Genomic DNA, 57,671 nt, shown 5'->3' with positions numbered 1-57,671 from the left:
TTTTCTTTAACGTTGGAGATTGTGTACCACTCGTTACTTCCCCGATTTTTTCTTCTCCAATAAATACAGGGTAATGCGTACGAGGAATTCCACGTTCGATTACTTCGATGCCGACTAACTTACGAGGCGCACCGTTTTCTTTTTGCTCTTTTAAAGTCGCTTTCCCAAAGAAGTCTGCTTCTTTATTTGGTTTTACCGCAAAGCCAATTCCAGCTTCAACCGGTGTAATATCTTTTGATAATTCTTGACCGTAAAGTGGTAATGTTGCTTCGAAACGAAGTGTATCACGAGCACCTAAACCACATGGTTTTAAGCCCTCTTCTGCTCCAACTTCAAGAAGTTTCTCCCAAAGTTTTGCAGCATCTTCACTCTTACAGTAAATTTCAAATCCATCTTCACCTGTATAACCTGTACGAGATACAAGTGCTGGAATTCCATCTACAAGAATATCGTTTTTAAATTTAAAGAACTTAATTTCTTTCAAATCTTCTGACACAACTTTTTGTAAAATGCCTTCTGCTTTTGGTCCTTGAATTGCAAGCTGTGCAACTTCACTAGAAACATTGACTACTGTCGCATCGCCAATTACATGGCTAGCTAACCATTCGTAATCTTTCTCGATATTTGATGCGTTGATAACTAATAAATAGTCTTCTTCACCACGTTTGTAGATTAATAAATCATCTACTGTACCACCATTTTCGTAGCACATAGCTGTATATTGTGCGCCCCCTACCTTTAAGGTAGATACGTCATTTGTAACAACACGTTGTAAAAATGCTAAACTATCTACACCTTTTACCTCAACTTCTCCCATATGAGACACATCGAACAAACCTGCCGCTGTACGTACAGCTTCATGTTCTTCTTTAATGCTTGAAAATTGAACTGGTAACTCCCAACCACCGAAGTCGATTGTTTTCCCACCATACTTCGCGTATACATCAAATAACGGTGTACGTTGTAATGTAATCATGCTCTCTCCCCCTTATGCTCTGACAAATCAATAAAAGTTGTTTCCCTTATCTAAACATTTTCACTCTGAAAAGATAGGATATACGGAATCTCATTATATTTTTTTATGAAAGCGTAAATAAAAAATCACTTTCTTGGATAAAATACGAAAGATTCCACACATTTCACACCATTATCCTAACATTATTCGCTATATTTCATCAATATTCTAGCATAAAAAATAATTTAGAATTTTTTACGCTTAATCTTATTACATACAGTTTTTAAGATTTAGTCCTTTATCTTTACTTATTATTTACCTTTCAGTAAGTGTAATAGCGCCTTATTACAAGGCTTATATATTAAAGATTTTTTCATAATTACTTTAGTTTATAAAAGGTGGGAGAGTCGTAATGAATGTCGATATTTCCATAGATCGAACGTGGCAAAACAATTTTTTAAATAGAATTGATGAAGATGGTCCTTGGACAAACTGGGATTTATATCATTTAGCTTATGAAACAGAAAAATCATTACTTGTTCCTACTTTTGATGGATTACAAGCACCGAAACATTTATCCCATTTCACACCACTTCCTCATCAATTAGAAGTCGCTCAAAATGTTATTGAACAAATGAATGGTAAAGCGATTCTAGCAGATGAAGTAGGACTTGGAAAAACGATTGAAGCTGGACTTATTTTAAAAGAATATATGGTCCGCGGCCTTGTGAAAAAAGTACTTATACTCGTTCCAGCCTCTCTCGTATCACAATGGGCATACGAATTAAATACAAAGTTTTTCATTCCAGCTGTAGCTCAAAAGAAAAGCTACTCGTGGGAACAAGCCGATGTGATTGTATCATCAATTGATACTGCAAAACGTTCACCACATCGTGATATCGTTTTGAACTTAGAATATGACCTTATTATTATCGATGAAGCACATAAACTTAAAAATAATAAAACAAAAAACTATGAATTTGCACAGCGATTAAAAAAGAAATTTTGTTTATTATTAACCGCTACTCCTGTCCAAAATAAGATTGATGAAATTTTCAACCTCGTTTCTTTATTAAAACCAGGACACTTAGGCAATCAATCCAATTTTGAAGAATATTATGCTTCAAAAAATCGTTCAGCCGAATCTGATGAAGATTTAAAAGCTCTTATTAACAAAGTAATGGTCCGAAATCGGCGTCATAATACCGGGATTGATTGGCCAAAGAGACATGTACGTACAATCTTTGTTGAGTTTAATGAAGAAGAGCAAGCTCTATATAATGATATCGAAAATTGGCGAGGACAAGACGCCTTCACATCTGCTTTCTCATCATTAACTTTAAAACGGGAAGCGTGTAGTAGTCGCGAGGCCGTTTACTATTCATTAAAAAAACATGTAGAAAAACGACAGAAGGAAAATGAGAATTACGTAAAAGATCCGCATATTGATGTGCTAATGGACAAAATTAACCGTATTCCTTTTAACTCAAAAGCAAATAAAGCGCTAGAGCTTATAAAAGAAATTGACGATAAAGTCGTCATTTTCACAGAATACCGAGCGTCACAAATGTACTTACAATGGTTTTTACAACAGCACGGTATTTCTTCTGTCCCATTCCGCGGCGGATTTAAACGGGGAAAGAAAGATTGGATGAAGGAACTTTTCCAAAATCATGCGCAAGTGCTAATCGCAACGGAAGCTGGTGGTGAAGGAATTAACTTACAATTTTGTAGCCATATGATCAATTACGATTTACCATGGAACCCAATGCGCCTTGAACAAAGAATCGGACGTATTCACCGCCTTGGTCAAAAGAATGATGTTCATATTTATAACTTAGCTACAAAACACACTGTGGAAGAACATATTTTGAAACTGTTATATGAAAAAATTAATTTATTTGAGCGTGTGATCGGTGAACTTGATGAAATTTTAACGAGAATTAATATGAAAAACATCGACGCACACATTCAAGAAATATTTGCGCAATCAAAAAGCGAAGGAGAAATCCGAATTAAGATGGAAAACTTAACATCTATTATCGACTTTGCGAAGCGAAATGAAGCTGAGGTGCAAGGCTATGCAGCAACATGAAATTCATAATTACTTATACAATTTCTTTGAGGCAAATAACTGTGAAATTTTAGAACGTTCTCCTCATTTATTAGATGTGCAGTTAACAATTGAAATGGATAAATTATTAATGAATCGCCCTTTTTATTGGCACTATCTTGAAAAAACAGGAGGCGTACCGAATCCGATGCGCCTTACTCTTATTACAAATCCAGAAAATGAAGAAAACGATGGTGAGCTTATCCACTACGGTTCCCCACGCCTTCATCAAATTTTTCAAACGACAAAAGAATTAGGTTCTTACATACGTTTATATGAAGAAATACGGCATAGCGGAGCAACGCATACACCGCTCCATCCGTGGCTCGGTGTAAATATAAAAGTTTCCTATCAATGTGATCGAAAAAAAGATATTCTTCATTCGATTGGCATTCATCTTATTTCTGGCACAATGATTGCAAACTTTCATGAAACATTAACTAAAATTAAACTTACACCGAAAATACCTGACTTTTGTTTTACGCTCTCGCCTATTATTAAACCGCAAAGTGGTTTACAACGCATAGAGGATGCTTTAAAAAATATTATTGCAGAAGATGACCATACGTGGGCGAAAGAAGCAAGAGTGCGCTGGAATCACGATTTGGACCTTTTAAATCGTTTTTATGAAGAAAGTGATGAACTTCCTGAAAGCTATGAAATTGAAAAACAAGCACTGCAAGAACAATATGAACCCCGCATTACAGTACAAATTATTAACGGTGGACTCTTTTATGTTACGGCGAATCATTTTCTAACTTAAAAAGCTCCTTCATTTTTGAAGGAGCTTTTTTGAATTATCCTCTATCACCATTACGCTCTTGTTGTTTTTGCTTTGCCATGCGTTTTTGATACGCACGATCCTTTGCACTCACATGATTTGCATCAGTTGGAAGATTTTCTTTTGAACGGCCAATTCCGTTGCTCATCTGTTTCACTCCTTTTATATCTTTCAAAATACACCCTTATTTTCAGCTAGAGACACCATCCTTATACAAAAAAATAAGAGTAGCCAATGGCTACTCTTACTCACTCACATATTTTTGAAACATATCATGGATGCCTTTATTTACTAGGTTCGAGATCTGCTCGTCAGATTTATTCGGATAACGATCACGCAATCTGATAGATGCCTTCACCATTAAATTTTCTAATACAGAACGGCCGCCTTCTCCATAAATAATTTCAGCATATTCAACAAGCCTTCCATCCTCTACTGTTGCTGGATTATGATTGAAGAAAAATTTACTCATTGCCTCCACCTCTCTCTTTTGATAACGTTTACATTTATATAAATTATTTATGTTATTTATTTCACAATATTGTATGCATGTATATTTAATTAGTTTCATTATAAAGCAACATATCGATAGTAAATATGTGATTTTCCGTCCATTTTGTGAACAAACCAAAAATGAAAGCGTTTCCTTTATTATATACTAAAAAAACTTACTACGCTAGGGGTATTTTTTTCAATCTACTAACCCCTCAAAAATTGATATATTTTTTCTTTTCCCATTAAACCTTATACAATTTTCAGAAATTATATTTTGAACTACCCCCACTTAACACTCTAACGAGTTGTTTGAAGTGGGGGATTCCTACGAACACTAAGGTATTCCTCAGTTTTATGAGTAGGCAATCCCCGTAATCCCTACGGTTAGGAGCCTTATGGCCTCTTTTCTCAGATTTTCCGCTGCATTCACATCTCTATCATGATACATACCACAAGAAGGACACTTCCATTCACGCAGGTTCAGGCTTTTCACATCTTTATTTTTGTAGTCGCAATGCGAACAGGTTTGGGAACTAGCGAATGTTTTTGACACCACAATCACTTTTTTCCATACCAGCGTGCCTTATACAACAACATCGCTTTGAATTGTGCCTATGATACTTCTTGAATCGCTTTCGCTAGTTTGTGATTCTGTAACATATTCGATACTTGCAAATCTTCTATCCCAATCACATCGTGGTTTTTGATGATTCTTGTAGAGAGTTTTTGCAAGTAATCCGTTCTTGCATTTTTGATTCGTTCATGAATACGAGCGACTTTCATTCGCTGTTTATTCCAATTCGCTCCGCCTTTTGTACGTCTAGATAGAATACGCTGGGCATGAGCGAGTTTCTTTTCTAATACCCGAGACCATTTTGGATTACCGAATACCTCACCCGTTGAAAGAATAGCAAAGTTTTTCACACCAACATCTATACCAACAGTGGAATCGGTCTTCGGCAATTCTTGTACTTCTGCTTCAGCAAGAATCGAGACAAAATATTTTCCACTTGGATTCCTTCTGACAGTAGCACTCAAAATTCGTCCTTCTATCTCACGACTTTTGACAAATTTGACAAGACCAAGTTTCGGTAACTTCAATTTATTATCTATAATCGCAATGTTTCCATTTGTATGTTTCGTTGTATAGGATTGGACTTTATTATTTTTCGATTTAAACCGAGGTGCTTTGTTTTGTTTTTTGAAGAATCTTGCATACGAGTCAGCTAGGTTGTGAAGAGAAGATTGAAGAGCGATACTGTCCACTTCTTTTAGCCATACAAATTCTTTTTTGAGAGTAGGTAATTGCGAAGAACAAGTACCATAGGATAACCCTTTTCCTGTTTCTTTATATCTATCATTCCACTTTTCCAAAAAGTAGTTAAATACAAATCGTGAGCAACCAATTGTTTTTGTAATAGCTATTTTTTGTTCTAAACTAGGATAGATCCGAAACTGATACGCTTTATGGATAAGCACCGCTTTTCACCTCACTTCCTTTTTTTATTTGTTTACAATCTTTTTCATGATATGCATAAGAACGATATCATGATGTAGCAAAAAAATACTAATTACGTATTCATTTCTTCTTTTTTGTCGAAATTCCTCTGTCCCTTTCAAAAAAAATACAAATGAAAGAGCCTTTACAATGAAACCATTTCGTAGATGTAAAAATGCCTCGGAGCTATAACATTTTCTTCCTATAGGAACGAACTGATTAGAATACCGATATCTCATACTAATTCTTCACCAAAAGAACCTTTAGGCTTTTTCCTAACCGGCATTCAGCTCCCACCTACTCATTGGACCATGTCCTACCCATTCCTTGAGGTGGAAATTTTCTGTCGGGAAATGATAAAATATATGTATGACTTAAGGAGGATTTGTATGAATCAAAATAAAAAAGCTATATTAGATCTTGTCTTTTATCTCGTAATCCCATTCCTCATTTGGAAATTTGCAAAACCTTATATCGATCCTTATTACGCGATGTTACTTTCCTCTGTTCCAGGGATTATTTATACACTGTATACCTTTAAAAAAGAAAAACAGTTTAACGTAACAGGGTTCTTTATTTTAATTACACTCATTTCTAATACAACGGTAGATCTATTATCTGGATCAGCTGAACGAATGTTGTGGAACGATGCGTATTATCACATCGTACTCGGTATTATCGTTATATGTACAATTTTTATAAAAAAACCACTTATGTTATATTTCGCAGCAGATATTGCTGCACTGCAAGGCCATGACCGTGATAAAAGTCGTGAACTGTATCGTGATAGTCGTATCTATCCAGCATTGCAATATTTAACGCTCTTTTTCGGTCTACAATTCATATTAAAAAGCTTCTTAAAAATTTATTTCATCTCTGTTTTCGGTGTAGATGGCTACGGTGAAATGAGAGCAATTATGACCGCTGTTGGATGGGGCATTTCCATTTGTATCGGAATTGGATTTGTCTGGGTGAACAATAAAATACATGCCGTTACAGAAGAAAAAGAGTCTATGCAGTAAATGAAAATCCCCTAGTAGTATGATGCTACTAGGGGATTTTCATTTTGCTACACATATTACGAAATCTTTAACTTGATTTTTTTCTTTTATTTTTTACGTTTTGATAAAACAAAGCAGCACTTAGCGGCATAACACCAAACCACTTATTCATAAATGGCTCTTTTTCAGCACGGCGTTGTTCTTTCTTTTGTTTACGATCTTCTTTTGGAGCATCCATATACGACACAAACTGCTGTGTCACAAAGCGAACATAATCATTAGTAGACATATTATCATCACCTCTACTTGATTAGTATGTCCACTTTTTTATTCATTAATCTTTTCTTTTAATTCATCCATAATTTGCTTTACAGACTTATTCGTCGTATCAATATGGATATGGGCCTCTTCATAATAAGCTCGGCGCAATTCGAATTTCATTACAAATGCATCTATATCTTTCTTCTGAAATAGTGGCCGTGTCGTATCTTCACGAAGCCTTTCTGCAATTACATGTGGATCACAATATAAATACACGACAGTTCCATTTTCCTTCATCCACTTTCGGTTTTCCTCTCGCTCAATGATTCCGCCGCCAGTTGTAATGATTACATTTTCAACAGGTAGTGAACGTAACATCTCACTTTCATATTCCCGAAAAGCCATTTCACCTTCTTCGGCAAAAATATCACGAATCTCCTTCTCTTGCTTCTCTTCAATTTTTTGATCTGTATCTATAACATCCATATGAAGTTCTTTACTTAATGCTTTTCCAATTGTTGTTTTCCCAGCTCCCATATAGCCGGTTATGTATATAGATTTCATTTTCGTTCCTCTCAATCGTCATGTATTACTTGTTATTATAACGAAAGATGCTACTTTATTTAATAAAAAAACGTTTTGTTCTTCTTATACACTGAAGAACAAAACGTAACATACTCGCTTTATCTATAAGTACCTCTTCTCATCCACTGCGTTGCAATCCATTTCTCACCTTTCGTTACAGGTGCCCCTCCGTGTAACGTAAGCTCATTTAGTGATTGATCTTGATAGAAATACTCAAAATATACTGCCATTCCCTTTCTAGGGTGCACAGAAAGATTTAATTTCGGAAAGAAAGTTTCTCCGCCTTCTTCTACATCATTTAAGTACATGACAAGCGTACTAATACGATTATTAGCAGCTGATCTACTATGTTCCGCAAAATAATCATAGTGTGCTTTATATTGTTGATCCACTTCATAATTTAAAATGTGCAATCCTTCTCCATGCGAAACAGGAACATTCATGATAGATGAAATTCGTTTTTCAATCTTCGCAGTAAGTTCATTATCATCTAAAAATGCACCACTACTCGTTCGAATATCATTTACATCACGTGATGAACCAACTTTAGAACGTGCCAATTTATTTTTAGACAATTCAATTAATTTATCGCATTCTTCATCACTTAATACATTTCCTAACACGACAATAAGAGGTTCTTCGAATTTTGAAATAATTTGTATTTCCCTATCTTCTGTCATAATTGCATTTCCTTTATGATCAAAAATAGTTTGTTCCTTATTTTCACCTATTTGATTGTTGTTTGTCATTTCCCTATTCTCCCTAAAAATAATGATTGGATAGCATGAATATATCATATTCTTTCTACCTTTCTCTTTTTTGAGAAAATTTAAACTTTTAATTGTTTTATTTATCCATTTCCTTTTAAAAAACAGCCTATTTTCAAATGATAAATCATGGTTTTTTATCCATATATTTCACATACTATCCTTCTATCCAATCGAATATTTTCTCATCTTTTTTTCTATACCGAAAGCTTACTTTATAGAAAACTTCCTGTTTTATTTTGCACTGCAATGAAACGAGAATAACGTCGTTTTCAAATACGTAATTTCCACTCGCTTCGCCCTTTTCATATGAAAAGAAAAAAGTATCTTCCTTTTCTTTTTGCCGTAAGTCTTTTTTTATATTTGTAATAGATTGATTTAGTATTTCCTCCAATACAAACTTTTGCTCTATTTCAATATAAAAATTTTTATCTATAAGCAACATATTCGTTTCGTATATAAAGAACGAAGTTAATAATATAAGAAAAATGATTGTTCCTGGCATCGTAAATCCATCTTGTTTTATCATACATGTATTCCCATTTCGCTATACCTTATAGCTACACCTTCATATATTTTCCCACTCCTATCTTTCACATTGATAAAGAGCAAATGAGGTGTTACTTCATACGAAACCATTTCAACATTTTGTAATATAACTTCTCTTCCGCGCATGTTCACTTTTCTTATAAGGTGATTATTCAATTTTTCATACGTCACTTCATCTCCAGTGCGAAGACGGAAGCGCAACATACTCTCTCTATTTTCAGGAACTATTTTTTCCACAAATGATACTTCACGAAACTCTAACTGTACTTGTCCTACAAACACATCCCATTCCCAATTATTTAACCCTTTTGATTGCTTGTTTTCTATTCCAATAAAGTTTAAACGTGGTAAGAGTAAAAAGAACAGTGATAACAGAAAAAAACATACGATCATTTCTATTAATGTAAATCCAACTTCTAATTCATTTTTTCTCCCGCATAAAAGCATTGTTCCATCATTTTTCCTTTCACATCTTTCCACATCGCACAAACTTCATTTCCTCCCCAATATGTGTAATATACATTTCCATTTATGACTTTTTCTTTCTGTTGTTTTGCCTCATTCTGATACATATATAAAGCTGCTTCTTTTTTTAATAATACAAATGCCTTATAACGAATTTGTATGTTTTTTCGTTCTTGCATAATCAATACTGTTTGCGGAAGTAGTAAAGATACCATCATCATTACTATACTTAATGCTACAAGCATTTCAGCCATCACTGACCCTTTTTGACATTTCACGATACGTAAATCTCCCTCTTCCAAGCTGGAATACAATCTCATATTTATAACTTCGATACGAAAGTAAAATCGTGCCACCTCTATTAATATTTCCACTCGGATTATATGTCATCGGATTTGGAAAAGTATTCAAATCCAATTGTATATCGCTATCATATTCTCTTTTAATGATAGAATGATCCGTACTCGATTCCCCTATATAATACATATGTCTATCTTTATGCCATCGTAATGTATAGTGTTTTTGACGATTTATGGCTAATTGTTGCATATACAAAATATCATTTGAAAACTGTCTTAAAAATTGTTCAATTTTTTGTTTTTCATATAATGAATGTACATGAAAATACGTGACCATACTTAGTACAGAAATTGCAAATAAAACGAGTAGCATTTCTAAAAGTGTAAAACCTTTTTGCTTCACAGTTTCCCACTTGTTACCGTGCCATCATTGGAAATATGAATAGCTTCACCATTCGGACACTCATCCTTTGTAATATATTTCCCATCAATTAGCTCTTTTAGCGAGGGAATTTTATTATGTTGTAGTTGATATACTTGTATTTGCGCTTCTATAGATTTCACATAGGCTTTACATCCTTTTCCTTCGACGGATGAGCGCTGCGTAACTACATTCGGAATAATTAATAGTAATAATACAGTGATGACGACCATAACTAATAACATTTCTAAAAGGGTAAACCCTTCCTCATTTTGCATGTAAATGCCTCCTATATAGAATTCATCATTTGAAACATTGGCATAATCATCGCTAAATACATAAGAACAACTATTGCTCCAATACACGTAAATAAAATCGGTTGAATAATCACTAACATACGTTTAATTTTTTGCTCCATCTTTTCCATAATCAGATCACTATAATCACCTAATTCAATCGCCAAATTACCGTTTGCTTGTCCATGTGTAATAATATAAGAAAGTTCTTCCTCATAATATCCGCTTTTAGCAATAATAGATTGCAACGGTTCTCCCGCAATTAATTGGTGTTTAACTCGGCCCGCTTCATACTGAAAGAACGGCTGATACTTTTGCTCCATCATTATTGTTAGAGCCTCAAGTACTGATAGCCCACCGTGTAATAAACCGCTCAATTGAGTGGCGAAATAATGCGAATGCTTTAAAATAAGAAATGTTTTTAAGAGGGGGATACGAAGTATAATTTTTACTCGCTTCATATGCGGGAGTTTCTGAAAGTACAATATATATACACTACAGCCAATCATAACGATAAAAATTGTGCTAAAAATAAGATAGGGTAGTAGCTTAATTGTACTTAATATTTGTTCTGTGAATAACGGTGCTGTAGAACCAAATGAACTATATACCATGTCAACTTGTGGTAATAAAATGCGGTTAAAAATCAAAATCATGATTATTAAAAAGAACGCCAAAAACATAGGATACTGCATTATTTTCATCATATCTTTCCTATACTTATCCTTTTTATAAAGAAGTACACTCCCTTGTTGCAACGCAAAAGAAATATCACCATGTTGCTCGGCATAAAATAAATAGCTTAACATCTCCTGATGAAACTTTAATTGATGAAAAGAATCGTGTAGACTTTTTCCATTTTTTAATCCATCAATCATGTGCTGCAATTGTACTTTCTTTTCTAAAGGTAATTGAAACCGTAAAAATTCTAATGCCTGCAAAAGAGAGTATCCTTTTTCTAATAGTTCTCCTAATCGTTTCAGTAATATTACTTGATCACTTAAACTCCATATTTTCTTAAACATAAACATCCTCTTCTAAAAATCCTAAAGCGTATCCTTTTCGCAGCGAAGACTCTAATGTCTCATGCTTGTACGTGACACATTCCCCGTTTGCTTCTTTAATCGCTTGTTTTAACTCATATCCATATAACAACTCATAAATACTCGCTTGCCTTACTTGCCTCATTGATTTACATACAGTTGAGCACTTTCTTTTGCAAAACGGACACTTCAATTCAACAAGTCGCTGTGCAGCTATAGCCAATAAAGATTGTTCAATCTCTTGCCTCGTTATACCAAAATCCATGAACCGAAGTATTGCTCCTTTCGCATCATTCGTATGCAGTGTCGTCATTACTAAATGGCCAGTCAAACTTGCTCTTATAGCGATTTTTGCTGTTTCTTCATCACGAATTTCACCCACTAAAATAACATCTGGATCATGACGCAAAATAGCCTTTAGTCCAGCCTCATATGTGATACCTGCTTTTTCATTTATTTGAATTTGTAATACATCGTCATTTCTTTTTTCAACTGGATCTTCCAGCGTAACGATGCGACGTGTTTTCTTTTTTCTAATCACCTCTAATAATGCATACATTGTTGTTGTCTTTCCTGAACCAGTCGGTCCCGTAAAGACGAGTAATCCATGGGAATAATGTAAAAAAGAAAGTAGTTTCTTCGCTGTACTTGGAAATAACGAAAGATGAGATAACGGCTGAATAGACGCTTGTAAATGAAGGCGAATAACGAGACTTTCTTGATATACGGTTGGAAGCGTGGAAAGGCGTAAATACACTTCTTGTCCATCTATTTGTATATATAGTGAACCGTTTTGTGGTTTCCGCCTCTCTCCTATATCCATGGAGGCTAAAAATTTAAAGTGTGAAACAATTTTTTCTCCAAATTCCTTTTCAATGTATTGTTTCGTCATTAAATCTTTTCCTATGCGCAGTTGAACCACTACATCCTTCTGCCGGGGCACAATATGTAAGTCCGACGCTTGTACCCTGCACGCTTCTTTTAAAATCATATTCGCAAAGCTTTCAATTCCATTCATTATTTTTCCCTCCCCACTATGTATATAGCATGAAGAAATCCATCTGAAAAATCGGTATTTTTGCATTTTCACTAAACGAAAAAGGAAAAATATGTTTGTGAAATTATGAACAATTTCCGAATTATTGTCTAAAATTACCTATACCCATGTTTATCTGTATTATAATGTTATTATCTTGGATAAAGTGATAAAGGTGGAGATCCTCATGGAACAAGCTTTAAAAATTACAGGTGTTTTAGCTGACCCAACTCGTTATTACATTTATAAATATATTTCTCAAAAACATAGTTACGTAACTGTACAAGAAATTGCAGATGAGTTTGACATTCATCCAAACGTAGCGCGTTTACATTTATCTAAATTAGAAGATGTTCATATGCTGAAATCTGAAACGAAGAAAACTGGAAAAGGCGGACGACCAAGCAGATTATATGTATTATCTGAAGATGTTATCCAATTACAATTCCCATTCCGTGACTATCAATTGTTAGCAAGAATCGCGTTTAATTCTTTACTTAGCCTTGGTGCTGCTGGTGAAAAAGCGCTCTACGAAACAGGGAAACAATTCGGGGCCGAATTAATGCAACAACATATGCAGCGTTTAAATGTGAGTGAAGATGCCTTAACAGTTGAACAAAAAATTCAAATTGCAAAAGAAGCCTTTTCGACAGCTGGCTTATCACCTGCATTTGAATTAAGTACAGATGGAACGAAAATTTTCTATGATGTACACAATTGTCCATTTAAAGAAGTTGCTGCCCATCACCCAACTGAAATTTGTAATATGCACGGAGATATGATGAAAGGGATTTTTGAAATCCTATTCCCTAACACGGAATTAACACGAAACGATAGTTTACTAGATGGATGTAAATCTTGTAATTATAAACTAACAATTTAATCTCTCATATAAAAAGAAGCCGATGATAATTGGCTTCTTTTTATATGAACGAATATTTACAATAGTAAGAAAAATAAACTATAATGAAGTGAGGTTTACTTTTTTTAGAAAAGGAGGGAGATGGCATGGAGCGCATGTTTCGCGTTCTCGGCTTTTGGACTGGAATTTTCTCGGTTATGTTTTACGTAGGAGATATGCATTCGACTGCACTACTATTTTTAGGACAAACAGGCTTCTTCGTACTTTTAAGCTATTTAAAATTAACAGAGCGTATGTATATATACGTATTCGGGGCATATTTAACTGTTTTCTTCATAGGATTTACATACTACACGACGTTTTTACTTGTGCCTGGCGCTGGACATTAAAAGATGGCATTTTGCCATCTTTTTTTTAATTCCGGAATTCCCTAGTTGACTTATGGGTTTTATTGACTTATATTCTATATAACAGATTGGAATTAGGGGGAATCAACATGAATACACTGCTTGTCGGAATTAACGTTGCAGTCATGCTCATTTTAGTTGGCGTATTATATTATATGCAACGTAAGCATGTATCTTTTAATAAACGCGTATTTACCGCTTTAGGAGTCGGAATTATCTTCGGTCTTATATTACAATTTATTTATGAGCCAACTTCTAAAGTAATTATTGAATCAAATACTTGGTTTGGCTTAATCGGTAACGGTTATGTGAAGTTACTTCAAATGATCGTTATGCCACTTATTTTAGTATCTATTATTTCAGCATTTACAAAATTACAGTTAACGAAAAATCTTGGTAAAATTAGTGGTCTTATTATCGGAATTTTAATTCTTACTACAGGAATTGCTGCAGCTGTCGGTATCGCTGCAAGTGCAGGATTTGATGTATCTGCAACTGGTCTGCAACAAGGTGATGCAGAATCTGCTCGTCTGAAGCTAGTTGAAGAAAGATTTACTTCTATTGAAAAAACAACAATTCCAGATAAATTATTAGAACTATTGCCTACAAATCCATTTCTTGATTTAACAGGCGCTCGTCCAACATCAACAATTTCTGTTGTAATATTTGCAGCCTTTATCGGCATCGCCTTTATAGGTGTAAAACGAAAATATCCAGAACAAGCAGAGCTATTTAAGAAAATGCTTGATGCTGTATATGCAATTGTAATGCGTATGGTAACATTAATTTTACGTCTTACTCCATACGGCGTATTAGCTCTTATGGCAAAAACAGTTGCTGGTAGCGACATAAATGCTATTTTAAAACTTGGTAACTTCGTGTTAGCGTCTTACGTAGCACTTATCGTAATGTTCGTTATCCACTTATTATTAATTGCTCTATCTGGTTTAAATCCAATTCAATATTTGAAAAAGGTGTTCCCTGTATTAACATTTGCATTCACATCTCGCTCTAGTGCTGGCGCAATGCCATTAAATATTGAAGCGCAAAAAGAAAAACTTGGTATTTCTGAAGGAATCGCTAACTTCGCAGCATCATTCGGAGTATCTATCGGACAAAACGGTTGCGCAGGTATTTATCCAGCGATGCTTGCAATGATGGTCGCTCCAACTGTAGGAATCGATCCATTACAACCGCAATTTATTTTAACTTTAATCGCTGTCGTTGCGATTAGCTCATTCGGTGTTGCCGGTGTCGGTGGCGGTGCAACATTCGCAGCATTAATCGTACTATCTACAATGAACTTACCAATCGGTATTGTCGCTCTTGTTATCTCGGTTGAGCCATTAATCGATATGGGTCGTACAGCTCTTAACGTAAGTGGTTCTATGACAGCAGGTCTTATTTCTAGTAAATGGCTTGGTGAATTAGATCAAGATACGTACAACCAAGATGATACAAAAACTGGTGAAATTGCTTCATAATAAAAGAAAGACGCTAACAATTGTATGTTAGCGTCTTTTTTATTCCGTTCCCTCTTTATAGATCTTATCTTGAGAATTATCAATTCAAGTATTCTTCTAGTTGCTCTTTTAACTCTTCCTCAATCTCATAACAAGATTCATCAACAAGTTCCCCTACTTTCTTACTCCCAAAAATATTGGATTGAATTGGCATTCCTAAAAAGAGTCTTTCGCATTTCCAAATTGAAATATTGTGAAATTCAATCCTCTCTTTTTCTTCATCTAATATAGCTATCGCAACTGATGAATAATAACCCACCTCAAAAGGATTCTCTTTTTCTCTTGCAAATCCCATATCTAATTCCATGTTTTTTTCTATGTATAAATTCGAATATTCTTTAGAGAGTTTACGTGATATGATCTCTATTTCTTTTTCCATACATTGAATTTTCTCCTTTAGCTCCAATGTAAAATCTCGTTCTTTATACTTCATTTCCGTCTCCTTACACATAGAAAAAGAGAATACAATAATATATTCTCTTTCCTCAAATATATTTCATTATCTCACAGCCCGTCCTTTTCACAAATAACCATTTTGTTCGCACCATTTATGAAATTGTCCTACGTCTACTCCAACTAACACGATATCCTTTAGCTCTACATCAATGATTTGTTCTCCAATTACAATAGCAAACTGCGATTCTAATTTTGTCTCGTTTTTCTTTACAATTCCAATTCGGTTCCGATGCGGTCCATCTTTTATATATGCTTTTTGTCCTACAATATCAAAGTTCAAGATCTTCACCTCTTTTACTGCGCTCAAATTGGAAATACGATCTCCACCTCGGAAAATTTCCTTTCATTGCACTATTTCTCTATATATATGACGAAACAATAAAAGAGTCCTTCCTTCTTTACAATTATTTTTTCTTTGTTTCATTTTTGTGATTGAAACGTAAAGTTTATAATAAAATACACTTGGAAGCGCTTTCTATGTAATTTTTTATGTTATAATGTATAAGTAGAACTTCGTAAAGAGGGTTAAAAAAATGAATACAAAAATGATAAAAAAAGTAATTGAAGCATTAAAAGTATATGGCTTTCAGAATGTATCATTCTGTGACAAAACGAAGCAATTTTTATTTCATAACGAAACAGATATTATGAGCGGCTATGCAGAAATAACATATAGTAGTCAATTTGAAAAATTCAACGTACAAATTCATCCTATTGAAACGCATCACCAAGCAGAGTTACAAGAGGTTGAAAGACATATACAAGCCTGTATAAGAAAAGTGGAATATTTAAACGCACTTCTTAGCGGACAAACGAAACTAGATGATAAAATTATTATAATGTAAAAAAAGAACGTGATAGTCTCACGTTCTTTTTTTACATTATACATTCATCTTTTCTTTCAGTTGTAATCCTGTAATAGACTCTAATACATCCATTGCTTCTCCAAATGTCATATCAAAAATTGTCTTGTCCTCTATGTATGGAAATTGTCTAAAACGCTTTTCTAACGTTTTCACGGCGTCTGACGTAAAGTTTGCACTATCAATGCTAAATTCTGTTTCAAGAAGAACAATCCAATCTAACACATGAAAACCTAATCCATTTACGAATGAAATAAGTTTTTCTTCTGGCTGTGAAGATAAGAATACGTGTCGTTCCATCTCACTAAAAAGTTCTTCTCCTAAAATATGAGCTAATTCATCATCATGTTCGCGGTCAATGATTTCTTCATAACCATAATCATCTACAAGCTCTTCTACTTCTTCACTATCTGCAAAAAGTAATTGGCTAAGAAGTGCCTCTTTCTTAAATTCACTATTTTGTACGACTTCTAAAAAGCTCGTTTCCCATCCATTTTCTAATTTCATATTATGTACTCCTTTATATATGTTTCTTATCATCACTGTACCCAAAAGATCACTTTTATAACCTTTTAGATCGTTACTATTATTTCACATGATTCATAACATAAGATGCAAATTCTGCTGCATCTCCTTCAAAAATATTTATTTCTGGCAAATGATAGAACGTTGTTTGGAGCAGGTTTCCTTCATGATATACATATATATTTTTCTCTAGCGCAATCGCCATTCCAAACTCTGTGTGGCTGCCGTTTCCACCATCTAATATAAGTAAAAATACATCCGCTTCTTTAATAGCATTCTTTTCTGCCTGACCAATTTCTCTTAATTGTTCTTGATTCACTGCTCTTTCATTTCTTGTCCAATCATATGTATGGTGCCATCCTGCATGTTTCAGTTCATTTGCTATAGAACATACAAGATGTTTATTTTGGAATCCTGAGGCGATATAAAAATTCATTTATATACACTCCTTCATTATATAAGGGGGAAACTCCATTTTAGCGTTATTTGCTATAAATATAATAAAGAATAACTTCAAAAAAAATCCCCATCTTTAAAACTTATTTGCGTTTAAATGATGGGATGCCTCATGGTCTTCTTTTATTTTTTGTTTTTTATAACTTTCATCAGCTAACATTTCTAGTTCAGCTGTTATTTCTGATTTTTCAAGCTCTCTTTCTTGCGAAAACTTCCTTGAAATATAAACAATAACACTACCAACGTACAACACAAAGCATATAATAAGTGCAGTATTTTCATAGAGACTTAGCTCCAACACAGTCACTCCTAATCCATTCGTATTTTCACGCTTCTTTAATTGGAATTTCCCTACTAATCCATTTGCTATTGTAACATAAAAACACCGTTTCTTGGAATCTTTCACCCTATTAAAAGAGGCATGATTGTTTCATCATGCCTCTGAAATATGTTGAATGATTGTTTGAATTGCTTCTTTTCCATTATATTTTTTTAGAGCTGTTTTATACATTTCATTATTTTGATTTAATTCTTCGACATGCTTTATAAGAGATTTCACAGTCACATCTTCTTCATACAATACGGAAGCATATCCTTGTCTTTCAAAAGACTCTGCATTTAGTATTTGATCTCCACGACTTGCAAATTTCGATAGTGGAATTAAAACCATCGGCTTTTGCAATGTTAAAAACTCAAAAATGGCATTAGAGCCCGCACGTGAAATAACAAAATCTGTTATCGCTAATATGTCTGGCAATTCTCCATGTACATATTCAAATTGTCTATATCCTTCTTTATTTTGTAAACTTTCATCAAGATTACCTTTTCCGCAAAGGTGAACAATTTGATATTTTTTCAGAAGTTCTGGTAACGCTTCTCGAACCGTTTCATTAATTTTTTTTGCGCCCAAACTTCCTCCCATAATTGTAATAACTGGCTTTTTACGTGAAAAACCTAAAAATGCTAAACCTTTTTCCCGATTTCCCTTTAGTACTTCTTCACGTACAGGAGATCCTGTATAAATTACTTTTTCTTTCGGTAAATGTTTCGCAGCTTCTTCAAATGTAACAAATATTTTCGAAGCGAAACGGAGCGCAATTTTGTTTGCTAGTCCTGGCGTCATATCAGATTCATGTAATAAAACAGGGACTCTATTTAGCCATCCTCCAATTACGACTGGTACAGATACGAAACCACCTTTTGAAAAAATCACATCCGGTTTTAGTTTTCGAATCCTTACATACGCATCCATAACACCCTTCATTACAAGAAATGGATCTTTTATATTTTTCAAATCAAAATAACGGCGTAGCTTTCCGCTGGCAATACTATAGTACGGAATGCCTTCCTTTTCTATAATCGTTTTCTCAATTCCTTGATGAGAACCAATATAAGAAATATCCCAATTCTGTTCTTGTAAATGTGGAATGATGGCTAAATTAGGTGTTACATGCCCTGCCGAACCGCCACCTGTAAAGACTATTTTTTTCATACGTCTCCCCCTTCTAGACTATAATACACTAAAATATCTTGCCTCGGGGTGAGAAAATACCATAGCCGTTACAGACGCTTCTGGCTCCATCATAAATCCTTCCGTTAATGAAATACCTATTTCCTCTGGATGAATTAAGCGAAATAGCTTTTCTTGATCTGCGAGTTCTGGACATGCTGGATAACCGAAGGACACTCGTATTCCTCTATATTTCGTACGGAAGCGTTCTTCCATTGTCAGTTCTGGTGAATCTGGAATACCCCAACGATCACGAATAAGCATATGTGTCTTTTCAGCAAGTCCTTCTGCTAGTTCGAGCGCTAACGATTGAATGGCATGACTGCGTAAATAATCACCTTTCGCCTTCCACTCTTCAGCAATGTCACGAACACCTTCTCCAACCGTAACAGATAGGAAAGCAACATAGTCCATCTTATCTCCGACTGGGCGTAAATAATCACCTAAAGTACGATATGGTGCTTTTCCTTGTCTTGGAAATGTGAAACGTTCTATAACACGCGTATGATCTTCTGGATCATATATTACAATATTCTGTCCGTCGCTTTGCGCTGGGAAAAATTGATACACTGCTTTCGGTTTTAACCAAGATTGTCCTTCCTGCAATAATTCATCTATTAAATCATTTAATTCATGCGCTCTTTTATCTCCCTCTCGCAAAAGTTTCTTCACACTTCCCTTTAGGCCAAGGTGATGTCCAAGCAGCATTTGTCTATTTAGAAATGGCGCGAGATGTGAAACAGGAACATCTCTTAATACAATTCGTTTTGTTGAATCCGGCACGATAACCTCAGCCTTCGGTAATGGCTCAATTACTGCTGGAATTTCTACTTTCTTCTCTTCTTTTGTTACGATATGAAGATGACGTTCTTTTTTATCCTGCTTCATCTTCTCACGCTCTTCTTCTTTTTGAAGCTTATTAATAATATCCAGCCCCGTCATCGCATCACTTGCATAACATACGAGCCCTTTATAAGATGGCGAAATGCGATTATCTGTAAACTTTCTCGTTAACGCTGCCCCCCCTACAACAATTGGAATATCAATATCCGCCGCTTTTAAATCTTCAGCAGTCGTTACCATTTGTTGAGCCGATTTTACTAATAAACCAGAAAGACCTATAATATCAGGCTTCTTTTCTTGTACTTCTTGCACAATTCGATCCGAGCGAACATTAATTCCTAAATTAATAATCTCATATCCGTTATTTGCTAAAATAATTTCAACGAGATTTTTCCCAATATCATGCACATCACCTTTTACAGTTGCTAATAATACTTTCCCTTTTTTCGCACTATCGCTAGATTCCATATGTGGCTCTAAATAACTTACAGCAGCTTTCATACTTTCAGCACTTTGCAATACTTCAGCAACGATAAGCTCATTATTATTAAATAATCGTCCTACCTCATCCATTCCTGTCATAAGTGGGCCATTAATAATATCCAAAGGTTTTCTTCCTTCTGTAAGTGCGAGACTTAAATCTTCGTGTAAACCTTGTTTCGTACCTTCTACAATGTAATTTGCGAGCCTTTCATCAAGAGTTAATGTTTCTTGGACAACAACATCTTTCTTTTTTGCCACGCGATAGAAGTTTGTAAATTTTTCTAACGTCTCTTGCGTCGTTTCAAAAAGCAATGCATCTGCAAGGCGTTTTTCTTCATCAGGAATTGACGCATAGCGCTCTAATTTTTCCGTATTTACAATCGCGTAATCTAACCCTGCTTTCGTTGCATGATATAAAAAGACGGAATTTAACACTTCGCGACCAGCTGGTGGTAAACCAAATGATATGTTACTTACACCTAAAATCGTTAAACACTCTGGTAATGCTTCTTTAATAAGGCGAATCCCTTCTATCGTCGCAGCCGCCGAGCCAATATACTCTTCATCACCTGTCCCTACAGGAAATACAAGTGCATCAAAAATAATATCTGATGGGCGTATACCATATTTCGTCGTCAATAACTCATAACTTCTTTTCGCAATTTCTAGTTTTCTTTCCGCACTTACTGCCATTCCATCTTCATCGATTGTTCCAACTACAATTGCAGCACCATATTTACGAAGAAGCGGTGTCACTTTTTTAAATCGCTCTTCTCCATCTTCTAAATTAATTGAATTAATAACAGCTTTCCCTTGAATATAAGTAAGAGCTCGCTCCATCACATGTTCATCTGTTGAGTCAATCATAATCGGTACTTTTAGCACTTTTGTAACTTCTGCCAAGAAGTTTTCCATATCTTCTATTTCATCGCGGTCCGGGTCTGCCATACAAATATCAATAATATGAGCATTTTTCTTCACTTGCGCTCTAGCGATTTCAGCAGCCTCTTCAAATTTCCCTTCTGCTACTAATCGTTTAAATTTACGTGATCCAATAACATTTGTTCTTTCACCAACAAATAACGGTCTCATAGAGTCATCATATTGCAGTGCCTCTAATCCACTAACCCCGTGTCCCGCTCTCTCTTGCTGTTCACGAGTTTTAAGAGACGTTAATGCGGATTTCATTGCTTTTATATGTTCTGGTGTTGTACCACAACAACCACCGATAATATTAACCCATCCTTCTTCTGCAAATCGCTTCACTTTCTCGGCAAGCGAGGATGGAGATTCATGATAATGTCCATCTTCATCAGGAAGACCTGCATTTGGATAACAAGAAATGTAACACTCCGATAAATCAGATAGAGAACGAATATGGTCTCTCATAAACTCCGGACCAGTCGCACAGTTTAATCCAACAGATAATGGCTTCATATGTTCTACCGATAAGTAAAAAGCCTCAATTGTTTGCCCAGCTAGAGTCGTTCCCATCGGTTCAATCGTTCCCGAAATCATGATAGGTACAATTGTATTTAGTTCATCAAAAGCCGCTTGAATTCCAATATAAGCAGCTTTCACGTTACGCATATCTTGACTCGTCTCAACGAGTAATACATCCACTTCTCCTTTCAACAATCCTCTTGCCTGCCGCGTATAGGCTTCAATTAATTCTTCAAACGTTACACCACCAGTAACACTAATCGCTTTCGTCGTCGGTCCCATTGCTCCCGCAACATATACTTCCTTCCCGCTTTCTTCGACTGCTTGCTTCGCTAAACGAGCTGCCTTCTCATTTAGCTCCTCGTCTAAATGAGATAACTCATAATCACTTAGTACAATATTGGTTGCCCCAAATGTATTTGTTTCAATAATATCCGCTCCAGCTTCAATATAAGCTTTATGAATCTTTAAAATAACATCTGGTCTTGTTTCTACTAAATACTCATTACACCCTTCGTACTCCTCTCCTCCGAAATCTTCCGCAGTTAAGTCCTCTTGCTGGATCATCGTTCCCATTGCACCATCTAATATTAAGATGTTATTTTGTAATTTTTCTTCTATACATTTCATCAATTAATACCTTCTTTCACTTCTTGCTTTTCTCTCACATATTTAACAAGATGTTCTGTAATTTCATATTTTAGAAATGGTGTAATAAGATAAATGCCGTTAAAGTATTTCATCGCCGCATCGATTAATTCTTGAGAAATACGAATCCCTTCCTCAATTGCTGCCTCTTTCGTTTCATGTCCATCCATTCTCTCTCTTACTGCTTCAGGTAAAGTAATACCGGGCACCTCAAAATGAAGAAAATCTGCATTCCGTTTACTTATTAATGGCATAATCCCAATAAAAATAGGTTGTTCTAAATGCTTTGTCGCTTCATACACTTCTTCAATTAACGCGATATCATAGATTGGCTGCGTTAAGAAATATTCTGCTCCAGCATCTATTTTCCGTTCCATTCGCTTAACCGCTGCTTTTAAATGTCTTACATGCGGGTTAAATGCACCGCCCACAGAAAACCTTGTTGCCGGTCCAATGGATTTCCCTAAAACGGAACGCCCATCGTTCATTTCTTTAATCATTTTAATGAGCTCGATAGAGGACAAATCATATACAGAAGTGGCACCTGGAAAATCACCAACGCGTGCTGGATCTCCAGTTAAAGCTAACACTTCTTCCATGCCTAACGCTGATAATCCTAGTAAATGAGATTGTAGTCCGATGACGTTATGGTCTCTACATGTTAAGTGCGTCAATACCGGAATATCATGCTTCGTTAATAATGCTCCCATTGCCATATTCGAGATACGGGGCGATGCTAACGAATTATCTGCTAGAGTAATAGCATCTGCTCCAGCTCTTTTCAATGCTCTTGCGCCTTCAAAAAACCGCTGCGTATCTAACGTTTTTGGTGGATCTAATTCCACTACTACTGTCGTTTGTTTTTTTGCTTTCTCTGCTAAAGTGACATGAGCTTTTGAACGTTTCTCATGTGTATGAACTACTTTCGGTCTTTGAACCGTATCCTTTTCTATTACAGGCGTAACATTTAGAGTAGCACGTTTCATACTTTCAATATGTTCTGGAGTCGTGCCACAACAACCACCCAATAACCGAATACCTTGCTCAATAAATTTCGGTGTCATCGCTTCAAAATAAGCTGGACTTCCCTCATATACGTATCGTCCCTCTACATAATTTGGGAGACCTGCATTTGGATATGCTGACAAGTAACCATTTTTCGGAATCGATATCATTTTAAAAGCTTCCGTCATATGAAGTGGCCCTAGTTGGCAGTTCAATCCAACAACATTTGCACCGTAATCTAAAAGCTGTTTTAATATTTCATTTACATCATTTCCATTTTGAGTCGTACCCGCCTCATGTAACGCCAATTGCGCTACAATTGGAATATTTGTTTCTTTTCGTAACACCTGGACAGCATGAAGTAATTCAAACTCATCATAAAAAGTCTCTAATAGCAGTCCATCTACCTGTTCTTCTAATAATGCACTTGCCTGTTCCAGTAACATAAATTCTCGCTCCATATCAGTTGTCGTAACCGCCCCGATATGTTTCATACCACCAATTGTGCCTAAAATTGCATTTCTGTCTGTAACAGATGCTTTCGCCAGTTTTACTGCCGCTCTATTAATTTCAGTAACTTGATTTTCTAATCCATACATACGTAATTTCGCTTCATTTGCTCCGTACGTATTTGTTTGAATCACATCTGCCCCAGCCGCTACATATTGCTTATGAATCGATATAATTAAATCTGGATCAGATATATTCAATTCTTCAAAACTACTTTGTAAACCATGTGAATGTAATAACGTCCCAACCGCACCATCACCTATTACAATTCCTTTTGATAATAAATCTAGTAATTTCACAAATCTCCCTCATTTCTATCAATATAAAAACCCCCTCTTCACTTTGAAGAGGGGGACATAATCGATCCTCCTCTTATTATGCAAAACATTCGTTTTGCAGGTATTAGCACCGTTTCAAACATTTCGTTTGAAGGTTGCCGGGTTTCACAGGGCCTTTCCCTCCACCGCTCTCAATAAGAGTTTGTCTTTATTATTTTATTTATGTAGCTAAAAGGAAATGCGTTCCCCTTTTAACAATGTTTGTTAATTTTTTTATAAATTTAGCACGCACAAATACAAAAGTCAATGACACTTGCGGAAAAATAAAAATTATTTAAAATAAAGTTGCAATTCAATTATCTTTTGTTGTAAAGTTAAAAACATAATAAAATTTCATACGAACATTCTTATCTAGAGAGGTAGAGGGACTGGCCCTATGACGCCTCAGCAACCATTAACATTTGTTAATAAGGTGCTAATTCCAGCAAATTGTGAAAGATTTGACAGATGAGAAGAAGACTCTATTCAAACCGAAAGCCTTCTTCTTAGAAGGCTTTTTTTATTTTATATTCAACTAATGGTTCAATTTAAAAAGGAGGAATTTTCACATGTCAACTATCGAAACAAAATTAGCGCAAATCGGAAACCGGAGTGAAACTACAACAGGAACTGTTAATCCACCTGTTTATTTTTCAACTGCTTATCGTCACGAAGGAATTGGTAAATCTACTGGATTTGATTATTCACGAACTGGAAATCCAACGCGCGGCCTATTAGAACAGGCAATCGCAGACTTAGAATGCGGCGAACAAGGTTATGCCTGTAGTTCAGGGATGGCAGCCGTTCTTCTTGTCCTTTCCCTATTCCACTCTGGAGACGAACTTATTGTTTCCGAAGATTTATACGGTGGCACTTATCGATTATTTTCTGAGCACGAAAAAAAGTGGAACGTTCGATGTAGATACGTAAATACACAATCTATTAAACAAATTGAGCAAGCCATCACAACGAAAACGAAGGCTATTTTCATAGAAACTCCAACTAATCCATTAATGCAAGTTACCGATATTGCCGCTGTTGCAACTGTAGCGAAAAGACACGGACTACTTCTTATTGTAGACAACACATTCTACACACCTTATATACAGCAGCCATTAACAGAAGGTGCCGATATCGTACTTCATAGTGCAACGAAATATTTAGGTGGTCATAACGATGTACTAAGCGGACTTGTCGTTGCAAAAGGAAAGGAACTTTGTGAGGAAATCGCTCATTATCATAATGCCTCTGGTGCCGTCTTAAGTCCATTTGACTCATGGCTATTAATTCGTGGTATGAAAACGTTAGCGCTTCGCATGAGACAACATGAAGAAAATGCAAAAGCAGTTGTTGCTTATTTAAATGATGAGGATGGGGTGACAGATGTATTTTATCCTGGAAGAGGCGGCATGATCTCATTTCGTCTGAAAGATGAAACATGGATTAATCCATTCTTACAATCTTTATCCTTAATTACATTTGCCGAAAGTCTCGGTGGTGTTGAAAGTTTAATGACATATCCAGCAACGCAAACACACGCTGATATTCCTGAAGAAATTAGAACAGCAAACGGTGTATGTAATCGTCTTCTTCGATTTTCCGTTGGTATTGAAAATAGTAACGATTTAATTCAAGACTTACAGCAAGCCGTTAAACTTGTAAAAGAAGGTGTAAGAATATGAGTTATTCTATAGATACACTCTTACTGCACAACCAATATAAACATGACTCGCAAACAGGAGCTGTTAACGTTCCCATCTATAACACATCAACATTTCACCAATTTGATGTAGATACGTTTGGGAAATATGACTATAGCAGGTCAGGAAATCCAACTCGTGAAGCTCTTGAAGACATCATTGCTTTATTAGAAGGCGGAACAAAAGGATTTGCCTTCGCATCAGGAATTGCAGCGATTTCTACTGCATTCCTCCTCCTTTCACAAGGTGATCACGTACTCATTTCAGAAGACGTATACGGAGGGACTTATCGAATGATAACTGAAGTTCTCTCCCGTTACGGTGTTTCACATACATTTGTTGATATGACCAATTTAGAAGAAATAAAACAAAACATTAAGCCAAATACAAAACTCTTTTATGTAGAAACACCTTCCAATCCACTTTTAAAAGTGACAGATATTCGTGCTGTTTCTAAACTTGCAAAATCTATTGGCGCCCTTACTTTTGTTGATAATACATTTTTGACACCACTATTCCAGAAACCACTTGACCTTGGCGCTGATATCGTTCTTCATAGTGCCACAAAATTCATTGCCGGTCATAGTGATGTTACTGCCGGATTAGCAGTTGTAAAAGATGCCGATCTCGCTCAAAAACTTGGCTTTTTACAAAATTCATTCGGCGCTATTCTAGGCCCGCAAGATTGTTCTCTCGTACTTCGTGGTCTAAAAACATTGCATGTACGTCTTGAGCATTCAGCTGCTAATGCCAATAAAATTGCACACTATTTACAAGAGCACGCTAAAGTTCAAAATGTCTATTATCCAGGATTACAAACACATCTTGGATTTAACATTCAACAATCTCAAGCTACATCAGCAGGAGCTGTCCTATCTTTCACTTTACAATCAGAAGACGCACTCCGCCAATTTTTATCAAAAGTAAAATTACCTGTCTTTGCGGTTAGTTTAGGGGCTGTCGAATCGATCCTTTCCTACCCAGCTAAAATGTCACATGCAGCACTATCGCAAGAAGCTCGTGATGAAAGAGGGATTTCAAATTCATTACTTCGGCTATCCGTCGGTCTTGAAAATGTTGACGATTTAATATCCGATTTTGAAAATGCCCTTTCTTATGTAGAAGAACCTGTAAATGCATAGAGAGCAGAGAAGATATGAAATTAAGTTATCATATCTTCTTTTTTACGCTGATAAGTATATTTGTCAACCCTTCGTATAATCCATAAAAAATGACAGATCACTATCTATTTCCAAGCAATGAGTTAATTGATATATTAAGAAGTAAAAAAGGGGCAAAAATAATGGATACATGTGCAGATGTTTTAATCGTTATCGATTTACAAAATGGAGTATGTTATAGTGAGGAGCATTTATTTAATTTACAAAATTTACTTACAAAAGTAAATAAAAGAATTTCTTCATACAGAAAATCAAATAAACCAATTCTTTTCGTTCAACATTGTGATGATGATTTAGTACCTGAAAAAGAACTTTGGGCTATTCATTCAGATTTAGATGTTCAAAAACAAGATTTTTTTGTAAGAAAAACACATGCCAATTCTTTTTATAACACAAACTTGAAAGAGATTTTAGATCAATTATCTGTACATCGTATTGAATTTTGTGGTGCCCAAACAGAGTACTGTATGGATACCACGATTAAATTTGCCCATGGACTAGGGTACGAAAACTTCATGTTCCAGAAAGCAACCTCTACGTTAAATAATCCATTTATGTCCGCAAAAGAGACAATTGATTTTTATGAAAATATATGGAACCACAGATTTTTAAAATTGATGAAAGATGAAATCTAGAATACATAACTAACGTCTTGGTAATTCTAAGATTTATCAGCTATATTCAAACATTTCATTTTCACCATAAAGAAGCTGACTACATTCAGCTTCTTTTCTTTTAACCTGTTTTATATTCTATATATAACATTATAATTCCTTTGTCATATTATTTTAAAAATTTTGTATATTCATTTGAAAGAATAAGAAAATCATGATAAAATTGTGTTACAAATATATCTATATCTTTCAATTTTTAAAACGCATCGAAATTTTCACCCAAAAATGTCATTTTACAAAACCGTGCTAAATTATCTACTTTATTTACATCAGGGTCTCTTTTCTTACAATTTCTTTACTTTAGGAATGTTTTTCTGCAACAACTGTTTCCTTTTCTTTAATTTTTTGGTATGTATAATATGGTATAACAGCTCACACGGAGGTGGAAAAGAACATGTTAGAAACCTTTCAAAAAGAAATAGAACTATATGAAAGCAATGCAGAATTATTGAAAGTACTTGCTCATCCTGTTCGCTTATGTATTGTAAAAGGATTAATTGAACGTGGTCCAAGCAACGTTTCTACAATGTACACTGGCTTAAACATGCCACAATCTACAATTTCACAGCATTTAGCAAAGTTAAAAAGTGCTAAAATCGTTTCAAGTGAAAGAAAAGGATTGGAGATTTATTACAAAGTAGAAAACGAGACAATTATTCAACTCGTTCGCGTATTATTGGGTTAGGGACTCATAGACAGAGAAAAAGGACGTATTTTATATTTTTCATCTCATATCTTTAATATAAATATATATCATGAGAGGAAATATATGATGCTACATAAGTCGTATTAAAAAACAAGACACAGAACTATGCTGTGTCTTGTTTTTTTATATTTTCAAATACCGATCCAAGTGTAACCGTTGCATATGTTTCGTATGTATAACAACATCACATGCACTCCCTAATCCTCCACTCAAAATCATAGAATGAACTGCACGATTTTGTTTTTGAATTTCAGAAAAAGGATCCCTATCTTGATGATTCGTAAGCAGCTCTAGTATTCCTGCTGCTAACAAAAACTCAGATTGTTTCTTATGCCATACCATATTCATACCTTGCAGGCTAAACATTTCTTTCAGTTCGTCCCAATGAATATGAGTAGTAAGATCCATTTCACCTGGATACGCTAAAGGATTACGAATTAACTTATGCTCGTAATATCCTCGTAAACTCCCTTCTTGATGTGCAGGATGCATCCATTCTTCTTTTGTATATCCATAATCAACTGTAATACATACACCTCGTTGAAACCATTTCGCAATTTCTTTTATATATTCTTCCATCGCAATCGGCACTTCAAAACGCTGGCCTTCAGCAAGATGAATATTATATTTCAATAAGTATCGACCAATTCTTTTATGTAACGGCCTACATACTTCTGCAAGTTTCCCTTCCTCTGTGTACGTAACACGTACTTCATACAATATTCCATTTCTCTTCTCAATTACTTCAACAGGAAATGCATCAAATAACTCATTCGAAAAAAGAATCCCCTCGAACGATTCTCCCATTTCACTATGCGACGTATAATATGACACATTAGAAAACGAACAAAGAGTTTTTTGCTGCAATTTTCTATGAAAAGGGCTCATTTCAATTATCGAATAGTTTAAATCAATAAAGGTTTCCGGTGATAATTGCTTCCATTCTTGTAAAACATCATAGGCAAACCTTCCTGTCCCCCCACCAATCTCACAAATATGTGGAACAACTTCACCATTTTCAACAAGACGAATAAAAAACTTAGCAAAGGTTTTTGCAAACACAGAGGATACGTTGCTACTTGTAAAAAAGTCCCCTTGTCTTCCTATTTTTTCACGTTCTTTCATATAATATCCATGTTCCTCTGCGTATAATGCGAGGCTCATATATGTACTGTATGAAATTGAATAATCCTTTTCTTTTTCCATCCATTCTTTTAAAATGAGCTCCATCTTCACACTAGCTCCTTACTGTAAAAATGGATTATTTTCTTTTTCAAAACCAATGCTTGTTTCTGGACCATGTCCACATAGCACCGCTGTTTCATCAGGTAATACAAATAATTTCTCTTCAATACTTCCAATCAATTCTGCAAAACTTCCACCAGGTAAATCTGTTCTTCCAATACTCATTTGGAACAATACATCTCCAGAAAATACAGCATTCGCCTCTTTACAGTAATAAGAAATACTGCCTGGAGAATGTCCTGGTGTCTCAAAAATTTCAAAGTTAAATGAACCAATTGCTAATGCACCTTCTGCATCAATAATATGATCTGCTGGTTTTGCTGTAATGCTGCGATTCATCATAAAGATTTGAGAACCATTTACAGTTGCATCGCCTAACCAATCTGCTTCTTCTTTATGTACGTACACAGGAATATGAAAAGCGTCTCTTACCGCATCAACAGCACCAATATGATCAAAGTGAGCATGTGTTAATAAAACAGCCAATGGCTTTAATTGTTCTTCTTGTAAATATGTAACGAGCTTCTCTCCTTCGTGACCAGGATCAAAGATAATACACTCATTTTGCTCATTCGTTAAAATATAAGCATTTGTTTGTAATGGGCCTAACGGCATTTGTATCCATTTCATATGAAAATCTCCTCCAATTATTAAACTTACTTTCAATGATACAACATTTTTTTCTCTTAGGAAAAGAAAGGATGCTATCTCGACAATCATTTTTAAAACATGTACAATATAAAAGAGTAAATATTCCAAAAACTCATATTAAGGAATGGGTAGACAGAGGAGGATATTGTATGGGCCTTGTTATTATTTTTACGCTTGTCACTCTGTTAGCTGTATTTGCTACGCTTAGAACACTTCGCGAAAAGAATTTTCTCGCGGGCGGCTTTGCAATTGCAACTGTACTCGTTTTCGGATGGTTTACAATCATGACTGTTCTATATAACGGGTACCCACCAGCAGCTTAATTCATTTACATGCTCGTCTTCATCAAGATTTCGCACAAAAAGAGGAAGGGTTTCCCCTTCCTCTTTTCATACTTCACAACTTATATCATCTTCGCTTCGTATTTGTGCTTTTTTACAAGCCAAGCTCCTCCGATAACACCTGCATCATTACCAAGTGTTGCAATAGCTAACTTCGTGCTCTTTACAGCACGTGAGAAAGCATATTGCTCAAAATAGCGTTGAATTGGTTCTAAAAGTGCATCTCCAGCTTTAGAAACACCTCCGCCAATAACGATTTTCTCTGGGTTCAACGTGCTAGAAAGGTTCGCTACAGCTAATCCTAAATAAGAAGCTACCTTTTCTACTACTTCGCCTGCTAGTTCATCACCTTGTCCATGTGCTTCAAATACGTCTTTTGATGTGATACGTCCTTCTTCTGCTAACATAGAACGTAGAATACTTTCTTTATCAGTCTCTTGTATTTTTTGCATAGCAACACGCACAATACCTGTTGCAGATGCTACAGTTTCTAGGCAACCAGACTTCCCACAATTACATGGGAAAGCATTCTCTGTAACGACTGTAATATGTCCGATTTCACCAGCAGCACCGCTTACGCCGTGTACAATCTCTCCATTGGCAATTACACCGCCGCCAACACCAGTGCCAAGCGTCATACAAATTAAATCTTTTGCTCCTTCACCAGCACCTTTCCACATTTCACCAAGCGCTGCTAAGTTCGCATCATTATCAATCACAACAGGTAATCCTGTTTCTACTTCTAATAAATCTTTTAACGGATAGTTCTTCCATCCTAAGTTAACCGCTTCATAAATCATTCCAGACGCCACGTGTACAGGGCCAGGAGCTCCCATACCAATACCGATTAACTTACTTTTTAATTCGCCTAACTCTTCTAACTTTTTATCAATAGCTTTCGCTACATCAAGTGTAATATGTTTTCCTTGCTCATTTGTATTCGTAGGGATTTCCCACTTATGTAAAATTTCACCGTATACATTAATAAATGCTAATTTAATCGTTGTACCACCAAGGTCAACACCAACTAACCATTTCTCTTCCATGTTGCTTACCTACCTTTATCTAATTCTTATTTAGCTCTTTTTGAATTTCTTGCTTCAATAAAAATAAAGCTGTTTGATAGTCTTGTGGATCGATTAGCTGTGATTGATTTAATTCACGCAATTCATCTTGCATTAATTGTAAATCTGCAATTCGATCTCCCGTATAAATAATCGTACCAAATTTCTTTAGCAATTGCTGAATATCATATATAGATACCATTTCATCACCCTCTATGCTCACTTACTATAAAAAATTATAATAAGAAAACGTTCACATATTTTATTATAATCAAGAAGAAAAAGTCTCGTCAATTTTTATTTGTCTATACAAGCCCATTTTTAACCATTGTTCCTTTTTCTGTAATAATTTTTTCTACATTTTTATCAAACGGCTCTATTGGAATATGGTCTACCATTTGAAAACTATAAGCTAATGATAGCGTTTTCCCTTTATAATGCATGAGATAACGATCATAATAGCCACCACCATATCCAATCCGTTCTCCTCGCTCTGTATAAGCTACACCTGGTACAATTTGAAGGTCAATTTCATCTGCATTCACTTCTTCCGTAAGCGCTGGAATTGGCTCACGTAAATTCATATACACTGTTTCTAACTGATCAAAATTGCTAATTTTCCTAAAGGACATTGTTCTTGCTTCTTTATTACACTTCGGAACGACAACTTTCTTTCCTTCTTCCCAAGCTTTTTCGATAATAGGATATGTATTCACTTCATTTTCCATTGAGAGAGTGATTCCAATTGTTTTAGCTTCAGCCCACTCTTTTTGCTCATACAACGAAAATGCTATTTGCTCTGATAAAGTTATATACCGTTCTTTTGATAAAGAATTCATGTGCTCTATTATTTGTTTACGTAAACGTAGTTTCTCTTCTCTCACACATTTCCCCCCTCACAGTGATACTTTGCTCTACGATGATAGTGTATCACTTTTAAGAGAGGAATCGAATAAAAAAAGAAACAGTAGGAAAATATTCCTACTGCTTACTTTGTTTCACGGTGTAACGTAGACTTCTTGTCACGCTTGCAATACTTTTTAAGCTCGATACGCTCAGCGTTGTTACGTTTGTTTTTCTTTGAGATATAGTTACGATCTCCGCATTCTGTACATGCTAGAGTAATATTCACACGCATTCTTATTTCCCTCCAGTACTAATAACTTAAATCAGACTATACTATAATACCACTTTTAAAATAAAAATTCTACACCTTTTGATATTGTCTAATTTTTTCTATAAGATTTTTCATGTTTTCCCTTGCTATTACTGGGTTTCTAGCATGTGAATACACTAAAAATTTCGGTTGTTTTGTGTCAGAAACGATATAAGACCACTCTTTTTCGGTATATTTGAACTGTACTCCTTCAAATATGCCTTCTTCCTTCCTTTCGATATCAGCCAATAATTTCCTCATCACTTTCCCTTTTTCATTCCATGAACATACAACTTCATCACAAAGTAAATAAAGCGGCGGTGATTGCTCTACTATGCTGAGAAAGGTTTTTCCCTGCAATGCTATTAACTCGAATAATTTTCCAATTCGATATAAAATATCTCGCTTCCATCTCGCTTGAAACGATTTTTTTTCATCCTGCGTATAAAATAGAAGATAACATTCTCCTAATTTCAAAGACATTGGGTAAATATTTCCTGCCGATTCCAGTAATAAATCTGGAATATCAATCTCTTCAAAATCCGTCCCTTGGTAAATATTACTATGATTATCATATAACTCGAAATAATTTCCTTGCTCTGAAAACATAAGCGCCATATTTGCTTTACTTGATTTCATCAAAGCTTTCACATGATCCTTTTGTTCGCCCGCATAAATCCACGTAACTGTGCATCCGAGCCTTTGCAAAAAGAGCATAAGCAAATGTTGTAACATATCATTTCTCTTATTAATAAGAAGATGAAACTTCTGTTTTTTTATTTTCTCAATATCAATACGCTCTAATACAGCCTCTATATAATTATGTAAAGAAACGTGTACTAGCTTATTCCGCCCCATTTCCTTCTCACATACGTAATAAAACGACTCAGACATATACACTTGTTCTATCGCTTTTTGCTGCTTATACGTTAACTGTGCCCCATCCTTACCATACAACTTTATAACAATCTCTTTTTCTTTTTCCGCTTGAATGAAAACCCCACCCGCACATTGCAAATCTTGAATGCTGTACTGAAAAAGTGATTCGTTCATTTCTTTGCATTCCATCGTATGAATCCCAATACCATGAATTGCATGAAGAAAAAGATTTTTATAAGAAGTCGTTTCTATATGTTCTTGACTCCCGATTAATATACTTTCCCCTTTTGTGAAAAGAGATCCGTACGCCATCGCAACCTTTACAATAAATTGAGGCGTAATCTCCACATTACCTCTTCCTACAATTCGGCTTTTTTGCAACCATCCTGCACTCTTCTCACTTTCTTGAACACCAGCCGATCCGACTACCGAATGACTATCAATCGCCTTATATGGCCATAGTTTTCCCTTTTGCTTAATTACCGTACTTTTCCCTATATGACAATGGTCCGCTACAATGCTTTTTTGAAACAATGTAACGTCATCTTCCACCATTGTATGTTCTCCTATTGTCGTTTCTAGTAACTCACAATATTTCCCAATGTGCGCATTTGCAAAAATAATACTCTTTTGAAGATGAGAATAACTTGAAACAACACTATTTTTCCCGATAATAGAGTATGGCTCAATTACAGATCCAGCACCAATTCTTGCTCCTTCACCAATAAAAGAAGGACCGTGAATTTTCGTTCCTTTTCCAATCGTTACCCCTTCTCCCATCCATACCATCGGTAATACTTCCGTATATGGAATAGGTACTTGCAATTTTTTCGTTAACAAATCAAATTGTGCTTGTCGATATTGATCAAATGTACCGATATCTAACCAATAACCTTCTGACAAATATGCAAATAATGCGTTCTTATTTGCCAATAACGGAAACACATCTTGACTAAAATCAAAAAATTCTCGGGGCGGTATGTAAGAAAAAATTTCTGGCTCCATAATATATATACCTGTATTCACAATATTAGAGACTACTTCATTCCAACTCGGTTTTTCTATGTATCGTGTAACCTCTTGTTCTTTGTTCATTACAACTAAACCAAATGAGAGTGGATTTTCTACTTCCTTTACAAACATAGTTACCATTCTTTTCTTTTGTTCATGAAACGTAATTCCTTCTGATAATTGAAAATCAGTTAACGCATCCCCACTTATGACAACAAACGGTTCATCCAAAAATTTTTCCGCTTGTTTAATACTCCCTGCAGTTCCAAGCGGTGGAGAGTCTTCAAAGTAGTACAAGTTAACGCCCCATTTGCTACCGTCACCAAAATATTGCTTAATAGCCGTACTCATATACTGAACAGTAATTGCAATCTCACGTATACCATGCTGACGCAATAATTCAATGTTGTATTCTAAAACTGGCTTTTCTAATAATGGCAACATCGGCTTTGGAGTATTACATGTTAATGGTCTAAGGCGTCGTCCTTTTCCTCCAGCTAAAATAACCCCCTTCATATACTTCAGCCTCCACTTATATAATGTTCAGTAACTTCATATACGATATGTATATTATCTACCCAGCATTAACTAGCAGTATAAAAATTTCATTAGTGGGGGGTTCTTCATCCCCTACTAATTATTAGCCTTGCCCAATCGGGCCGACAGGCAGTAAAGTTCCCCTTATATACATTCACCTTTCAACAAGTGAAGAAAGCGCTTACTATTAACTTTTAAAATATTACTTAATAAGCAAATAACATATACGCCCTATTTTTTCCATTATATTATGATACATCTTATCATCATAAACTAAAGGAAACAACGAGCTTTTTTTGTCATGTTTTGACTAAAAAAAGCAGGTGATGTTTCACCTGCTTTTTTCTTTATTCATTTAATAAGTAATGCTTTCCCTTTACTAAATAAAAAACATTTTCAGCAATATTTGTAATATGGTCTGCTACACGTTCAATATATCTCGCTACAAAGGATAATTGTGTAATTTGTGTAATTGCTTCTGGTTGTTCTGGAACTGAAGATATAAATTCACGAATCGCTTTCCCATATATTTCATCAACAGAATCATCCATTTCGGCAATTTGCTTCGCAAAAGTTAAATTTTCTTGCTCATATGCATCTAGCGCTAACTGTAACATCTTATTTGCAATCGCAAACATCTCATCAAGATTGTGCAAACTAACAGACACGTCTTTTTCCCCGAGACGAATGGTTGATTTCGCAATATTAACAGCATGATCTGCAATCCGTTCTAAATCTGTCGCTGTTTTAATTGAAATGAAAATCCTTCTTAAATCACTTGCTACAGGTTGTTGCTTCGTAATGAGCATAAGCGCAAGATCATTTATTTCCTCTTCTAAATTATCCATACGATAATCACCATCTATTACCTCTAACGCTTTCTCTACATCCTTTTTATGAAGCCCTTCCATAGCAAGCAATAAAGCTTCTCTCGCTAGTTCACCAAGCTCAATCACCTTTTGCTGTAACGTTTTTAAATCACATTGAAATTGTTCTCGTACCATTGTTTCTTCCCCCTCAATATTATGTGCCAATATATATAACTCTCCTACCTAGCCTACTTATATAAGCCTTAAGATAGGAGAAGTATTACTTCTCTAATTTAAATGAGGTAAAAATAAGAAATACCCTCTGTTAAGAGGGTATTTGCTCTTAGCCTTGCTAGCGACATCAACCGAATCGGCCTGTAATATAATCTTCTGTACGCTTATCTGAAGGTGTCGTAAATAATTTATTTGTATCTGTATACTCCACAACTTCTCCACTTAAGAAGAAAGCAGTTTTATCTGAAATACGCGCAGCTTGTTGCATGTTATGCGTTACAATAACGATACTAAAATCTTTCTTTAACTCTTGAATTAATTCTTCTACTTTTAATGTTGAAATTGGATCTAGTGCTGATGTTGGCTCATCCATTAAAATAACGTCTGGTTCAATCGCTAAACAACGTGCGATACATAGACGCTGTTGCTGTCCACCAGATAAACCGTATGCATTATCATGCAAACGATCTTTTAACTCATCCCAAATCGCTGCTCCACGTAAACTTTTTTCAACAATTTCATCTAACGTTTTCTTGTCGCTAATACCATGAATTTTCGGGCCGTATGCTACATTTTCATAAATAGATTTTGGAAATGGATTTGGTTTTTGGAACACCATTCCTACATGTGTTCGTAATTCTTCAACTGGATATGATTTATCAAATATATTGCGCTCTCTATATTCAATTACGCCTGTAGTTCGCACGATTGGTACTAACTCTACCATACGATTTAATGTTTTTAAGTACGTTGATTTACCACAACCACTTGGCCCGATAATTGCTGTAACTTCATTCTCATGAATACTTAAGTTAATATCTTTTAAAGCATGGTCTTCTCCATACCATAAATTTAAGTTTTTCGTATCAAATACTACTTTCTTTGGCGCAGTCTCGATTTTCTCCTCGTTTTTCACCTGTACATTTACTACTGTTGCTACCATTTGAATTCCCCTTTCATCCATTTCCAACTTATTTTCGATTTCGCAACCATAGGACAACTATATTAATCAAGAGCAACAAACCTAACAAAACAATCATCCCAGCAGCTGCTACATACTGAAATTCTTCCTGTGGTCTACTCATCCAATTAAAAATTTGAATTGGTAAAACTGTAAATCTATCAAACATACTAAACGGAACATAATTTGCAAATGCAAGTGCCCCGATAACTAATAACGGTGCCGCTTCTCCAATCGCTCTTGATATCGCTAACGTACAACCTGTTATAATTCCTGGGAACGCATATGGCAATACAACTTGATACATCGTTTGCCACTTCGTAGCACCTAACCCGTAAGAAGCTTCTAATAATGACCTCGGTACAGATCGTATCGCTTCTTGACTCGCTACAACAACTGTCGGTAAGACGAGTAAGCTCATCGTCAGTGCCGCTGCAATAATACTCTCACCTAAATGAAGAGCGTATACAAAAATGGTTAAGCCGAGTAATCCAAATACGACGGAAGGTACTCCTGCTAACGTTTGATTATTAATTTCTATTACCTTTTTAAATATAGATTCCTTCGCATATTGCTCTAAATAAAGAGCAGTTCCGACCCCAAATATAAAGGAGAGTGATATAACAATACTCATAAATAATATTGTTCCTGACAAAGCTGCAGCAATCCCAGCTTCTTTCGGATTACGCGAAGCGAAGTTTGTAAAGAAATCTAACGAAAGGTAACTGACACCTTTTCCAAAAATTTGAAAAAGCAAAATAAGTAGGATTACTATTGAAAACAAAATTGCCATATAAAATAACAATTGGTAAATTCGATCTTTTAAAAAACGTGATGCCATATTTTCTTGTATTTTTTTATGATTCAACATGCGCATATTATGTCACCCTCCTAAAGCGGCGCATAATAAATTGCGAAATGATGTTCATTATAAAAGTAAACAAGAATAACGTTGCGCCTACAGCGTACATGCTGTAATAAGTAAGTGTTCCATGCGGAGCATCACCTAAACTCACTTGCACAATATAAGCTGTTAACGTTTGAATAGAGTGTGTCGGATCGAGCGATACGTTCGGTGTGGACCCTGCTGCAATTACAACGATCATCGTTTCACCGATTGCTCTGGAAGCAGCTAATATAATTGCTGCCATAATCCCTGCGAAAGCTGAAGGAAACACGACTTGTTTTACCATCTCAAACCGAGTTGCTCCAAGTGCCAACGAAGCTTCTTTCGTTCCTTTTGCTACAGCTCTCATTGCATCTTCAGACAGAGATGCAATTGTAGGTATCATCATAAAGCCAATCACAATACCTGGACTAATCGCATTAAAAAACTGTAAATCAGGTATAATCCGTTGTAAAAGCGGTGTAACAACTGTTAATGCAAAAAAGCCATATACAATTGTCGGGATACCTGCTAATAGTTCTAACATCGGTTTTAATACTTTTCTTACACTGTTTGAAGCATATTCGCTTAAAAATACGGCACACGCTAAACCGATAGGAATTGCTACGAACATGGCGATCGCTGTTACAAGGACCGTTCCACATATAAGTGGTAATATACCGAATTTAGGGTCTTCAAAAAAAGGTAACCATTCTTTCTCTGTCAAAAAGGAGAGCAATGATATTTTTTGAAAAAACATTATTGTTTCATTAGAAAGCGTAAAAATAATTCCAAGTGTCGTCGCAATAGACACGCTAGCAATTATTTTTAGTAATAATGGAACGATTCGATTGATTCGCTGCGTTTTTTTTCTATGTTTTGTATTTCTTTCAATCAAATGTTGTACAGAAAATGTAGTTTGACTTTTGTCATTATAAGCCAAAGATGAAAACCCCTTTCCACCCTGACATTACCTTTTTATTTCTGTTAACATCCGCAGCTGTTCATTGTATTTTTCTTTTGGTAATTTTACATATCCAACCTCTTCAGCAAGATTACCAACATGCTGAATCATAAACTCAATATAGTTTGCTACATTCATTTTATTTCGGATAGATGCATGATTCACATAAGCAAATAGTGACCTAGATAACGGCTTATACTCACCTGATTGAATCGTGTCTTTCGTCGGAAGTACACCATTCACTTTTATTGCTCTCACCTTATCTCGATTGGCCATATAATAAGCATATCCTACAAAAGCAATGGCATTTTTATCATTCATTACCCCTTGCATAATAACTTGATCATCTTCAGACAAAGAGACTTTTTTTACAATGCGACTTTTTTGTAAGATGACATTTTGAAAATAATCATACGTACCAGAGTCTACACCTGGCGCATAAAACTTTACCTGTTCACGTGGCCATGATGAATGAATTTGTGACCATCGCTTTTCACTTGCATCTTCACTCCATAATAGACGTAACTCGTCTACCGTCATATTGTCTACCCAATTATTTTGACGATTCACAACGATCGTAAGACCGTCATAAGCGACTTCAAACGGTGTAAACTGAATGGAGTTTTTCTTCATTTCATTTTCTTCCACTTGTTTCATTACTCTCGAAGCATTATTTATATCTACTTCTCCTTTACTGAAACGATTAAATCCTCCTCCTGTTCCAGAAACACTGATGGAAATTTTCACGTTCGGATGCACCTTTGTATATTCCTCCGCTACTGCTTCTATAATAGGAAAAACCGTTGAGGATCCATCAACTCTCACTTCTCTCATTTCATTCACAGCAAATGCAGTAGACGTGCCAACATAACAGAAACATGTCGACAGTATGAAAACTTTAATCGATGCACTTATCCATTTCACGTGTTCTTCCTCCTAGAAGTAACCGGAAATAACAGGATTACAGATATAAGAATACTGCTAAACTATTAATTCGGTTTTAATTGTTTGTAAAAGTTTTGTAAAGTTCCACAAGAATCAACATTAGGTAAATTATTAATCTGTAGCCACCGTTCATCTTCACTAAGGATTGGTCCATAACTCCCATAGTGAATGCATACGTATTATTTGCGAGGTCCCTTAAAATTCCGATATAATCTGCTTGTCCACTTTATTAAAACGTATGCATGAACCATAAAAAAAAGCACACTATCTTTTCAGATAGTGTGCTTTTTTTACAACTTTTTTATTCATCATCTTGCTTTTTATTTTTCTTATCTATTTCCTCTTGTGTAGCTTCGCCATTTTCTACCTTTTTCAAATCAAAGTACGCGTCCATAATGTCACGACTAATATAACCGTTAATACCTGATTTATCATCTACCCAAGGTACAACAACAGAAAATGCTACTTCAGGGTCTTCAAGTGGCGCATAACCTACTAATGTTAAGTTATATGTTTCTTTACGCTCACCGTTTGCTTTTCTACCAATCTCTTTATCTCCGCCATACACAGTTTGAGCTGTACCTGTTTTACCAGCAGCTTTATATGATGCGCCTGTAAAGTATTTCGCAGCTGTACCACCAGACTCATTAAATACTTGTCTAAATCCTTCCTGAACACGTTTAATTTGTGATTCAGGCATATCAATACGGTTTAGTACTTTCGGTTCCATTGAGTGAACGACTTTTCCAACTTCGCCTTGTTTCGCTTCCGGTTGACGAATTTCTTTTACAACTTGCGGCTGCATACGGTAACCACCATTTGCAATTGTTGAAACATACTGTGCTAATTGAAGTGGTGTGTACGTGTCATACTGCCCAATTGATAAATCTAATAAGAAACCTGGCTGATTTCCTCTACCTGTTTGACCCGCAGATTCATTTGGTAAATCGATACCTGTTTTTACACCAAGTCCAAACTGTCCGAAATAATAACGCATCGTATCAAATGCTTTTTGTGGTATATCTAACGTACCACCTCTTACATATTGAACACCTGCGATATTCATCGCTGTTTTAAACATATATACGTTAGAAGACATTTTTAATGCTGTTAAATCATTAATGTATCCCATCGTCTTCCAAGAAGATTTTTGTGGCGTTCCCTTTAATCTGATTGGTTCATCAAGTTGAACTGAACCTGGTTGAATGGCACCTGTCTGATACCCAGTAAGTACTGTCGCACCTTTTACAGTTGATCCCATCGGATAAGAACTTGTCATCGTTCCTAATGCGAAATCTTGCACTTTCGTCTCGCCATTTTCTTCTACTAACTGTTTCCCTGCCATAGATAAAACTTCACCATTTTTTGGATTCATCATTACAACGAATGCGCGATCTAAAAGAGGTTGTCCCCCTTTATATCTCAATAAATTTTTCGTGATAATTTCTTCTACACGCTTTTGTAATTCCATATCAATTGTTAAATTCAGATTGTTACCACTTTGCCCTTTTGATACATTAATCGTTTCTAAAATATTACCGTTTTTATCCGTAATATTTCTCACTTCCGCTTTATTACCGTGCAAACTATCTTCATATTGCTGCTCAAGATAGCTTTTCCCTACGCGGTCATTTCGATTATAATCACGAACAAGATAGTAATCTAGTCTTTCTCTCGGTAAACCTTCGTCAGAAGTTGTTACACCTCCAAGTACACTTCGGAACAAATCGCCATCATATGCATATTTTCGTTCCCAATCGACACTTGTATCTACTCCCGGCAATTGCGCTAAATTTTCACTAATAATCGCATATTCCTCATCTGTAGCATCCTTTTTAATGACTTGTGGCGTCATCGCATATCCGCCGTCCATTTTGCTTTTAATCGCTAGCACTTCTAAATCTTTTGCAGATAATTGATTCACTTCTTCTTCCGTCACGCGATTTCGTTGACGCTCATCTAATTCTTTATCGTCAATTTTTTTATCTTTAAACTCTTGACGATCCTTTTTCGTAATTTTTTCTTGCGCTTCTTCTTTATGAATAGCAAGCCAATAATCTTTTTTATCGCGATCTGTTAATTTATCTGTCGGTACTTCAATCAAATCTGCTAATTTTTTCGCTGTTTCTAAGCGAGCCTCTGCAGTTGATCCTTTCATTTTTGTAAATGTAATCGTACGTACAGCTGCATTATCTACTACAGGTCGCCCATAACGGTCAAATATTTTCCCACGTGGTACAGGATTACTTATCGTCGAGTTTTCTTTCCTCTCCACTTCATTCTTATATTCCTCACCGCGAACAATTTGTACATATCCAAGCCTTACAATAACCGCGGAGAACATTAAAAACACGCAGAAAAACAGCACGTTTAACCGAAAAGGAACGTGAGTCTTTTTCTTTTGTTGTTTCTGCTTCTTACCCATACAAACCCCCTCTACCAACAGCTATGTAATTTGAAAGGGACACCTTCATACAGGTGTCCTCACTGCTGTCTTACATCTTTTTCTATTCTAGCATAAAACAAACGATAAGTTAACCTTCTGGTTCTGTTTGATTCTGCGTGGTTCCTTGTGCTACAACACTTGTGTTCCCTGCATTTCCTTCATCATATTTGACATTTTTAACTGCAAAATAAATAAGAAAATGTCCAGCACCTAAAATACATAGTAAGACAGGTAAACTCTTTTCAGGCGGAAAGAATAATACAGCACATAAAAAACTTAAAACTGAACAAATTCTCCCAGCATTTAACCATAATTCTCGGACAACAACATACTCTACACGCCACTCTCTCGCATTTTTCGCTCTACCAATTACATCATATGTCATCGATCCATATGGAACGAGTAAAATAGGGTATGCAATCGCAATGCATGCTGCATAAATAAGTAATTTTGTGTATGTAACATTGAATATAACTAAAAATACGACAGCATATAAAATAATGCCTCCAAGTAAAATTGCTTTTTTTCGCCACTCTTTCTTTAACATACGAGCAACTAAATAGTAACATACAAATGATACAGCAGAATTTACTAAGCTATATTTCCCTAATGCAAGCTCACTATCGGTTGCTAAGTACACGTATACTGAAATAACAAAAATGAATGTTCCCTCTCTCAATCCTTGGAAAAAATGAGCACGTGTAATTCTCCCCCAATTTTTATCAATCCGTCGCTCTTTCAAAACTTGTATAACCTCATAACGACCTTCACATTCTCTCTTAGATACAAAAAAGCTTAAAACGACAGCAATTGCAAATAACAGTAACGAGAGGAAGAATATGACCGTATAACCACTCCACTTTTCCATACGTGAAATTGTGTATCCAGCTGCTATCGGTCCAATCATGCCAGAGAAGGATGTAAGAAGCCCAAGAAACCCGTTAAAGAAATCTCTTGTTTCTGGTTCTGTAATCTCAAATGTTAATAAATTAAACGCGAGCCAGTAAAAACCATATCCGACTCCTAAAAGAGCCCCCATTAATAAAATATAGTGAGAAGCGCTTTTTCCCGCTACTAAAACAACGATAAAAAAAATCGCTAACGTGCCTACGCCTATTCGTAACAAGATCGAGCGATCAATACGCTTCGCTAATTTCCCACCTATAAGAAATGTGAGGGGCTGCAATACAACGCTGGCCAAATTATACAAGCCGAGATTCACATAATTTTGTGTTTGTTTCCATAAATAAATGTTAACAAACGTATTCGATAAAGAAATTGCGAGCGTGTATAAACCTCCAATAAGGAGTAATAACACTAAATCCCGATTCACTTCAACGTCACCAATTATATGTTTCCACTTCATACACAACTCTCCTTTACTTCATGTTCTAGTCTTCCAAAGACAAGCCCAATTATGTAAAAGGAAAGCATAGAAAAAAGCTAGGAGCATTCTCCTAGCTTTTTCTATCGTTATTACAATTATTTTGCTTCTTGGTAACGTTTTTCAGCAGCGTTCCAATCTACAACGTTCCAGAATGCACCGATGTAGTCTGGACGACGGTTTTGATAATTTAAGTAGTAAGCATGTTCCCAAACATCTAAACCGATAACTGGTGTTTTACCTTCAGTTAGAGGAGAATCTTGGTTTGGCGTGCTTGTTACTTCTAATTCACCATTATTTACTACTAACCAAGCCCAACCAGAACCGAAGCGAGTTGCGCCAGCTTTTGCGAATTCTTCTTTGAATGCATCGAAGCTACCGAATTTCGCTTCAATTGCAGTTGCAAGTTCGCCTACTGGTTGTCCACCGCCGTTTGGAGATAAGATCGTCCAGAAGAATGTGTGGTTAGCATGTCCGCCACCATTGTTACGTACTGCTGTACGGATTGCTTCTGGTACTTCGTTTAAGTTTGCAACTAATTCTTCTACGCTTTTGTCAGCTAATTCTGCATGACCTTCTAAAGCAGCGTTTAAGTTTGTGATGTACGTGTTATGGTGTTTTGTATGATGGATGTTCATTGTTTCTTTGTCAAAGTGAGGCTCTAAAGCATCATACGCATAAGGTAAATTTGGTAATTCGTGTTTTGCCATTGTTATATTCCTCCCAGTTTATGTATTGCCACTTAAGTGACATACAACTACATTCTACCCTAATTGCCATAGGGTGCAAACAAATAAATCGCATTGTCTTGCTATCATTAAAGTAGCAAAATTCCCACTTCTTTTCAATTAAAATGCTCATATATTTCATAAAAAAAGCCCCCTTCTACAAGGAAGCTTCCTACTGACATAATAAACACGTGAAATGGATATGGACCCTGTAGGACTCGAACCTACGACCGGACGGTTATGAGCCGTCTGCTCTAACCAGCTGAGCTAAGGGTCCACAATTATGTATGTAACAATACATCAAATAAAGGAATTCCTATCGGATATATCCTTTAAGAAATGTAAGATAAATTTACCATATAGAAAAGAAAAGTGTCAATTGTATTTTTCTCATTTAAAAGAAGAAAATTAATAAAAAGAAATTTAGTTGTCTCTACTATATGTAAATATAATATATCTTGAGATTCCCTAGATTCCTACGTTACAATGATTTTATACATACATAAAGGAAGTGAATCTATGTCCATATTTACCCAATTAGTCAAAAGCGTATATTCGCCTAAAGATATGGCGCTATTCCGTTTTCAAAAAATCGGAAAAACCATTTTGTATATTATGCTACTTTGTCTAATCACTACTATTCCAAGAACATTCTTTTACGGTAGCTTTATCCAAGATAGTGTTACTATGGTAAATCAAGCAATTGAAAAAGATTTACCTGATTTTAAAATCGAAAATGGTGAACTAAAAGCTGATATTGAACAACCTATTCAAAAAGAAGAGGGAGATGCTCTTTTCGTATTTGATCCAAATACAACAGATATCGAAAAGTATCAAAATAAAACTGGTTTATTTATTTTAAAAGATAAAGTAGTTTCTATAGGAAATGGCCAGACGCAAACATACTCCTACAATGATTTATTAGGCACATCTCTTGAGAAAAAAGATTTGCAAGATTTCATTTCAGTATTCGATAGTATTTATCCAATTTTACTAGCTGTTATCGGCGTGTTAGTATATCTATTCCAATTGTTCATTACTTTCTTAGGAATTACTTTACTTGCGTTTATCGGTTCTGCTATGAGTGGTCAACGTAAATTATCTTATAAGCAAGTATGGACGTTAACTGCTTACAGCTACACAATTCCAACAATCTTCTTTATGATTATGGATTTATTCAAAATCGTTGTACCTGGTTCAACATTCATTTATATCGCAGTTGTTTTAATTGTTCTATACTTAACAATTAAAGAAGTTCCAAAACCGAACGAAAAAAATGCCTAAATAGGCATTTTTTTTTTGGACAAGCATATATTCCTAGCAAAGGAGTGAAGAATATGAAGAGATTAGGTATATTCTTATTCGCGCTTGTTCTTGGTTATATATTTTATTACGATATAAAAATTGGCACTTTGCCGATGTTAAGTTCATATAAAAAGACAAATGCGGCCGAAACGATAAAACAAGAAAGTACAAATACAAAACAAAAAAAAGAAAACAAGGCGGAAAAAGAAACAGATGTCACTTATAAAACAATTGAAGTCAAAACAGGTGATACGGTTCTTTCCATTACAGAAGCGATCAATAAGAAAAAAATTCCTTCTATCGAAAAAGTAATTGATGATTTTAAACAATTAAATAAAAATACACCTGCTACAAAAATACAACTTGGAAAGTCTTATAAATTCCCGTTATATCAATAAGCAATCACTTAATCCTTGTCAATTACATAAAGGCGCTGATACAATAGTAAAAGTGAAACCGAGCACTTCGGTTTCTATAGCCCTGTATCACGTATACTATCATTGATATAAGGGACTAAATAAGAAACTTCTTTTATAAGGAGAGCGATCTATTCGTGAATGAAATGACTCATCGTACAAAAACACGTCCAGTTAAAGTCGGTAATTTAACAATTGGCGGTAATAATGAATTAATTATACAAAGTATGACAACAACAAAAACACATGATGTTGAAGCAACAGTTGCTGAAATTAAACGTTTAGAAGAAGCTGGCTGTCAAGTCGTGCGTGTTGCTGTTCCAGACGAACGCGCAGCAAATGCTATTGCTGATATTAAAAAACAAATCAACATTCCACTTGTTGCTGATATTCATTTTGATTATCGCCTTGCTTTAAAAGCAATTGAAGGCGGCATTGATAAAGTACGTATCAATCCAGGTAACATTGGTCGTCGCCATAAAGTAGAAGCTGTTGTAAATGCAGCAAAAGAACGTGGTATTCCAATCCGTATCGGTGTAAACGCAGGTTCATTAGAGCGTCACATTTTGGAAAAGTACGGATACCCAACTGCAGATGGTATGGTTGAGAGCGCCCTACATCACATTAAAATTTTAGAGGACTTAGATTTCCATGATATTATCGTATCTATGAAAGCCTCTGATGTTAACTTGGCAATTGAAGCATACGAAAAAGCTGCACGTGCTTTTGATTATCCACTACATTTAGGTATCACAGAATCTGGAACGTTATTTGCCGGAACTGTAAAAAGTGCCGCTGGTCTTGGAGCAATCTTAAGTAAAGGCATCGGAAATACACTACGTATTTCATTAAGTGCTGACCCAGTTGAAGAAGTAAAAGTTGCGCGTGAACTATTAAAGTCATTCGGCCTTGCATCTAATGCAGCAACACTTATTTCTTGTCCAACTTGCGGTCGTATTGAAATTGATTTAATTAGTATCGCTAACGAAGTGGAAGAGTATATTTCTACACTACAAGTACCAATTAAAGTTGCAGTACTTGGCTGCGCTGTAAATGGTCCTGGTGAAGCTCGTGAAGCTGATATCGGTATTGCCGGCGCGCGCGGAGAAGGACTATTATTCCGTAAAGGGCAAGTCGTTCGTAAAGTACCAGAAGAAATAATGGTAGAAGAACTGAAAAAAGAAATCGACGTAATTGCTGCTGAAATGGCTGCTGAACGAGAAAAAGAAAAAGAAAAAGAAACACAAGAACAATAAAATAAAAAGAAGGTTGCCCACAACATTTGTGAGCAACCTTCTTTTCTACGTAAAAAAGCTCGTCAGTTATAGAACTGACGAGCTTTTACTTTGCACATTTTGGACAACGGCCATATATTTCAAACTTATGACCAGTTACTTCATAACCGTTAAAATCTTTATTCATAAAATCCATCGGGCAAGAAGTAATCTCTTTCGTCCCTCCACAATCTAAACAAATAAAATGATGATGATGTTCCATAATAGAACATGTAAAACGAAAATGTTTTTCACCGTTTAATTCCGTTTGTTCTAAAACACCGATTTCAGCAAACACCGTTAAGTTACGATAAATCGTGTCAAAACTAAGACCTGGATAATCATCCTTCATATGCTCTAAAACGTCTTTCGCCGTTAAATAACGATTGTGAGCTGCAAATAACCTGAGCATTTCTTCCCTTTTCCCAGTATGTTTGTATCCTTTATCTTTCATTAGGCGTAAAGCTTCTGTTAGATTCATATCTATCCCTACTTTATGCAGTTTTTTTCTTTTTCCATAAAATCGCACCAATTAAAATAAGAACCGCTATCATAACAATTGTACCACCTGGTGCTAAATCAAGTTGATACGAAGCAAACATTCCACCAATTACTGCAATTTCACCAAATAAAATGGAGAAGAAAATTGTTTGTTTAAATCCATTCGCAATACGAATACTTGCTGCAACTGGTAACGTCATTAATGATGATACGAGAAGAACCCCTACTACACGCATTGATACCGCAATGACAAGCGCAACCAATATAATGAAAATAAAGTGAATCCACTTTGCACTCAAACCGGTTGATACAGCGTATTCCTCATCGAACGATAGTAAAAATAGCTCTTTGTATAATAAAGTAATCGTTACAATAACAACAATTGCTACAATGCCAATGATTATTAAATCCGTACTTGTTACAGCACTTACACTACCAAATAAATAACTAAATAAATCTGTGTTAAATCCATTTGCAAGTGAAATAAAAATAACGCCAATCCCCATTCCTGCTGAAAGAATAATTGGAATTGCTAATTCTTGATAATGTTTATATACAGTACGTAGTTTTTCAATAAGTAACGCCCCACCCATAGAAAAAATCATACCCATATATAACGGATTTAAAAATCCTCCTGTGAAAATTGTTTTTTCTAGTAATAAACTTGCAGCAATACCTGATAATGTCACGTGACTTAACGCATCTGCAATAAGCGACATACGACGAATGACAACAAATACACCGATAAGTGGCGCAACAAGTCCTATTAAAATCCCTGCATATAAAGAGTTACGTAAAAAGTCATATTGTAAAAAATCTTGTATCATTATATCCTCCCGTGATGCTCATGCTCGTGTTCTAAACGATGAACATGATGTCCATATAAGACGGACATTTCTGCATCTTCTAACTCTCGGAACTTTTCTACATTTCCATGGAAATGTAAATGTTGGTTTAAGCATGCAACATGTGTTACCTTCTCGGTAACAGCTCCCATATCATGCGTAACGAGAATTAATGTAATTCCTAGCCTTTTGTTTAAATCCTCTAATATCTCATAAAAACTTTCTACATTCTTCACATCGATTCCAACAGTGGGCTCGTCCAAAATAAGTAATTCAGGATCACTAACGAGCGCACGAGCAATAAATACGCGCTGTTGTTGTCCACCAGAAAGTTCTCCAATATTACGTCCTTGAAACTCACTCATTCCTACATCAGCAATCGCTTTTTCTACCTTTTTCTTATCGTTTTTCGTAAAAAAGCGAAACAACCCTTTTTTCGAAACGAGTCCCATTGACACAACTTCAAACACAGTTGCCGGAAAACCAGAATTAAAGCTATTTGCCTTTTGCGACACATAACCAACTTTGTTCCATTCTTTAAACTTCTTACTATCAACACCAAACAAACGAATGCTTCCCTGTTTTGGCTTTAAAACGCCTAATAAACATTTTAGCAAAGTTGATTTCCCTGAACCATTTGGCCCAACTAAACCTAAAAAAGCTCCCTTCGGAACTTGCAAATTTATATCTTCTAACACATTTCGATCTTCATATCGAAATGACAATCCTTCTATTTCTAATATGTTGTTCATAGCATCTCACCTATTTTAATTCAGAATGATTCCGATTTATATCTATTTGAATTATAGTACAGCTTATTATAGTTGTAAACCAATCTGCCTAAAATATATCTACTTTTTCAAGAAACCTTACTATTATAACAAAAAGCAGAGAAAAATTCTCTGCTTTCAAAAGATATTATAATTAATTTTTTAGTGAATAGCTGATTTAAACTTACCACCATTTGTCTCTTGTGTACTCATAATCGTAACAAACGCATTCGCATCAATTTCATACACAATTGATTTTAACTTTGTCACTTCTAAACGTGTTACAACTGCATAAATCACTTCTTTTTCTTTATCCGTGTAACCGCCTTTCGCTACAAGCTTTGTAGTTCCACGACCAAGACGATGTAAAATCGCATTTGATACTTCCTCATATTGATCTGATACAATTAAAACAGCTTTCGTTTCATCTAAACCTTGAATGACTGTATCAATTGTTTTGAATGCAATGTAGTACGTCATAACAGAATACATCGCTTGTTCAACACCAAATACAAATGCTGCCCATGCAAAAATGAATAAGTTCACAAACATTACAAATTCGCCAACGGAGAAAGGTAATTTCTTCGTTAATAAAATACCCATAATTTCTGTTCCGTCCATTGATCCACCATGACGAATAACGAGCCCTACACCAAGACCTAAAATAAGACCACCAAACACTGTAGCTAAAATTGGCTCTGTTGTAAATGGCGGCACAGCATGTAACGTTGATTCAATAAACGCTAAAGCTACAATACCGAACGCCGAAGATAGCATGAACGTTTTTCCGATTTGCTTATAACCCGAATACATAAATGGGATATTGAGAATAACGACCAAAGTAGAAAAACTTAACCACCAAATATTAGGAGTAAGATAATCTAATATAAGAGAAATACCAATAATTCCACCGTCAATAATTTTATTTGGCATTAAAAATAATTCAATTGCTACCGCTGCGCATGCTGCCCCAAAAATAATCATAACTAAACGATAAATAAGATGGATAACACTTTCTTTTCGATGTTGCTTTTGCTCCATAAGTCCTCCCTATACTCTTTTTCTATAGTTTTGTCCTTATATTATAACATACGCTTCTTTTTCTCATGAAAAAAGAAACTCTATACGAATATGTACAAGCTACGTACTCATATATTTCGATAGAAGAACGTGTGAAGGAGGATAACTCGATGAACCTCATTAAACAACTTGTAAATAAAAAATTAAATCATATTTCTACAAAGGAATTATTGAAATATAGTAAAGAATATGACGTTCCAATTACGACTGCACAAGCTGATCAAATTGTTGGACTTATGAAAGGAAAGAATATTAACATTTACGATAATGACGAACGACTAGCGCTCTTAAAACAAATAGCTCAAGTAACCTCGCCCGCTACTGCCCAACAAGTAAATACTTTATTTCAGCAACTACTAAAATAAGGAGGGGATATTCCCCTCCTTATTGCTTATTGCGCTTTAATTTTCTCAAGAAGTCCTTCATCAAAAGTACCATTTTTCAGCATTTCGATTTCTAATTTATATGGCGGCTTCTTGTCCTTTTTATCTTCACCTACATATGGCGTTTCCAGAATTTTTGGTACGTGCGTTAACTGCGGATGATGCACAATATGATGCAACGCTTTATAGCCAATATGACCGAAACCGATATTTTCATGACGGTCTTTTCCTGCGCCGCGTACATTTTTACTATCATTAATATGAAGTACTTGTAAACGATCGATACCAACAATCTTATCAAATTCGTTTAGTACACCATCAAAATCATTTACAATGTCATATCCTGCATCGTGCGTATGGCACGTATCAAAGCATACGGATAGTTTTTCATTATATTTTACACCATCAATAATTTTTGCAATTTCTTCAAAACTACGGCCGCATTCTGTTCCTTTTCCTGCCATCGTTTCTAACGCAATGTTCACCGTCTGATCTGGCGTTAATACTTCATTCAGCCCTTTAATAATTTGTTGAATACCAGCGTCTGCTCCTGCACCGACGTGCGCACCTGGGTGAAGAACGATTTGTTTCGCCACACCTAATGCTGATGTCCTCTCAATTTCCATACGAAGGAAATCTACACCTAATTGGAATGTTTCTGGCTTCGTCGTATTTCCAACATTAATAATATATGGCGCATGTACGATAATCTCTTCGATACCGTTTTGTTCCATATGTTTTCTTCCTGCTTCTATGTTCAATTCTTCAATTGGTTTTCTTCTTGTATTTTGCGGTGCACCTGTATAAATCATAAACGTCGTTGCACCGTATGAAACAGCCTCTTCACTTGCTGCTAATAACATTTTCTTACCACTCATAGAAACATGAGATCCAATCTTTAACATACAATCACCTCTTCAATATACAATAGATATAATGATAGCATAATTTGTAGAAATATGTAGTGAATTGTTTTTTCCATTCTCCACTGATTATTATCCCCGTAAATAGCGGGATAAAAAAAGATAAGGGAAATCCCTTATCTTTTTTTATTGCTATATTTTCTTTTCACTTTGTCACGTTCTGTTGCAAGTTTACGTTTATAGTTTGGTTTTACTTTTTTCGGTTTTTTAACAACTTTCGTTGCCATAACATCAAGTTCATCATTTGGTTTTTTACGGCTCTTACGACGACGACGTTCACCTAAATCCACCCACTCATCTCCGCGTAAATCTACATGTTTAAACTCGATATGACGTTGTTTTTCTAAACTATCTAACGCTTCTTCGTTTGCTGGATCATAAATCGTCACTGCAATACCTGAATAGCCTGCGCGTGCTGTTCTTCCAACACGGTGAACGAAGAAATCTAAATCTGATGGAAGTTCATAATTAATAACATGACTAATTCCTTCAATATCAATACCACGTGCTGCTAAATCAGTTGCAACAATATATTGGAATTCAAGGTCACGAATTTGTTTCATCATTTTTTTACGATCACGAGGTGATAAATCTCCGTGAATTCGTCCAACTTTTAAGCCGCGTTCCGTTAATCCGTCAGCAACTTGATCTGCCATTTTCTTCGTATTCGTGAAAACAACTGCTAAATACGGTTTAAATTGTAGTAACATTCTTTTCACTAAATCGATTTTGTTGCGATGTTTAGAAGGCACTAAATAATGCTCAATATTTCCAGCCGCAACTTGTTTTGGATTGATATGAATATGCTCTGGATTCTCCATGTATTTCTTCAGAAACGGTTTTAGTTTTTGAGGAATTGTTGCAGAGAAAACTAACATTTGCAAGTTTTTAGGCATGCGTGCTGCAATCTTGTCTACATCATGAATGAATCCCATATCAAGCATTAAGTCTGCTTCATCGACAATAATCGTATTTGCTTTATGAACAAACAGTGCTTGTTCTTCTACTAAGTCTTTAATACGTCCTGGCGTTCCAACTACAATATGAGGTTGTTTTTTCAACTTCTCAATTGATCGTTGTTTATCAGTTCCACCAATTAAACAACGTGCTGTAATCATTTGATCTTCCGCACAGAACTTTGTTAATTTCACGATTTCTTCGTAAATTTGTTGTGCTAACTCACGAGTAGGCGCTGTAATAACAAGTTGTACTTCTTCACGACCTGGGTTAATTCTGTTCAATGTAGGAAGTAAGTATGCATGTGTTTTCCCAGAACCTGTTTGGGATTGTCCAATTACACTTACACCTTTTTTCACGACCGGGAAAATTTTCTGTTGAATTCCTGTCGGCTCTGTAAAGCGTAGTTCACGAACTGCATCTATTAAAAATGGTTTAAAATCATACTGTGTAAAAGTTTGTTGTGTCATAAGTTACACCTTCTTTCTAAATTTCTACTGCGCGCACAAATCAGTCAAGTCTACATTATATCGAAATCTACAAGTAAAATCCATCTTTAGTTTAGGTTTTTACTTTAAAAACTAACCTTCTTCCCTCTTATTGCATATTGTATGTGTATATACCTAACTGAAGAAAGGAGGATTTCTCACATGTTTCCAAAATCCCCCATGAGACAAATGTATCCGAATCCAGGGCAGCAACCTTATACACCATATCCAATTCCACAACTACCACCGATGGCACAAAAAAAGAAAGGTTTTCTTGCTAAACTCTTTAAAAAACACGACCCAACCGAACCTTACATGCAAATGGTTCCGCCTTATCGACAAATAGAAGGACCGCCAATGATGCACCAGCAACCGCCACCTCAATATCGGCAGCAATATCAGCAACAATACCAACACCAATACCCGCAGCAATATCAACCATACATGCAGCAGCATCCCGAGCAAATGATCCCTCCTCAAATGTATGAATCAAATGACACCCGCGGCGGTGCAGCAACTACAGCCACATCAAGTAGCGGCATCGGTAGTTTTTTTTCGAATTTAATTTCGAATCCAACTACTATGATAAATAATATCGAAAAAGTATCACAAGTCGTTCAATCTGTAAGCCCTGTCGTCGAACAGTACGGTCCCATTATGCGTAACCTACCAAGCATTGTTAAAATTCTCACCTCTGGAAAAAGTACGGAAGAAAATCCAACCGAAGATCAAACTAAAGACGTAACAGAAAAGGTTGAGGTAGCAACTCCACATCCTCCATCCAAAAAAAGAAAAAAAATGGTGATTGAGCCAGTCATAGAAAAAGAAGTACGAGAGGAGCCTGTTCAAAAAATAGCAACAAAACCAAAACTATATGTGTAACAATCCTTTGTTTTCTATCCACTCCTCCTTTATAATGTAAAAGACTATGCACAAAAGTATCCCTTGTTTAGAAGGAGAGGATTACTCATATGAAAATTGTTAAAATTTCCCCTCGTGGTTATTGCTACGGTGTTGTGGACGCGATGGTTATTGCACGTAACGCCGCATTAGATACATCATTACCAAGACCTATTTATATTTTAGGTATGATTGTTCACAACAAACATGTAACAGATGCATTCGAAGAAGATGGCATCATCACATTAGATGGTCCAAGTCGATTAGACATTTTAGATAAAATCGATTCTGGTACTGTTATTTTCACTGCACACGGTGTTTCTCCAGAAGTTAAACAACGTGCAAAAGAAAAAGGTTTAACAACAATTGATGCCACTTGCCCAGATGTTACAAAAACACATGACCTTATTGAAGCAAAGAAAGCTGAAGGTTACCATGTCATTTATATCGGCAAAAAAAATCATCCAGAACCAGAAGGCGCAGTTGGTATCGCACCTGATATCGTTCATCTTATCGAAAGAGCCGATGATTTAAAGACATTAGAAATTCCAACGGATAAAATTTTAGTTACAAATCAAACAACGATGAGTCAATGGGATGTTCAACATTTAATGGAGGACATTCAGAAGAAATTCCCAACAGCAGAATTCCATAAGGAAATTTGTTTAGCAACTCAAGTTCGCCAAGAAGCGGTTGCCAAACAAGCTGATGTTGCAGACTTAACAATTGTTGTTGGTGATCCGAAAAGTAATAACTCAAACCGTTTAGCACAAGTATCACAAGAAATCGCTGGTACGAAAGCATACCGCGTTGCAGACGTAAGTGAAATCAAATTAGAATGGCTACAAGGTGTCGAGAACGTAGCTGTTACAGCAGGCGCTTCTACTCCAACACCAATTACAAAAGAGGTTATCGCTTTCTTAGAGCAATATGACCCAATGAATCCTGCTACATGGGAAAGAGTTCGAAAAGTACCGTTACAAAAAATATTACCTCGTGTAAAAGTGAAAAAAGAACAATAATAAAAACCGTTGCCTATATGAGCAACGGTTTTTATTTTTCTTATACAAATGTAAATGGATCTGTATGTAATTGCGAAGCATGAATATGTACGTTCAGTTTCTTTGCATCTGCTTTTTCTTGTAATTGCTTTTGTACACCTTGCTTCATTACCTTTTCAACGTTATGTCCTGGGTCGACGATATTTAAACCGAGCATCATCGCATCATGGGCCACGTGATAATACATGTCACCCGTTACATATACATCTGCTCCTTTAAATTTAGCTTGATTGATATATTTGTTACCATCGCCACCAAGTACAGCTACTTTGCGCACTCTATCATCTAATTTCCCAACAACTCGCGCACCCTTTACATCTAACGATTTCTTTACATGTTCTGCAAACTGTCCAAGTGTCATTTCTTCTTGTAAATACCCTATTTTTCCAAGCCCTAACGTTTCACCTTTGTTATCAAGTGGATACACATCATAGGCTACTTCTTCATATGGATGTGCTGTTACCATTGCTTTAATCACTTTTCGTTGTAGTGAAGCTGGAATAATCGTTTCGATTCGCACTTCTTCTACGCGCTCTAACTGTCCAGTTTCCCCGATATAAGGATTTGTCCCCTCTTGAGGTACAAACGTACCTGTACCCTCGCTATTAAACGTACAGTGACTATAATTGCCGATATGACCAGCACCTGCGTCTCCTAATGCTTTTCGTACTTCTTCTGCATGAGTTTCAGGCACAAACACAACAATTTTTTTCATTTCTTCTGCATATGTCGGTGCCAAAACTTCTGTATTTTGCAATCCTAACGCCTCAGCAAGTAAATCATTTACCCCGCCCTTAGCAACATCCACATTTGTATGTGCTGCATAGATTGCAATATCATTTTTCATACACTTTTCAATAATTTTCCCATACGCCTTATCTGTATGGATCGCTTTTAGCGGGTTAAAAATTAAAGGGTGATGCGCAATAATGACATTCGCTCCTAATTGAATTGCTTCATCCACAACTTCTTCCGTTACATCTAACGCAATTAATACGTGCTGCACGGGTTTATTAAGCGCTCCAATCTGCAGCCCAATCTTATCTCCTTCCATCGCCAAATGCTTCGGATACATACTTTCAAATAACGAAATAATTTCATGGCCATTTGGAATTTTACTCATGATAAAACCTCCCCTATCATTTTCATTTTCGCTTCTACTTCCGCACGCTTCGCTTTTGTTTCTTCAGAATCAGCCGCACGTTCTAACTGCTTTAAAATATTTTGGAAGTTTTTTAATTCTCCTTCCCACTTTTCAACGAAAGCTTCACTTTTTTCTTTCATTAAAAATGGTCCCATAAATAATTCAGCCTGTTTATTTTCAGAGTAAGGAACCGTGATATTTCCTCGCTCCCCTACTAAAATCTCGTAAATTTTTCCATCTTCTTTTACGATTTTTTCATGGATAAGCTCCCATCCATTCTCAATAAACCATTCACGAATGTGATGCGCTGCAATATTCGGCTGTAAAATTAAACGTGTTACACCTTCTAATTTTTCTTTACCACTTTCTAAAATATCACGAATTAACGCTCCGCCCATTCCGGCAACCGTAATTACATCTACTTCTCCTGGCGCGATAACAGCTAATCCATTCCCTTTACGCACATCTACTTTATCTTGTAAGCCACTTTCAGCTACAGTTGCCTGCGCAGAGCGAAATGGTCCATCTACAACCTCTCCAGCAACTGCTTTAGTAGCAATATTATTTATAATTGTATAACACGGTAAATAAGCATGATCCGATCCAATATCAGCAACTGTAGATCCTACTGGTATTTCACGCACAACTTCTTCTAATCGTTTTGAAAGCTTTACTTCATTCATGTATTTCCATTACTCCTTCTCTT

63 protein-coding genes, 1 tRNA gene, 1 pseudogene and 2 riboswitches (1 of these 67 running past the window's edge) are annotated in these 57,671 nt (G+C 35.7%); of the genes and pseudogenes, 19 read left to right on the top strand and 46 right to left on the bottom strand.

All coding sequences use genetic code 11. The features are described 5' to 3' along the window. Positions 1-976, bottom strand: the 5' portion of a protein-coding gene (gene gcvT / locus PDK19_RS02495; RefSeq protein WP_000631772.1) for a glycine cleavage system aminomethyltransferase GcvT. 125 nt of this gene lie to the left of the window's left edge; 976 of the gene's 1,101 nt are visible here — the first part of the coding sequence; the start codon lies at positions 974-976; its stop codon lies beyond the left edge, outside the window. Positions 977-1,367: 391 nt separating this feature from the next. On the opposite strand from gcvT, the gene PDK19_RS02490 reads away from it, so the two are divergent. Then, positions 1,368-3,050 (top strand): DEAD/DEAH box helicase, encoded by a 1,683-nt coding sequence (locus tag PDK19_RS02490; RefSeq protein ID WP_001100019.1) that lies wholly within the window; start codon positions 1,368-1,370, stop codon positions 3,048-3,050. Further along, entirely contained in the window at positions 3,037-3,831 is a 795-nt protein-coding gene (locus tag PDK19_RS02485) for a YqhG family protein (protein WP_001183968.1), read from the top strand. Before PDK19_RS02490 ends, PDK19_RS02485 begins: the two co-directional genes overlap by 14 nt. A 34-nt stretch (positions 3,832-3,865) precedes the next feature. Here PDK19_RS02485 and PDK19_RS02480 read toward each other — a convergent pair whose 3' ends face one another. Further along, positions 3,866-3,997, bottom strand: a complete 132-nt coding sequence (locus PDK19_RS02480) for a hypothetical protein (RefSeq protein ID WP_000064669.1) — start codon at positions 3,995-3,997, stop codon at positions 3,866-3,868. Between the two features lie 96 nt (positions 3,998-4,093). Next, positions 4,094-4,321, bottom strand: coding sequence for a hypothetical protein (locus tag PDK19_RS02475; protein ID WP_000032699.1), 228 nt, complete (start codon positions 4,319-4,321; stop codon positions 4,094-4,096). 73 nt (positions 4,322-4,394) lie between these two features. Between PDK19_RS02475 and PDK19_RS02470 the strand changes: the two genes are divergently transcribed. Further along, positions 4,395-4,511, top strand: a complete 117-nt coding sequence (locus tag PDK19_RS02470) for a hypothetical protein (protein WP_003279814.1) — start codon at positions 4,395-4,397, stop codon at positions 4,509-4,511. A 185-nt stretch (positions 4,512-4,696) separates the two neighbouring features. Here the strand turns inward: PDK19_RS02470 and tnpB are convergent. Beyond that, positions 4,697-5,823, bottom strand: a pseudogene (tnpB, locus tag PDK19_RS02465) (IS200/IS605 family element RNA-guided endonuclease TnpB). A gap of 408 nt (positions 5,824-6,231) precedes the next feature. On the opposite strand from tnpB, the gene PDK19_RS02460 reads away from it, so the two are divergent. Further along, positions 6,232-6,864 (top strand): VC0807 family protein, encoded by a 633-nt coding sequence (locus PDK19_RS02460; protein WP_001073109.1) that lies wholly within the window; start codon positions 6,232-6,234, stop codon positions 6,862-6,864. A 67-nt stretch (positions 6,865-6,931) separates the two neighbouring features. Here the strand turns inward: PDK19_RS02460 and PDK19_RS02455 are convergent, their stop codons facing one another. From PDK19_RS02455 to comGA, 10 genes are all read right to left on the bottom strand, one after another. Further along, entirely contained in the window at positions 6,932-7,132 is a 201-nt protein-coding gene (locus PDK19_RS02455) for a YqzE family protein (protein ID WP_000106079.1), read from the bottom strand. 38 nt (positions 7,133-7,170) lie between these two features. Next, positions 7,171-7,668, bottom strand: coding sequence for a shikimate kinase AroK (gene aroK / locus PDK19_RS02450; protein ID WP_000836625.1), 498 nt, complete (start codon positions 7,666-7,668; stop codon positions 7,171-7,173). Positions 7,669-7,787: 119 nt separating this feature from the next. Further along, complete coding sequence (locus PDK19_RS02445) at positions 7,788-8,438, bottom strand: 2OG-Fe(II) oxygenase (protein ID WP_016718474.1); 651 nt, start codon at positions 8,436-8,438, stop codon at positions 7,788-7,790. A gap of 175 nt (positions 8,439-8,613) precedes the next feature. After that, positions 8,614-8,985 (bottom strand): competence type IV pilus minor pilin ComGG, encoded by a 372-nt coding sequence (gene comGG, locus PDK19_RS02440; protein ID WP_208735414.1) that lies wholly within the window; start codon positions 8,983-8,985, stop codon positions 8,614-8,616. Next, positions 8,982-9,452 carry a competence type IV pilus minor pilin ComGF gene (comGF, locus tag PDK19_RS02435; RefSeq protein WP_113712357.1) on the bottom strand — a complete coding sequence of 157 codons (471 nt, stop codon included), beginning with the start codon at positions 9,450-9,452 and terminating at the stop codon, positions 8,982-8,984. The genes comGG and comGF overlap by 4 nt, the downstream gene beginning before the upstream one ends. Then, a complete protein-coding gene (comGE, locus tag PDK19_RS02430; protein ID WP_124878201.1) occupies positions 9,422-9,724 on the bottom strand; it encodes a competence type IV pilus minor pilin ComGE in 303 nt (100 codons plus the stop codon). Before comGE ends, comGF begins: the two co-directional genes overlap by 31 nt. Further along, positions 9,717-10,172 (bottom strand): comG operon protein ComGD, encoded by a 456-nt coding sequence (gene comGD / locus PDK19_RS02425; protein ID WP_000810387.1) that lies wholly within the window; start codon positions 10,170-10,172, stop codon positions 9,717-9,719. The genes comGE and comGD overlap by 8 nt, the downstream gene beginning before the upstream one ends. Continuing rightward, a complete protein-coding gene (gene comGC / locus PDK19_RS02420) occupies positions 10,169-10,468 on the bottom strand; it encodes a competence type IV pilus major pilin ComGC (protein ID WP_001178694.1) in 300 nt (99 codons plus the stop codon). The genes comGD and comGC overlap by 4 nt, the downstream gene beginning before the upstream one ends. Positions 10,469-10,479: 11 nt before the next feature. Continuing rightward, positions 10,480-11,511, bottom strand: coding sequence for a competence type IV pilus assembly protein ComGB (gene comGB, locus PDK19_RS02415; protein WP_208735413.1), 1,032 nt, complete (start codon positions 11,509-11,511; stop codon positions 10,480-10,482). Further along, complete coding sequence (gene comGA, locus PDK19_RS02410; protein ID WP_049112214.1) at positions 11,504-12,547, bottom strand: competence protein ComGA; 1,044 nt, start codon at positions 12,545-12,547, stop codon at positions 11,504-11,506. Before comGA ends, comGB begins: the two co-directional genes overlap by 8 nt. Positions 12,548-12,752: 205 nt before the next feature. Between comGA and PDK19_RS02405 the strand changes: the two genes are divergently transcribed. The 3 genes from PDK19_RS02405 (at position 12,753) to PDK19_RS02395 (ending at position 15,318) form a co-directional block, all read left to right on the top strand. Then, the gene (locus PDK19_RS02405) at positions 12,753-13,448 is read left to right on the top strand and encodes a helix-turn-helix transcriptional regulator (RefSeq protein ID WP_014893514.1); all 696 of its coding nucleotides are present in this window, start codon (positions 12,753-12,755) and stop codon (positions 13,446-13,448) included. Positions 13,449-13,573: 125 nt separating this feature from the next. After that, positions 13,574-13,816 carry a DUF2626 domain-containing protein gene (locus PDK19_RS02400; RefSeq protein WP_000440713.1) on the top strand — a complete coding sequence of 81 codons (243 nt, stop codon included), beginning with the start codon at positions 13,574-13,576 and terminating at the stop codon, positions 13,814-13,816. A gap of 107 nt (positions 13,817-13,923) precedes the next feature. After that, positions 13,924-15,318, top strand: a complete 1,395-nt coding sequence (locus PDK19_RS02395; protein WP_001094339.1) for an L-cystine transporter — start codon at positions 13,924-13,926, stop codon at positions 15,316-15,318. A 79-nt stretch (positions 15,319-15,397) separates the two neighbouring features. Here PDK19_RS02395 and PDK19_RS02390 read toward each other — a convergent pair whose 3' ends face one another. Both PDK19_RS02390 and PDK19_RS02385 read right to left on the bottom strand, forming a co-directional pair. Further along, a complete protein-coding gene (locus PDK19_RS02390) occupies positions 15,398-15,790 on the bottom strand; it encodes a hypothetical protein (protein ID WP_049113842.1) in 393 nt (130 codons plus the stop codon). A gap of 87 nt (positions 15,791-15,877) precedes the next feature. Further along, positions 15,878-16,093, bottom strand: coding sequence for a DUF3912 family protein (locus tag PDK19_RS02385; RefSeq protein WP_001008330.1), 216 nt, complete (start codon positions 16,091-16,093; stop codon positions 15,878-15,880). Positions 16,094-16,346: 253 nt separating this feature from the next. Between PDK19_RS02385 and PDK19_RS02380 the strand changes: the two genes are divergently transcribed. Next, positions 16,347-16,658: a hypothetical protein gene (locus tag PDK19_RS02380; protein ID WP_001093243.1), complete on the top strand. Its 312-nt coding sequence runs from the start codon at positions 16,347-16,349 to the stop codon at positions 16,656-16,658. A gap of 36 nt (positions 16,659-16,694) precedes the next feature. Here the strand turns inward: PDK19_RS02380 and PDK19_RS02375 are convergent, their stop codons facing one another. The 6 genes from PDK19_RS02375 to PDK19_RS02350 form a co-directional block, all read right to left on the bottom strand. Continuing rightward, the gene (locus PDK19_RS02375; RefSeq protein WP_044793794.1) at positions 16,695-17,183 is read right to left on the bottom strand and encodes a hypothetical protein; all 489 of its coding nucleotides are present in this window, start codon (positions 17,181-17,183) and stop codon (positions 16,695-16,697) included. 79 nt (positions 17,184-17,262) lie between these two features. After that, positions 17,263-17,637: a nucleoside 2-deoxyribosyltransferase gene (locus tag PDK19_RS02370; RefSeq protein WP_242296090.1), complete on the bottom strand. Its 375-nt coding sequence runs from the start codon at positions 17,635-17,637 to the stop codon at positions 17,263-17,265. Between the two features lie 96 nt (positions 17,638-17,733). Continuing rightward, positions 17,734-18,027, bottom strand: coding sequence for a DUF3966 domain-containing protein (locus PDK19_RS02365; protein ID WP_046648288.1), 294 nt, complete (start codon positions 18,025-18,027; stop codon positions 17,734-17,736). Positions 18,028-18,090: 63 nt separating this feature from the next. Next, on the bottom strand, positions 18,091-19,149 hold the full coding sequence (murG, locus tag PDK19_RS02360) for an undecaprenyldiphospho-muramoylpentapeptide beta-N-acetylglucosaminyltransferase (RefSeq protein WP_000724750.1): 1,059 nt from the start codon (positions 19,147-19,149) through the stop codon (positions 18,091-18,093). An 18-nt stretch (positions 19,150-19,167) separates the two neighbouring features. After that, positions 19,168-22,566, bottom strand: a complete 3,399-nt coding sequence (gene metH / locus PDK19_RS02355; RefSeq protein WP_000649695.1) for a methionine synthase — start codon at positions 22,564-22,566, stop codon at positions 19,168-19,170. Further along, positions 22,566-24,398, bottom strand: coding sequence for a bifunctional homocysteine S-methyltransferase/methylenetetrahydrofolate reductase (locus PDK19_RS02350; RefSeq protein WP_000770334.1), 1,833 nt, complete (start codon positions 24,396-24,398; stop codon positions 22,566-22,568). The genes metH and PDK19_RS02350 overlap by 1 nt, the downstream gene beginning before the upstream one ends. A gap of 70 nt (positions 24,399-24,468) precedes the next feature. Next, positions 24,469-24,578: riboswitch (SAM riboswitch) on the bottom strand. A 203-nt stretch (positions 24,579-24,781) separates the two neighbouring features. After that, positions 24,782-24,891: riboswitch (SAM riboswitch) on the top strand. 94 nt (positions 24,892-24,985) lie between these two features. Here PDK19_RS02350 and metI point away from each other — a divergent pair. The 4 genes from metI (at position 24,986) to PDK19_RS02330 (ending at position 28,656) form a co-directional block, all read left to right on the top strand. Continuing rightward, positions 24,986-26,098 (top strand): cystathionine gamma-synthase/O-acetylhomoserine thiolyase, encoded by a 1,113-nt coding sequence (gene metI / locus PDK19_RS02345; protein WP_014893512.1) that lies wholly within the window; start codon positions 24,986-24,988, stop codon positions 26,096-26,098. Beyond that, a complete protein-coding gene (gene metC / locus PDK19_RS02340; RefSeq protein WP_270706529.1) occupies positions 26,095-27,258 on the top strand; it encodes a cystathionine beta-lyase in 1,164 nt (387 codons plus the stop codon). The genes metI and metC overlap by 4 nt, the downstream gene beginning before the upstream one ends. A 161-nt stretch (positions 27,259-27,419) precedes the next feature. After that, on the top strand, positions 27,420-27,932 hold the full coding sequence (locus PDK19_RS02335; RefSeq protein ID WP_016718484.1) for a cysteine hydrolase family protein: 513 nt from the start codon (positions 27,420-27,422) through the stop codon (positions 27,930-27,932). Between the two features lie 433 nt (positions 27,933-28,365). Further along, a complete protein-coding gene (locus PDK19_RS02330) occupies positions 28,366-28,656 on the top strand; it encodes an ArsR/SmtB family transcription factor (protein WP_000894375.1) in 291 nt (96 codons plus the stop codon). 144 nt (positions 28,657-28,800) lie between these two features. On the opposite strand, the gene PDK19_RS02325 is transcribed toward PDK19_RS02330, so the two are convergent. Together PDK19_RS02325 and PDK19_RS02320 are read right to left on the bottom strand one after the other, a co-directional pair. Further along, on the bottom strand, positions 28,801-29,913 hold the full coding sequence (locus PDK19_RS02325; RefSeq protein ID WP_049113848.1) for a class I SAM-dependent methyltransferase: 1,113 nt from the start codon (positions 29,911-29,913) through the stop codon (positions 28,801-28,803). Positions 29,914-29,922: 9 nt separating this feature from the next. Then, positions 29,923-30,552, bottom strand: coding sequence for an MBL fold metallo-hydrolase (locus PDK19_RS02320; protein ID WP_000871248.1), 630 nt, complete (start codon positions 30,550-30,552; stop codon positions 29,923-29,925). A gap of 170 nt (positions 30,553-30,722) precedes the next feature. Here PDK19_RS02320 and PDK19_RS02315 point away from each other — a divergent pair, with 170 nt between their 5' ends. Beyond that, the gene (locus PDK19_RS02315; protein WP_000524853.1) at positions 30,723-30,896 is read left to right on the top strand and encodes a DUF2759 domain-containing protein; all 174 of its coding nucleotides are present in this window, start codon (positions 30,723-30,725) and stop codon (positions 30,894-30,896) included. Between the two features lie 80 nt (positions 30,897-30,976). On the opposite strand, the gene glcK is transcribed toward PDK19_RS02315, so the two are convergent. From glcK to PDK19_RS02245, 14 genes are all read right to left on the bottom strand, one after another. Continuing rightward, the gene (gene glcK / locus PDK19_RS02310) at positions 30,977-31,960 is read right to left on the bottom strand and encodes a glucokinase (protein ID WP_000391706.1); all 984 of its coding nucleotides are present in this window, start codon (positions 31,958-31,960) and stop codon (positions 30,977-30,979) included. A gap of 19 nt (positions 31,961-31,979) precedes the next feature. Next, the gene (locus PDK19_RS02305; protein WP_000253699.1) at positions 31,980-32,180 is read right to left on the bottom strand and encodes a YqgQ family protein; all 201 of its coding nucleotides are present in this window, start codon (positions 32,178-32,180) and stop codon (positions 31,980-31,982) included. 103 nt (positions 32,181-32,283) lie between these two features. Next, complete coding sequence (locus tag PDK19_RS02300) at positions 32,284-32,862, bottom strand: 5-formyltetrahydrofolate cyclo-ligase (protein WP_270706527.1); 579 nt, start codon at positions 32,860-32,862, stop codon at positions 32,284-32,286. 104 nt (positions 32,863-32,966) lie between these two features. Further along, positions 32,967-33,116 carry a 50S ribosomal protein L33 gene (rpmG, locus tag PDK19_RS02295; protein ID WP_001265616.1) on the bottom strand — a complete coding sequence of 50 codons (150 nt, stop codon included), beginning with the start codon at positions 33,114-33,116 and terminating at the stop codon, positions 32,967-32,969. A 69-nt stretch (positions 33,117-33,185) separates the two neighbouring features. After that, positions 33,186-35,540, bottom strand: coding sequence for a sugar phosphate nucleotidyltransferase (locus PDK19_RS02290; RefSeq protein WP_000679295.1), 2,355 nt, complete (start codon positions 35,538-35,540; stop codon positions 33,186-33,188). A 368-nt stretch (positions 35,541-35,908) separates the two neighbouring features. Further along, on the bottom strand, positions 35,909-36,565 hold the full coding sequence (gene phoU, locus PDK19_RS02285; protein ID WP_000251231.1) for a phosphate signaling complex protein PhoU: 657 nt from the start codon (positions 36,563-36,565) through the stop codon (positions 35,909-35,911). Between the two features lie 166 nt (positions 36,566-36,731). Then, positions 36,732-37,547, bottom strand: coding sequence for a phosphate ABC transporter ATP-binding protein (gene pstB, locus PDK19_RS02280; RefSeq protein ID WP_000226683.1), 816 nt, complete (start codon positions 37,545-37,547; stop codon positions 36,732-36,734). A 28-nt stretch (positions 37,548-37,575) separates the two neighbouring features. Then, the gene (gene pstA / locus PDK19_RS02275; protein WP_001242548.1) at positions 37,576-38,442 is read right to left on the bottom strand and encodes a phosphate ABC transporter permease PstA; all 867 of its coding nucleotides are present in this window, start codon (positions 38,440-38,442) and stop codon (positions 37,576-37,578) included. A 1-nt stretch (position 38,443) separates the two neighbouring features. Then, positions 38,444-39,394: a phosphate ABC transporter permease subunit PstC gene (gene pstC, locus PDK19_RS02270; protein ID WP_000323888.1), complete on the bottom strand. Its 951-nt coding sequence runs from the start codon at positions 39,392-39,394 to the stop codon at positions 38,444-38,446. A gap of 27 nt (positions 39,395-39,421) precedes the next feature. After that, positions 39,422-40,339, bottom strand: coding sequence for a phosphate ABC transporter substrate-binding protein PhoX (gene phoX, locus PDK19_RS02265; protein WP_270706525.1), 918 nt, complete (start codon positions 40,337-40,339; stop codon positions 39,422-39,424). Positions 40,340-40,661: 322 nt separating this feature from the next. Further along, the gene (locus tag PDK19_RS02260; RefSeq protein ID WP_000516829.1) at positions 40,662-42,785 is read right to left on the bottom strand and encodes a peptidoglycan D,D-transpeptidase FtsI family protein; all 2,124 of its coding nucleotides are present in this window, start codon (positions 42,783-42,785) and stop codon (positions 40,662-40,664) included. Positions 42,786-42,894: 109 nt separating this feature from the next. Then, a complete protein-coding gene (locus PDK19_RS02255; RefSeq protein WP_270706521.1) occupies positions 42,895-44,172 on the bottom strand; it encodes an MFS transporter in 1,278 nt (425 codons plus the stop codon). A gap of 116 nt (positions 44,173-44,288) precedes the next feature. After that, positions 44,289-44,900: a superoxide dismutase [Mn] gene (sodA, locus tag PDK19_RS02250; protein WP_001052031.1), complete on the bottom strand. Its 612-nt coding sequence runs from the start codon at positions 44,898-44,900 to the stop codon at positions 44,289-44,291. A 221-nt stretch (positions 44,901-45,121) separates the two neighbouring features. Next, a tRNA-Ile gene (locus tag PDK19_RS02245) sits at positions 45,122-45,195 on the bottom strand. Positions 45,196-45,437: 242 nt separating this feature from the next. Between PDK19_RS02245 and PDK19_RS02240 the strand changes: the two genes are divergently transcribed. The 3 genes from PDK19_RS02240 (at position 45,438) to ispG (ending at position 47,895) form a co-directional block, all read left to right on the top strand. Then, positions 45,438-46,202, top strand: a complete 765-nt coding sequence (locus PDK19_RS02240) for a DUF1189 domain-containing protein (RefSeq protein WP_000021910.1) — start codon at positions 45,438-45,440, stop codon at positions 46,200-46,202. A 53-nt stretch (positions 46,203-46,255) separates the two neighbouring features. Then, a complete protein-coding gene (locus PDK19_RS02235) occupies positions 46,256-46,621 on the top strand; it encodes a hypothetical protein (protein ID WP_270706519.1) in 366 nt (121 codons plus the stop codon). A gap of 164 nt (positions 46,622-46,785) precedes the next feature. Beyond that, positions 46,786-47,895 carry a flavodoxin-dependent (E)-4-hydroxy-3-methylbut-2-enyl-diphosphate synthase gene (gene ispG / locus PDK19_RS02230; RefSeq protein ID WP_130777227.1) on the top strand — a complete coding sequence of 370 codons (1,110 nt, stop codon included), beginning with the start codon at positions 46,786-46,788 and terminating at the stop codon, positions 47,893-47,895. An 85-nt stretch (positions 47,896-47,980) separates the two neighbouring features. Here the strand turns inward: ispG and PDK19_RS02225 are convergent, their stop codons facing one another. The 4 genes from PDK19_RS02225 to PDK19_RS02210 form a co-directional block, all read right to left on the bottom strand. Next, entirely contained in the window at positions 47,981-48,394 is a 414-nt protein-coding gene (locus PDK19_RS02225; RefSeq protein ID WP_001054512.1) for a Fur family transcriptional regulator, read from the bottom strand. A gap of 13 nt (positions 48,395-48,407) precedes the next feature. Then, positions 48,408-49,241, bottom strand: a complete 834-nt coding sequence (locus tag PDK19_RS02220; RefSeq protein ID WP_000613827.1) for a metal ABC transporter permease — start codon at positions 49,239-49,241, stop codon at positions 48,408-48,410. Next, positions 49,241-50,011 (bottom strand): metal ABC transporter ATP-binding protein, encoded by a 771-nt coding sequence (locus PDK19_RS02215; RefSeq protein WP_001059653.1) that lies wholly within the window; start codon positions 50,009-50,011, stop codon positions 49,241-49,243. Before PDK19_RS02215 ends, PDK19_RS02220 begins: the two co-directional genes overlap by 1 nt. A gap of 180 nt (positions 50,012-50,191) precedes the next feature. Next, the gene (locus tag PDK19_RS02210) at positions 50,192-51,070 is read right to left on the bottom strand and encodes a YitT family protein (protein ID WP_000435958.1); all 879 of its coding nucleotides are present in this window, start codon (positions 51,068-51,070) and stop codon (positions 50,192-50,194) included. Between the two features lie 149 nt (positions 51,071-51,219). On the opposite strand from PDK19_RS02210, the gene PDK19_RS02205 reads away from it, so the two are divergent. Further along, positions 51,220-51,474: a DUF2624 domain-containing protein gene (locus tag PDK19_RS02205; RefSeq protein ID WP_001048963.1), complete on the top strand. Its 255-nt coding sequence runs from the start codon at positions 51,220-51,222 to the stop codon at positions 51,472-51,474. 26 nt (positions 51,475-51,500) lie between these two features. Here PDK19_RS02205 and PDK19_RS02200 read toward each other — a convergent pair whose 3' ends face one another. Both PDK19_RS02200 and PDK19_RS02195 read right to left on the bottom strand, forming a co-directional pair. Beyond that, positions 51,501-52,397 (bottom strand): deoxyribonuclease IV, encoded by an 897-nt coding sequence (locus PDK19_RS02200; RefSeq protein ID WP_000912466.1) that lies wholly within the window; start codon positions 52,395-52,397, stop codon positions 51,501-51,503. 134 nt (positions 52,398-52,531) lie between these two features. After that, positions 52,532-53,842 (bottom strand): DEAD/DEAH box helicase, encoded by a 1,311-nt coding sequence (locus tag PDK19_RS02195; protein ID WP_000194029.1) that lies wholly within the window; start codon positions 53,840-53,842, stop codon positions 52,532-52,534. Positions 53,843-54,022: 180 nt separating this feature from the next. Between PDK19_RS02195 and PDK19_RS02190 the strand changes: the two genes are divergently transcribed. Further along, complete coding sequence (locus PDK19_RS02190; RefSeq protein ID WP_242296093.1) at positions 54,023-54,742, top strand: YqfQ family protein; 720 nt, start codon at positions 54,023-54,025, stop codon at positions 54,740-54,742. An 89-nt stretch (positions 54,743-54,831) separates the two neighbouring features. Beyond that, on the top strand, positions 54,832-55,782 hold the full coding sequence (locus tag PDK19_RS02185; RefSeq protein ID WP_000706669.1) for a 4-hydroxy-3-methylbut-2-enyl diphosphate reductase: 951 nt from the start codon (positions 54,832-54,834) through the stop codon (positions 55,780-55,782). Positions 55,783-55,822: 40 nt separating this feature from the next. Here PDK19_RS02185 and PDK19_RS02180 read toward each other — a convergent pair whose 3' ends face one another. Both PDK19_RS02180 and PDK19_RS02175 read right to left on the bottom strand, forming a co-directional pair. Continuing rightward, a complete protein-coding gene (locus PDK19_RS02180; RefSeq protein ID WP_049111811.1) occupies positions 55,823-56,944 on the bottom strand; it encodes a Nif3-like dinuclear metal center hexameric protein in 1,122 nt (373 codons plus the stop codon). Next, positions 56,941-57,648, bottom strand: a complete 708-nt coding sequence (locus tag PDK19_RS02175; protein WP_001006540.1) for a tRNA (adenine(22)-N(1))-methyltransferase — start codon at positions 57,646-57,648, stop codon at positions 56,941-56,943. Before PDK19_RS02175 ends, PDK19_RS02180 begins: the two co-directional genes overlap by 4 nt. Positions 57,649-57,671: the final 23 nt, after the last annotated feature.

The sequence above is a fragment of the Bacillus cereus group sp. BcHK124 genome (genome assembly GCF_027712065.1).
In the GTDB taxonomy this organism is placed as follows: Bacteria; Bacillota; Bacilli; order Bacillales; family Bacillaceae_G; genus Bacillus_A; species Bacillus_A pacificus.
The sequence above is the reverse complement of the archived record's forward strand: the minus strand, read 5'-3'. Positions and strand labels throughout refer to the sequence as shown.

What these genes read in the sequence shown, in the direction of transcription:
- PDK19_RS02490 (WP_001100019.1), top strand. Translation starts at nt 1,368, where the DNA reads ATGAATGTCGATATTTCCATAGATCGAACGTGGCAAAACAATTTTTTA.
- PDK19_RS02485 (WP_001183968.1), top strand. Translation starts at nt 3,037, where the DNA reads ATGCAGCAACATGAAATTCATAATTACTTATACAATTTCTTTGAGGCA.
- PDK19_RS02480 (WP_000064669.1), bottom strand. Translation starts at nt 3,997, where the DNA reads ATGAGCAACGGAATTGGCCGTTCAAAAGAAAATCTTCCAACTGATGCA.
- PDK19_RS02475 (WP_000032699.1), bottom strand. Translation starts at nt 4,321, where the DNA reads ATGAGTAAATTTTTCTTCAATCATAATCCAGCAACAGTAGAGGATGGA.
- PDK19_RS02470 (WP_003279814.1), top strand. Translation starts at nt 4,395, where the DNA reads ATGCATGTATATTTAATTAGTTTCATTATAAAGCAACATATCGATAGT.
- PDK19_RS02460 (WP_001073109.1), top strand. Translation starts at nt 6,232, where the DNA reads ATGAATCAAAATAAAAAAGCTATATTAGATCTTGTCTTTTATCTCGTA.
- PDK19_RS02455 (WP_000106079.1), bottom strand. Translation starts at nt 7,132, where the DNA reads ATGTCTACTAATGATTATGTTCGCTTTGTGACACAGCAGTTTGTGTCG.
- aroK (WP_000836625.1), bottom strand. Translation starts at nt 7,668, where the DNA reads ATGAAATCTATATACATAACCGGCTATATGGGAGCTGGGAAAACAACA.
- PDK19_RS02445 (WP_016718474.1), bottom strand. Translation starts at nt 8,438, where the DNA reads ATGACAAACAACAATCAAATAGGTGAAAATAAGGAACAAACTATTTTT.
- comGG (WP_208735414.1), bottom strand. Translation starts at nt 8,985, where the DNA reads ATGATAAAACAAGATGGATTTACGATGCCAGGAACAATCATTTTTCTT.
- comGF (WP_113712357.1), bottom strand. Translation starts at nt 9,452, where the DNA reads ATGCTTTTATGCGGGAGAAAAAATGAATTAGAAGTTGGATTTACATTA.
- comGE (WP_124878201.1), bottom strand. Translation starts at nt 9,724, where the DNA reads ATGGCTGAAATGCTTGTAGCATTAAGTATAGTAATGATGATGGTATCT.
- comGC (WP_001178694.1), bottom strand. Translation starts at nt 10,468, where the DNA reads ATGCAAAATGAGGAAGGGTTTACCCTTTTAGAAATGTTATTAGTTATG.
- comGB (WP_208735413.1), bottom strand. Translation starts at nt 11,511, where the DNA reads ATGTTTAAGAAAATATGGAGTTTAAGTGATCAAGTAATATTACTGAAA.
- comGA (WP_049112214.1), bottom strand. Translation starts at nt 12,547, where the DNA reads ATGAATGGAATTGAAAGCTTTGCGAATATGATTTTAAAAGAAGCGTGC.
- PDK19_RS02405 (WP_014893514.1), top strand. Translation starts at nt 12,753, where the DNA reads ATGGAACAAGCTTTAAAAATTACAGGTGTTTTAGCTGACCCAACTCGT.
- PDK19_RS02400 (WP_000440713.1), top strand. Translation starts at nt 13,574, where the DNA reads ATGGAGCGCATGTTTCGCGTTCTCGGCTTTTGGACTGGAATTTTCTCG.
- PDK19_RS02395 (WP_001094339.1), top strand. Translation starts at nt 13,924, where the DNA reads ATGAATACACTGCTTGTCGGAATTAACGTTGCAGTCATGCTCATTTTA.
- PDK19_RS02390 (WP_049113842.1), bottom strand. Translation starts at nt 15,790, where the DNA reads ATGAAGTATAAAGAACGAGATTTTACATTGGAGCTAAAGGAGAAAATT.
- PDK19_RS02380 (WP_001093243.1), top strand. Translation starts at nt 16,347, where the DNA reads ATGAATACAAAAATGATAAAAAAAGTAATTGAAGCATTAAAAGTATAT.
- PDK19_RS02375 (WP_044793794.1), bottom strand. Translation starts at nt 17,183, where the DNA reads ATGAAATTAGAAAATGGATGGGAAACGAGCTTTTTAGAAGTCGTACAA.
- PDK19_RS02370 (WP_242296090.1), bottom strand. Translation starts at nt 17,637, where the DNA reads ATGAATTTTTATATCGCCTCAGGATTCCAAAATAAACATCTTGTATGT.
- murG (WP_000724750.1), bottom strand. Translation starts at nt 19,149, where the DNA reads ATGAAAAAAATAGTCTTTACAGGTGGCGGTTCGGCAGGGCATGTAACA.
- metH (WP_000649695.1), bottom strand. Translation starts at nt 22,566, where the DNA reads ATGAAATGTATAGAAGAAAAATTACAAAATAACATCTTAATATTAGAT.
- metI (WP_014893512.1), top strand. Translation starts at nt 24,986, where the DNA reads ATGTCAACTATCGAAACAAAATTAGCGCAAATCGGAAACCGGAGTGAA.
- metC (WP_270706529.1), top strand. Translation starts at nt 26,095, where the DNA reads ATGAGTTATTCTATAGATACACTCTTACTGCACAACCAATATAAACAT.
- PDK19_RS02335 (WP_016718484.1), top strand. Translation starts at nt 27,420, where the DNA reads ATGGATACATGTGCAGATGTTTTAATCGTTATCGATTTACAAAATGGA.
- PDK19_RS02330 (WP_000894375.1), top strand. Translation starts at nt 28,366, where the DNA reads ATGTTAGAAACCTTTCAAAAAGAAATAGAACTATATGAAAGCAATGCA.
- PDK19_RS02320 (WP_000871248.1), bottom strand. Translation starts at nt 30,552, where the DNA reads ATGAAATGGATACAAATGCCGTTAGGCCCATTACAAACAAATGCTTAT.
- PDK19_RS02315 (WP_000524853.1), top strand. Translation starts at nt 30,723, where the DNA reads ATGGGCCTTGTTATTATTTTTACGCTTGTCACTCTGTTAGCTGTATTT.
- glcK (WP_000391706.1), bottom strand. Translation starts at nt 31,960, where the DNA reads ATGGAAGAGAAATGGTTAGTTGGTGTTGACCTTGGTGGTACAACGATT.
- PDK19_RS02305 (WP_000253699.1), bottom strand. Translation starts at nt 32,180, where the DNA reads ATGGTATCTATATATGATATTCAGCAATTGCTAAAGAAATTTGGTACG.
- rpmG (WP_001265616.1), bottom strand. Translation starts at nt 33,116, where the DNA reads ATGCGTGTGAATATTACTCTAGCATGTACAGAATGCGGAGATCGTAAC.
- PDK19_RS02290 (WP_000679295.1), bottom strand. Translation starts at nt 35,540, where the DNA reads ATGAAGGGGGTTATTTTAGCTGGAGGAAAAGGACGACGCCTTAGACCA.
- phoU (WP_000251231.1), bottom strand. Translation starts at nt 36,565, where the DNA reads ATGGTACGAGAACAATTTCAATGTGATTTAAAAACGTTACAGCAAAAG.
- pstB (WP_000226683.1), bottom strand. Translation starts at nt 37,547, where the DNA reads ATGGTAGCAACAGTAGTAAATGTACAGGTGAAAAACGAGGAGAAAATC.
- pstA (WP_001242548.1), bottom strand. Translation starts at nt 38,442, where the DNA reads ATGCGCATGTTGAATCATAAAAAAATACAAGAAAATATGGCATCACGT.
- PDK19_RS02260 (WP_000516829.1), bottom strand. Translation starts at nt 42,785, where the DNA reads ATGGGTAAGAAGCAGAAACAACAAAAGAAAAAGACTCACGTTCCTTTT.
- PDK19_RS02255 (WP_270706521.1), bottom strand. Translation starts at nt 44,172, where the DNA reads ATGAAGTGGAAACATATAATTGGTGACGTTGAAGTGAATCGGGATTTA.
- sodA (WP_001052031.1), bottom strand. Translation starts at nt 44,900, where the DNA reads ATGGCAAAACACGAATTACCAAATTTACCTTATGCGTATGATGCTTTA.
- PDK19_RS02240 (WP_000021910.1), top strand. Translation starts at nt 45,438, where the DNA reads ATGTCCATATTTACCCAATTAGTCAAAAGCGTATATTCGCCTAAAGAT.
- PDK19_RS02235 (WP_270706519.1), top strand. Translation starts at nt 46,256, where the DNA reads ATGAAGAGATTAGGTATATTCTTATTCGCGCTTGTTCTTGGTTATATA.
- ispG (WP_130777227.1), top strand. Translation starts at nt 46,786, where the DNA reads ATGACTCATCGTACAAAAACACGTCCAGTTAAAGTCGGTAATTTAACA.
- PDK19_RS02225 (WP_001054512.1), bottom strand. Translation starts at nt 48,394, where the DNA reads ATGAATCTAACAGAAGCTTTACGCCTAATGAAAGATAAAGGATACAAA.
- PDK19_RS02220 (WP_000613827.1), bottom strand. Translation starts at nt 49,241, where the DNA reads ATGATACAAGATTTTTTACAATATGACTTTTTACGTAACTCTTTATAT.
- PDK19_RS02215 (WP_001059653.1), bottom strand. Translation starts at nt 50,011, where the DNA reads ATGAACAACATATTAGAAATAGAAGGATTGTCATTTCGATATGAAGAT.
- PDK19_RS02210 (WP_000435958.1), bottom strand. Translation starts at nt 51,070, where the DNA reads ATGGAGCAAAAGCAACATCGAAAAGAAAGTGTTATCCATCTTATTTAT.
- PDK19_RS02205 (WP_001048963.1), top strand. Translation starts at nt 51,220, where the DNA reads ATGAACCTCATTAAACAACTTGTAAATAAAAAATTAAATCATATTTCT.
- PDK19_RS02200 (WP_000912466.1), bottom strand. Translation starts at nt 52,397, where the DNA reads ATGTTAAAGATTGGATCTCATGTTTCTATGAGTGGTAAGAAAATGTTA.
- PDK19_RS02195 (WP_000194029.1), bottom strand. Translation starts at nt 53,842, where the DNA reads ATGACACAACAAACTTTTACACAGTATGATTTTAAACCATTTTTAATA.
- PDK19_RS02190 (WP_242296093.1), top strand. Translation starts at nt 54,023, where the DNA reads ATGTTTCCAAAATCCCCCATGAGACAAATGTATCCGAATCCAGGGCAG.
- PDK19_RS02185 (WP_000706669.1), top strand. Translation starts at nt 54,832, where the DNA reads ATGAAAATTGTTAAAATTTCCCCTCGTGGTTATTGCTACGGTGTTGTG.
- PDK19_RS02180 (WP_049111811.1), bottom strand. Translation starts at nt 56,944, where the DNA reads ATGAGTAAAATTCCAAATGGCCATGAAATTATTTCGTTATTTGAAAGT.
- PDK19_RS02175 (WP_001006540.1), bottom strand. Translation starts at nt 57,648, where the DNA reads ATGAATGAAGTAAAGCTTTCAAAACGATTAGAAGAAGTTGTGCGTGAA.